This window comes from Prochlorococcus marinus str. MIT 9515, from assembly GCF_000015665.1.
GTDB classification, from domain to species: domain Bacteria; phylum Cyanobacteriota; class Cyanobacteriia; order PCC-6307; family Cyanobiaceae; genus Prochlorococcus_A; species Prochlorococcus_A marinus_P.
Window position 1 is genome coordinate 1,263,214 of the sequence record NC_008817.1, and the last position, 57,671, is coordinate 1,320,884.

Below are 57,671 nucleotides of genomic sequence, written 5' to 3' on the forward strand. Positions count from 1 at the left end.
TAAAATGTTTAATGCTGTCTCATGAGCATCATCTACTAAGTCTCTGACCTCTTTATCTATAGCCTGAGCTGTAGCATCACTAACAGATCTTCTAGGGTTATTACCGTTTCCTAAGAATTGTCCACCTCCTTGTTTATCATAAGCAAGAGGGCCAAGAATATCACTCATTCCAAATGTACCCACCATTTGTTCTGCTATATCAGTTGCTCTTTGAAGGTCATTAGAAGCACCCGTAGTTATTTTTCCAAATACAACCTCTTCAGCTGAACGACCCCCAAGAAGAGTCGCTATTTGACCTTTTAATTCGTCTTTTGAATTAAGAAATCTTTCCTCAGTAGGAAGTTGAAGTGTATATCCCAACGCACTCATACCTCTTGGTACGATTGATATCTTCGCAACTTTTGATCCTCCAGGCATTAGATGACCAACAATTGCATGCCCTACTTCGTGATAGGCAACAACTTTCTTCTCATCATCTTGGAGAACTCTACTTTTTTTCTCTAATCCAGCTACTACTCTTTCAATAGCTTCACTAAGATCTTGTTGTTCAACACTTTTTCTTTTAGCTCTTGCAGCTAATAGAGCCGCTTCATTAACCATATTTGCCAGATCTGCTCCTGCAAATCCGCTTGTAGCTTGGGCTATTGAATCCAAATCAATAGATTCTGCTAATTTTACTTTTTTAGTATAAATTTCAAGAATTGTTTTTCTACCTGACAAATCTGGTCTATCCACTAAAACTTGTCTATCAAATCTACCTGGTCTGAGTAAAGCCGCATCAAGAACTTCTGGTTGGTTAGTAGCAGCAAGAACAATAACTGGCTTGTCAGCAGATGCAAAACCATCCATTTCAGTAAGTAACTGATTTAGTGTTTGCTCTCTTTCATCATTACCACCAACAACACCCATTGAGCCAGAACGACTCTTACCGATAGCATCTAGTTCATCTATAAATATTATACAAGGTGCTTTTTTCTTGGCTTGTTCAAATAAATCCCTAACTCTAGCTGCACCAGCCCCTACAAATAGCTCAACAAATTCGGATCCTGAAATAATAAAGAATGGAACTTCTGCTTCACCTGCCACAGCTTTAGACAGTAATGTCTTTCCTGTTCCCGGAGGTCCGACCAAAAGTACACCTTTAGGAATTCTTGCACCAATATCAGTATATCTTTCTGGTTTCTTTAAGAAATCAACAATTTCCGTTAATTCATCTTTAGCTTCGTCGACACCAGCTACATCATCAAAAGTTATTTTCGATTCATCGTCAGGAACATAAACTTTAGCCTTGCTTTTGGTAAAACTCAAAGCACCTTGGGCGCCACCTCCACCCATACTTCTTCTTGCAAAGAATTGCAGCACCAAAATAAAAATCAAAGGAGGAACTACCCAACTAAGAATAGTTGAGAAGAAATTTGGTTTTTTAGGTGGAGCTGCTGCAAACTCAACCCCTTTATTTTCCAATCTTTGAGGAAGATCCATATCAAAAATTGGAGTGGTTGCTAATACTGATGGAGCACCTTCTTCAGCTCCATTCAATTCGTATCTAATTTGTTCTTGAGTAATATAAGCTCTCTTAACTTCGCCATCATTAACTTGGTCAATAAATAAAGAATATGGAACTCTTGGTATTTGCATATTTTGATTAGGGAACAAACTGCTGAATAAAAGGAGTGCTCCTACTCCAATTAGAATTATATTTACTATTCCAAATCTTCTATTAGGTTGATTATCGTCTTGTCTTATTGGCATGATTAGTGTTGTTTGTGAATATATTATAAACTAAACGAACAAGTTCTGTCCCTGTATAATTTTTTTTTGGGTAAGAACCGAACGGTATTTTAACTAGACAACTTTTTTATAATTAATGGCACTCTTTACAAAAATATCGTCCCCGATAAAGTTAATTTCAGATTTACATAAATTAAAGACTTGATCCATATCTGTAAATTCAAAATCAGAGAAGGGGTTCATGCTGCTTATACCTCCTAATATCTTCGGTGCGATAAAAGTCATTAGTTCTTGAATACAACCTGCTTTGATAGCTGAGGTTGCTAACTTAGGCCCACATTCCCATAAAACATTATTACACCCTTTTTTTGCTAATAAATTTGAAAGCAATATAGGATTATCAGAGGATAATTCTTCAATCTCTACACCCTCCGGAATTCTCTTAAGAAAATTTTTATCTGCACAAGAACTATCATAAACAACAAGAGTCTTAGCTAGGTTAAAATCCCAAAAATTAGATTTTTCTGGTAAATCTAAAGTTTTTGTGAACACTACTCGCAAAGGTTCGGGATTTCTTCTACCCCGAGAAGTTAGAAGAGGATCATCTTTTCTTAGTGTATTACCACCAATGACTATTGCATCAAAGCAAGCTCTATGAGAGTGAACTAATGATCTTGAATCTTTATTTGTAATCCATTTACTTTTACCATTTTTCAGACCAACCCTTCCATCCATACTCATTGCCCATTTCAAAACTCCATAAGCGTTATTAGTAATATTCCTATGAATAAAAGACTTATTTAATTCTGTCGATTCTTTTTCACATAATCCTAAATGAACTTCAATCCCAGAATCTTTTAGCAATTTTATACCTTTTCCTGAAACTCTTTTATCGGGATCTTCAATAGAAACAAATACTTTCTTTATCCCAAAAGAAATTATTTTATCCACACAGGGAGGTGTTTTGCCGTGATGGCAACAGGGTTCTAAATTAACATAAAGTATCCCATCTCTTGCATTTTTTTTTAAGTTATTGAAAGCCATTGCCTCTGCATGAGGCATCCCAGACTTTGAATGAAATCCTTCTGAAATAAGATTTCCATTTTTATCCAAAATTACTGCCCCAACCATTGGATTAGGATTTGTTCTTCCTTTACCTAAAGAAGCCAAATATATAGCTCTTTTCATCCATTTTATGTCAATACCATTGATTTCAATCATCTTATCGAATTAGTTATCAATCTAATGATCTCCATTCTTTTACTACGAAAGGAGGAACTGGCAAATCCGAGAAAACACCTGACAAAGATAATCTGAGTGGTCTATTTTTATCAATATTATTAATAAGTTCATTCAAATCAAATTCTGCGGCAGCTTGTCTTCCATCATTAGCTAATTCAGCATTTAATAATGTTTTGTCACTTAATAACCACTGTTTTCTTCCAGAATTAACTTGCAAATCTGTTGGATGATCAATTCTTAGATTACCAGGATATCCAATAACCCTTATGATTAATTTATCTTCAAAGAATGGCGATTTATACGCAACAAGTTGCCATGTTTCAAAATCTAGATCTCTCAAAAACTCACTACTAGCATTTATTAAATCTCCATTAATTTCTGTTTCTGCTATTTCTGCATGAACTTTTAATGGGTTAAAAACAAGCGCAATTAAAAGAGGAAGGGAAAGTAAACCTTTTAAAATAATTTTATTTAATTTTGAAATTTTGATCATTTTCAGAATCCATAAGGGCGTCTAAAGTTACTGCTGTTCTAACAAGGTCTTGGTATCTCTTAATAATTTTACGATTTTTTTCTATAACTCGGGACAAATTCGCGGTATCTTTATCAGAAAAATTTGATGTTAAATCACCAGAGTTTTCTTCTATTAACTCAAAATCACTTTCTTTGTTAATTAGAGTTAACAATATTTCGTGTAATCGCTTTCTCCTTTCTGACAAGTAATTTATTATTAATTTGTAAATACTAGGATAAATTGATTAAACACACAAATAAATTATATTATTCCTACTAAAATTCATGAGTCGGATAAAAAGAAAAATTCACGTAATAGGAATTAATTCTTTTGAATTTTTAGAGCTGCCCCTTAAATTACAAAAATTATTTAAAAAGACAGCTAATATTGCAGTTCCAAATACATATATAGGAGAAATAAAATTATGGGCAAAAAATAATACCAATAATAAAGAAAAATTATTTTTCGAAAGCAAAAGTGACAACAAACTAATTGATTGGCTTAAATCTCAAAAAACTGATGTAATTTTATTTTCTAGGGGTGATCCTCTTTGGTTTGGTATTGGGAGAATACTTCTAGAAAATTTTTCGAAAGAAGAATTAAGTTTCTATCCGTCAAATACATGTGCTCAATTAGCATTTAGTAAACTCAAAATATCTTGGCAAGGGGCAGCATATGTAAGTATCCATGGAAGAGATTCAACCAAATTCATTAAGGCTATGAAATCAAAGCCTTCAAGTATAGCGGTCATTACAGATTCAAATAACTGCGGTTTAGAAACAATTCAGCATAATTTATTAGAATTAAATTTAGAAAATTATTATGACTTTTGGATTTGTGAGGAAATAGGTTTTAAAAATGAAAGGATCAGAAAATTTAGCCTAAAAGAAAAGTTACCATTTGACATTTCTAATTTAAATATTGCTGTTCTCCTGAAAAGAGAAAAAGATCTTCAAAGAGAAGCAACTCCTTTATTTGGATTAAAAGATGATACTTTTAAAACTTTTGAAGATAGACCAAATTTATTAACCAAAAGGGAGATTCGAATTCAAATTTTAGCTGATTTAGAGTTACCAGAAAATGGCGCAATTTGGGATATTGGAGCAGGTTGCGGCTCAATTGGTTTAGAAGCATTAAAATTAAGGCCCAATTTAAAATTATTTTGTATTGACAAAAGAATTGGATCAAAAGAATTGATATTAGAAAATGCAAAAAGATTAGGCGTTAGACCTAAGGATATTTTTGAAGAAGATATAAATAATTTAATTGATACTAATAACATTAAATCTTTTAAAAAAGCTAGGAGAATAATTATTGGTGGCTGTGACAAAAATACTAAACTTCGAATTATTAATGAATTATCTAAAGATATGAATCATGGAGATATTGTTTCTATTCCTTTAATTGATATTCAAACCATTAAAGATTTAAGAGAGACTTTAAAAGTAAATAATTTCGAAGTAACTCTAAATCTTATTCAGACTTATAAAAGTTTAAGTATTTCAGGGGGAATTAGAATGGATCCGAACAATCCTGTATTTTTGCTTAAAGGGAGAAAACTAATTTAACTTAAAATTACTTATTAGGTTTACCCACATGAGGTAATCCCCAACCTAATTTATTTCTCAAAACTTGGAAAAATTCATGATCTTCAAGTCTTATAAACTTTACTGAATGTTTACTTTTTCTAATTAAAACTCTATCTTCAGGCCAAACATAACAACCGGCATTTCCATCAACAACCATAACTAACCTTTCAGGGGTTGCTGGGAAAACTGTAACTGGTTCTGAATCATTAAAAACTAAAGCCCTTGAAGCTAAAGAATGAGGAGCAATTGGAGTTAATTGAACTACTGGGCAATCGGGCGTAATAACAGGACCGCCAGCACTTAAAGAATAAGCTGTTGAGCCAGTTGGAGTAGAGAGTATAACCCCATCAGCAGATATATCGACTGGTGCATGTCTACCTATTGAAATCTCAAAATGGCACATACTCGTCAAAGGTTCTCTATGAAGAGCCATTTCATTTAAGCAAAGAGATTCCCATCTTCTTTGCTCATCTCTCATTACACTAATAATCAAACTTTTTCTTTCTTCTATTTCCCAATTACCAACAATAAGTTTATCAACTGCTTCCTCTAGATTAGAAAGATACGCTTCTGCAAGAAAACCTAAATGCCCAGTATTAATTGTAAGGATTGGAATTTTTGCAGGAGCTGTCTGTCGCGCAGCAGAAAGTACTGTACCGTCTCCTCCCAGAACAATCGCAAACTCCATAGACGAATCGAAACCTTCAGGAACACAATTCGAGTATCCCAAAGGACGAACGTGCTGATCAGGATTGGCAAAACCAACCATACCTCCAGAACTACTTACTCTTACAACTTCATAATTGGATTTCTCCAATTTTTTTTGAACTGAAATTGCTGTTTGAACAGCTAGTTCTTTACCATCATTGACGATTAGTCCAGCTTTACGTACCAATCAATAAATTACAAACTACTAATATTTTAATCTAAATTGATTAAGAAACCTAATTTAAACACTAATTATTTTAAAACTGTTCTAGGAATCTTAGATCATTAGTGTAAAACCTCCTTATGTCATCAATCTGATGTCTCACCATACAAAATCTTTCTACACCTAATCCAGCGGCAAAACCAGTATATCTTTCAGAGTCAATTCCTAATTTTTCTAAAACCTTTGGATCTACCATTCCACAACCCATTACTTCCAGCCATTTACCTTTCCATTGAACATCCACTTCTGCTGAGGGTTCAGTAAAAGGAAAATAACTAGCCCTAAATCTAACTGGAATGTCCCCAAAGAAAGTTTTTAAAAAAGTAAGTACAGTTCCTCTTAAATGACTAAAATTTATATCTTGATCTAGACATAAAACCTCTACTTGATTAAAAACAGGGGAGTGAGTAGCGTCGACCGCATCTCTCCTATAAACTCTCCCAGGTGCAATAATTCTTACTGGAGGCGGATTTTTTTCAAGATATCTAATCTGAACAGGAGAGGTGTGAGTTCTGAGTAAACGATTTTCATCTAAATAAAAAGTATCCTGCATATCTCTTGCAGGATGATTTTTAGGTATGTTGAGCGACTCGAAATTATAAAAATCACTCTCTATTTCAGGACCATTTTCAACGGAGTAACCTAGTCCGCAAAAAATATCTATAATCTCATCTTGTGTGGAAATCAAAGGGTGTTTATGACCTGAGTGGGTTCCTGTGGAAGGTATAGTTACATCAATTTTTTCATCTTTAATTTGTTGATCTATAGCGTCACTATTAAGTTGATCTTTTCTTTCAGTTATTAAATCTTGCAAATTTATCTTTATCAAGTTGGCCTTCTGCCCAACAATAGGTCTATCAACTGAGGACAATTTTCCCATAGTTTTTAATATTATTGATAACTCACCTTTCTTTCCTAGTAAAGAAACTCGTAGTTGATCCAATTCAGCATCAGTATTAGCATTTTTAATGTTTTCATTGGCCAATAAAGAAAGATTATTTAACTTTTCCTCTATTTGGCTTAATGATTCAATTTGACTCACTGATATAGTAAAAATAAGTATTTTCTTATCTTACTTAAATATCGTCCATAATAAAATGAAATAACCTATGGAATCGTTAAATATATTAATAAGTAATGATGATGGAGTTTTTGCTGAAGGAATAAGAGCATTAGCAAGATCTGCTTTAAAAAAAGGACATAAAGTAACTGTAGTTTGTCCAGACCAAGAAAGATCGGCAACTGGACATGGCCTCACTTTGCAATCTCCTTTGAGAGTCGAGAGAGCAGATGAATTATTTGAACCGGGTATTAAAGCGTGGGGATGTTCAGGTACTCCTGCTGATTGTGTTAAGTTAGCCCTATCAGAATTATTAGACAAAAAGCCTGATTTGATTCTTTCTGGAGTAAATCATGGGCCAAATTTAGGAACGGATATTTTTTGTTCAGGAACAGTTGCTGCAGCGATGGAAGGGACTTTAGAAAATGTTCCATCTATGGCAATTAGTGTTGCGAGTTTCAAATGGAAAAACTTTGAATTCGCTAGTGAAATCGCAATGAATATTGCAGAGCAAGCAATCAAGGATAATTGGCCAAACGCACTTCTTTTAAATTTGAATATACCGCCATGTGAAAAGAATAAAATAAAGGAATTATCTTGGACAAGATTATCAATAAGAAAATATAAAAACCAATTTTCCAAAAGAGAAGACCCAAGAGGAGATGATTATTATTGGTTAGCTGGTGAGGCTGTTTTAGATCTCAAATCAAAAGGTTATGGGCCTAAGAATTGGCCTAGTGACGTTTCTCAAATAGAAGAAAACAAAATTTCTCTTACACCTGTAGAAACAGATTTATTTTGGAGAGGCAGTTTAGACGTTTTGCCAAAAATCAATGCTTCATTTATAAATGCTTCTTAACAACCATAAAGAGAAGCAAAGTCCAAGGAAATGAGCTGCGATAACTTGCGTATTACTGAGTACTGATAAAATCTCAAGACCCGTAATAGGAATATCAGATGAAGCCGTGATAAGTTGACCAGTTGTTTGAGAGGATGCTTGTATAAATAGTGCTCCCATAAGTGCTTGATATCCAATTAAACCAAATAAAATTCCCAGCAAATCATTTATTAAGCCCCTTTTTATTAATTTGCTTGTTTGCCCTCTTGAGGGTCTAGCATTACTTGAAATTGCCCTGCCAGTTTTCACTATTAACCAACCTTGCCACAGACTAAAAACTAGTAAAATCAGGGATATTGTTGTTAGTGATAAGCCCGGAGTCAAACTTAATTGTCCTTCGCTATTATTTACAACATTTGAAAAAAGTAAAACAGCTGTTACTACAACACCTAGAATGGATTGAATCCAAAAACGTATCCAGCCAATGCGCCGCATTCCAAATGAAAGCGACTGAAAATCAATTTTGCCAGACATTCATTTGATTGAATAAACTACAATTAGTTTAAATTTGCCATCAAAATCATAAAATTGCACGTTATCTTGTGATCTCTTTAATATCACCTTCCGAAGTTAAGAATCCCACCTCAATAGCTATTGGTAGTTTTGATGGAGTACATGCTGGTCATAGACAATTAATTGACAGTGTTGTCAAAGAAAATAAATATACACCAACAATCGCAAGCTTCTGGCCACATCCAAGAGAAATACTTTATGGAGAAACACGCCTAAGACTTGATCTACCTGAAGAAAAACTTCCTATTCTTGAAGACCTTGGAATTGAACAATTAGTTCTAATTCCCTTTGATAAGAATCTCTCTAGATTAAGTGCCGATAACTTTATAAAAGAGATTTTGATCAATCAATTACAAGCAAAGAGTATTTCTGTAGGCGCTAATTTTAGATTTGGGTATAAAAGAAGCGGTGATATTAATACAATAAAACTTATCACTAGAGATATGGATATAAAACTAAAAATCATCTCAATTTTAAAAGACAATGAAGGAAGAATTAGCAGCAGTAGAGTAAGAGATTTATTACAAAAAAGTGATTTAAAGAATGCTTTAAGAATACTCAATAGGCCATACAGCTTTAAAGGGAAAGTAGTTAAGGGGAAAGGGATTGGGAAGCGCCTTGGATTTCCTACAGCAAATCTAGAAATAGATGGAAGAAAATTTTTACCTGGTGAAGGGGTCTATGCAGCATGGTCCACCATAAATAATTCTCCAAATAAAATCGCTTCTGTTATGAATCTTGGTTCTCAACCAACTATTGATCCTCTCTTGCCATCAGCCGTTGAAGTACATTTAATTAATAAAGATATCGATCTATATGATCTTAATTTATCGGTAGAGCCCGTTGAGAAGTTAAGGTCTCAAATCAAGTTTCAGAATATTGATCAACTCTCTAATCAAATTACTATAGATAGAGAAAATGCTTTAAAAATTCTTAATGAGCATAGTAAATAAAATTTTAATATGGAACAACCAAAAATAAATCAACCGGAAGACTTACGAATTTCTCAGATTATTGACGCCAATCTAGATAGAGCAAGAGAAGGATTAAGAGTCTTAGAGGACTGGGCCAGATTTGGCTTAGGAAATGAAGATTTTGTCATAAGAATAAAAAACCTCCGACAAATATTAGGTAAAAATCATTTAGAAATTTACAAAAAATCAAGAAATCATATAGAAGATCAATGTAAAGGGTTATCTCATATTGAACAAATCCACCGGAAAAGTCCCTCTAAAATAATAAGTTCTAATTCTGCTAGGGTTCAAGAGGCTCTTAGAGTTATTGAAGAGTTTTCAAGAAACCATAATAATAAACTTTCCAAAATAGCTTCTGATATTAGATATGAAATTTACACTTTAGAAATTGAACTATTAAATCTAAACACTCGTAAGAGAGCAGAGTTAATAATTAGAGAAAACAATTTATATTCGATAACAGATCATAGAGACAACTTATTACAAATAATTGAAAAAATATTGTTAGGAGGAGTAAAAATTATTCAGCACAGATTTAAAGAAGGTAATGATAAAAATCATCTCAAAGAAGCAATTCAAGTAAAGAACCTATGTGAAAAATATAATTCTTTGTTCATCGTTAATGACAGAGTAGATATAGCAATGGCATCAAATGCAGACGGTGTTCATCTTGGGCAAGAAGACATTGATGTAAAAACAGCAAGAAAATTACTAGGCAGTTCTAAAATCATTGGTGTTTCAGCAAATAATTCAACTGATATCAATAAAGCTATAAAAGATGGATGCGATTACATTGGTATTGGGCCAGTTTTTCAATCCTTAACAAAAAAGGGAAAAGAACCACTCGGGGTTGAGAAGATTAAAACTTTAATAAAAGATATAAACATTCCTTGTTTTGCTATAGGAGGTATTAACAAATTAAATATTTCTTGTTTAAAAAGTCATAGAATTAGCAAGGTTGCAGTAGTTTCAGGGCTACTAAATTCAGAAGATCCAAAAGAAGAAGCTATTATTATCTTAAAAAAACTTTCCAATGAAAATTATAGTTAATGGTAAAGAAAAAAATATTGAGATAGGAAATGAAAAGGCTTTACTCTCAAGCGCTTTAAAATTGCTAGGTTATAAACCAAAGACTATAGTCGTTGAAGTGAACGACTTAATTATCAACTCAAACAAATGGGATAACCAGATACTAAAAGAAGGAGACAAGCTGGAAATTGTATCCATTGTTGGAGGCGGATAAATAACTTATTAGAAGATATCTAAAAATCTTCATATTTTTTTAACTTTAAGCTCGAAACAATAACCCAATTTTCGAATTTTTCATTTTATATTCTTAATACTCCAAATTGAAAATGAAAGAAAATCAAAACCAAAATTCAAGATCATTGAAATGGGAGCCTAATGGTGAATTGGCCCAAAAAGATTTATCTGAATTAATTGAAAAATTAAAAAATGTAGAAGGAGATGACACCTCCTCAGAATTATCAAGACTAGGTACCAAATCGAACACAATAAATTAATTTTGTTACTTTGACCTTGTTTCCAGAAAAATTTATATCAAATTATAGTTACTGAATCTAAAACAATAAATGACTAAAAGATACCCAGAGTGGGTGAACACACAAGTTGTTGTAAAGGCTATAAAAATGCGAGAGGAAGGAATACTTTCCAAACAACTCAATTTATGGATAGAAAATCTACTAGAAATCGAAAAAAAATGATTAAACTCTTCTAGATTCTTTTTATGATTCTTAGGGCCGCCATTGCGGCTCCATATCCATTGTCTATATTCATAACAGAAATTCCTGGAGCGCAACTGGATAACATACTATTCAAGGCAGTTTCTCCATTCTTACTAACTCCATACCCTATTGAAACTGGAACCGCAATTATAGGTTGAGGTAATAATCCTCCAATAACAGTTGCTAGAGCTCCTTCCATTCCCGCACAAACTATAAGAACATCATATTTATTAATTTCATCTATCTGATTTAATAAACGATGAAGACCTGCGACTCCTACATCTATAAAAGATTGACACCTAACTCCATATAGTTCTAAGGATAATTTAGCTTCAAGTGTTACAGCCAAATCACTAGAGCCTCCTGCAATTATTGCTACTTTTTTGTTTGTAGAAATTTTGTTAAAATTTTCACCGACTATAAGACAATTCGCTTCTTCATAGAATATTGCCTCTTCAAATTCATCTAATAAATGAATAGCTTTTTCTTTATCAATACGAGTGATTAAAACTACTTCTTTTTTTTGTAAAACTTCTTTAGAAACTCTTTTTAATTGATCTACGCTTTTATCTGCACCCCAAATGGCCTCAATAAGTCCAATTCTTTCTCTTCTCTGAAAGTCAAACCTAATATCTAAATTCATCCTTGTTTAATTAACTCTCCTTCATAAATTAATTGAAAAGGATTAAAGTTTATATTCAAAGATGTTTTAACGTTTTCTTCGAATTTTTCTTGTATCTCATTTACTTCATTCATTGATATACTTTTCCATAGTTTTTTATTTTCCCAATTTACCAATATTAAAGCTTCTTCTTTTTCTTTATTCCAAAATATTTGTCTCCCCAGAAAACCCTCTTGAATAGATAGCCATGGCTCCCAAACTTCTTTTTCGGCTTGAAGCCATATTTTTTTAAACTCAGAAGGGATTTTTAGTCTTAATTCTTCTGTAACAAGTTCACTTTGATAAGTATCCATTGGAAGAGCTTTAAGGATTGGAGAATTGATTTGAGATAGAAAAATAAAGAGACAAATAAACAAAAAAGTAAGGTTTTTTATCTTCTCTTTAATTTTAAAGTTTATTTTCATTCTTTTTTCTCAAGCAATACTACAGAGTGACAACTAATCCCCTCTTCTCTACCCTCAGGACCCAATCTCTCATTTGTAGTAGCCTTTATTCCAATAAAACTATCTTCGATTTGCAAGATATCAGAAATATTATTCTTCATTAATTCCACAAAAGGTTTAATTTTTGGTCTTTCTGCCACAATAACACTATCAATATTATTTACTTCCCAACCTTGATTTCTAATTAATTCGATAACTTTAGATAACAAAAATAAACTATCTACATCTTTCCATTTTTGATCAGATGGAGGGAAGTATTTTCCGATGTCACCAAGAGATAGAGCTCCTAACAATGCATCCATTATTGAGTGGCTAAGAACGTCAGCGTCGCTATGACCATCCAGTCCTAAATCATCAGGGTGTTGCAATTTAACTCCTCCAATGATTAAGTTTCTACCCTTTACTAATCGGTGAATATCATATCCATTTCCTATACGGAATTTCATCATTTCATTTGAGTCTTCATCTATTCTCTTACTTTTTGGTGATTTTTTATAGTCTTCATACGAAATCAAGTCATTTCTTCTCTCTAATGTTCTTTCAAACATTTTTTGTTTACGCCATAATTCAATCTCTTCATGATTACCACTAACAAGAATATCTGGTACTTTCATTTCTCTAAAAATTAGAGGTCTCGTATAATGCGGATATTCTAATAAAGATGAATTATGACTCTCATCTATTAAAGATCTAGGATCTCCAAGGGTTCCAGGTAATAATCTTGTCAAACCATTAATTATAGTCATAGCAGGAATTTCCCCTCCTGAAAGTACATAATCACCTATAGAAACTTCTTCATCAGCCAAGCATCTAACTCTTTCATCAAAACCTTCATATTGCCCGCATATAATTATTAATTGATCTAAAGTAGACCATCTTAAAAGATCCTGCTGCTTTAAAACTTTACCTTGTGGACTCATTAATAAAGTTTTAATATTAGGTAATTTTTTTATTGAATCATGAGCCTTAAAAATCGGTCCTGGTTTTAAAACCATCCCCGAACCTCCTCCATAAGGCTTGTCATCGACTTGTCTATACGAACCTTCTCCGTATTCTCTTAAATCATGTAAGTTCACCTTGATTAACTTTTTCTCTAAAGCTCTTGTTATTACACCTAAATTATTTATTAATTCAAAAGCTTTGGGGAACAAAGTAATTACTTCAAAATTCAAATTAGTCATTTAGTAATCCACCTCATAACCGAACTCCATTAATTTAGATTCTTTTTTTCTCCAATTTGGTATTACTTTGACAAATAATTCCAGATGAACTGAGCCATTTATTAATTTCTTCATATTTGATCTTGCAGTCTGACCAATGGTCTTTAACATAGAACCCTTTTTTCCTATTAGAATTCCCTTTTGACTTGTTCTCTCAACAATGATCGTAGCCAATATGGCTGTAAATTTTTTACCATTATCTCTATTAATTTCCTTAATTTTTTCAATTTTTACCGCAACACTATGAGGGACTTCTTCTCTTGTATTGATTAATACCTGCTCTCTTATTAAATCCGCTAATAAATTATCTAAGGGTTGATCGCATATTGTATCTTCCTCATATAACATTGGTCCTTTTGGGAGAAAATTTAAAATTATATTAATCAATTCAGAGCAACCGTATCCTTCAGATGCACTTACAGTTTGAAAACTTTTACTAGTTCCAAAAACTTTTCTATATTGATCTAAACGAAGACTCTTGAATTCCTTATTCACCAAATCCCATTTATTCAATACAATAATAAATTCTGTTTTATTTGAAACTAAAAAATCTTTTATGTATTCATCGCCTCTCCCTGGTTCAACACTTGAGTCGAGAACTAAAATAACCATATCTACACCTTTTATTGCTGATTTGGCATTTTTTACAAGTATTTCACCTAGAAGATGATGAGGTTTATGGACTCCAGGTGTATCTACAAAAATTATTTGTCCAAATTCTGTAGTAAGTATTCCTTTTAATCTATTTCTAGTAGTTTGAGCAACAGGGGAAGTAATAGTTATTTTCTCTCCAATTAACTTGTTTATTAAGGTTGATTTCCCAACATTTGGTCTTCCTAGTAAAGTTACGAAACCAGATTTATAATTATTCAAAAGACTTTTAAAAGATCCATAATAAAATTCTGCTCAAAAATGAAAAAAAAAACCATAAACTTAAAAGAAGCTTCTTTTACTCAGGCAATAAACATATCAGCTCAATGGTGTAAAGAGTGGGGAGAAGATCTTTTAAGCGAAGAAGTGTTAGCAGATAGAATGGCAGAATTAATTAAAACAAAAAATGGATTGAGAGGTTTTTTTGCATATGCTTTGTCAGATCAAGATTGTTATTTATTAGATAAACTACCTTTTTCAGTTGTTTTTAAACTTCAAGAGTGTGGAAAGGATGTAGTCGAAATAGTAATTAAAAATCTAATTATGAGCTCTGCTCAAATCATTGTTCATGATAGAGAAAATAATCTTGAGTATAAATCTAATTCTGAAAACATTTCAGAGAGATGTAAAAGCATCTTACGAGTATTAGATACGAATTATGTGACAAAAAATATCAATCAAATAATGAATGATTTAGACAATCTTGGAAATAGCTTTGATAATTCAAAAAAATATGATGATGAGCAAAAGGAATTTATTAAGCATCAAATTTCCGATATTGCACAATAAAAAAAGCGTAGATAAGATCTACGCTTCCTTCAAATAGACGTTTTGGTTTAAATTTATTTTTTAATTCCTTCTTCCACCACCTTGAAGAGCAATCATCAGTCTTAGAATGAATACAAATAAATTAATGTATGTTAAATACATACCTAGAGCACCAGCAAGATATTGATCGTCACTATATCTTCTCGGCATTGTGTAAAAGTCTAAGAAAGACATTGCAACGAATAAAACTGTTCCGAAACCTGCAATCATAAGTTCAAGTCCTGAACCTCCAAAAATTCCTGGAGCAAAGAAACCACCAATGAGCTGAACAAACATTGCTATTAACAAACCAATCAAGCCTAGTCCAACAACTCCACTAAGAGCTTGTCCAACGCTATCACTCATTCTTTGGCCTGTATATGAGGCTATTACAAAAGTAATTCCTGTTGCTAGTGCAGCAGTACCAACGGATCCAATACCAACTGTTCCAATTGCTAAAGCTACTATCCCGCTCAATGTAAATCCAGTTAACAAGCTGAACCCTGTTAACAAAGGTAAAGCCTTTGCATTATTTGCATTATTTGCCGCACTCGTTGCCACGAAAAACAAAACCAATTCAGCTATTAGAGCAACAAGAGAAAGAGGTTGAAATAATGAAGGATTTGTAGCTATTAATGAGACCCCTCCCAACACTCCCATAGAAGTTAACACCATTCCTCCCCCTACGTAGGGAAGAGCTTTACTTACTACATTTGGTCCAACAATGGAACTAGTTTGAGCATCTCTAATCGCTTGATTAAAATTACTACTTGCTGGCATTTTATACCTTTTTAACTACGCTCATTCTATCTGATTTTTTGCATTTCAGTGTACGGATGACCACAGTAATAGTTTATTTATAGGCCTCAATTATTCTTTGAACCAATGGGTGGCGAACCACATCTTCAACATTTAAATAACAAAACTTTATCCCATCAGTGTTAGAGAAGATTTTTGATGCTTCGACTAGACCGCTTAACTGGTCGTTTTTTAAATCAATTTGTGTGATATCCCCATTCACAACCATCTTTGATCTATCACCTAATCTAGTCAAAAACATTCTCATTTGAGAGGTAGTAGTATTTTGAGCTTCATCTAAAATAATTATAGAATTATCAAGAGTTCTCCCTCTCATAAAGGCTAAAGGTGCAACCTCAATAATGCCTTTATCAATTAATGAATTTGTTTTATCAAATCCAAAGATACTATGCAGAGAATCAAATAAAGGACGTAAGTATGGATCAACTTTTTGCTGTAAATCTCCGGGCAAAAATCCTAAATTTTCACCAGCTTCAACAGCTGGTCTTGTTAAAACAATTTTTTCAATTTTTTTCTCATTTAATAATCTAGCGGCACAAACAGTCGCTAAAAATGTTTTACCTGTGCCAGCTGGACCAATAGCAAAAGTTAAATCAAAGTTCTCTATAGATTCAACATATTCTTTTTGACGTATAGTTCTTGGCCTCAAATATCGCCCCTCTTTTGAACGAGCGAGAATCTTTTTGCCAAGTTCAGCATGAGAAGAAGATTCTCCCATATTCAAAGAACTTAGTGCAGCCTTGAGATCCACTTCTGGGACTTCTAATCCTTGTTCCCAAATTGGTCTTGTTAGCTCTACCAATGCTGAAGCCCTTTCAAGTTTTGGTTTTACTCCATTCATTTCAAGCTGTAGGCCTCTAATAGTTAAGGAGACACCTGTAAGAGATTCAAATTTTTTTAAAAAAGAATTACCCGGGCCAGATAATGCAGTGGCAGCATCCGAATTTGGCAAATCAATTGAGAAGTGACCAGTGTTGGAAACTTCTTTCATTTAATTAATGTATGTGAAGATAAATTAAACAAATTTAGCTTTCAGCTTCTTTATTAGCGCTTTCAGATTCTTTACTCTTAGCCTTCGCAATCTTTTCTTTTTCTAGATTTGCCTTACCAATAGCAATAGAAGGTCTCACTTTTTTTTCTAATAATCCACCCTTTTCTAGTAAAGTTCTAACCACATCAGTGGGTTGTGCTCCCTGAGTAAGTCTGATTCTTAATGCTTCTGTGTCAAGCCTAGTTTCTTTTGTTCTTGGATTGTAAAAACCTAATTCTTGGAGAGGTCTTCCATCTCTTCTGGAAGTACTATTGCATGCAACTATCCTAAAACTTGCTTCTTTTTTCTTTCCAAAGCGCTTAAGGCGCAATTTAATCATTTTAAATTATTAGAGATATATTTAATAATATCATTTAAAGGTAGCTATTTAGAAATTACAAATCCCCAAAACCTTTTTTCTTTTTATTAGATTTTTGCTTTTTTGAAAATTTATTACTATTCCCTCCTCCCATTCCGGGCATTCCTCCCATTCCGGGCATTCCTCCCATTCCGGGCATTCCTCCCATTCCGGGCATTCCTCCCATTCCGGGCATTCCTCCCATTCCGGGCATTCCTCCGTTTGACATTTGTTTCATAAAACCTCTCATTCTTTGAAAATCAGCAAGTACTTTATCCACATCTTTTGCTTGATATCCGCTACCTTGAGCAATTCTTTGTCTTCTAGATGGTTGTGCAGCAAGGACTTCTGGCTTTTGCTTCTCTTCTAAAGTCATAGATGAAATCATTGATTCAATTTTTTTTAGTTGTTCTTCTCCATTTTTTATCATTCCATCATCAATTTTATTCATCCCCGGTATTAATTTTATTAATCCTCCAAGAGATCCCATTCTCTTCATTAATCTCATTTGTTTAACAAAATCATTAAAGTCAAAAGTTGCTTCTTGAAGTTTCTTTTGCATTACCTCTGCATCCGCAAGTTCAACTTCTTTTTGTGCCTTTTCAACAAGTGTTAATACATCCCCCATACCAAGGATTCTGCTTGCCATTCTCTCAGGATGAAATGGCTGCAATGCTTCTATCTTTTCACCAGTTCCGATAAATTTTATGGGTTTTCCACTTATTTTTCTTATTGAAAGCGCTGCGCCACCTCTTGAATCACCATCTAACTTAGTTAATATTGCTCCCGATATTCCAACTTTTTCATGAAATGACTTTGTCAAATCAGCAGCTTCTTGTCCAATCATAGAATCTACAACCAGTAAAACTTCATCTGGATTTGTAACTTCTTTTATTCGAACCATTTCACTCATCATTAATTCATCTATTTGTAATCTTCCTGCAGTATCAACAATTAAGGTATCTACATTATTTTCATTGGCATAAATCAAAGCATCCTTCGCAATTTCTTCAGGCTTACTATCTTTTTCTTTCGCTGAGAAAACTTCTAAATCGTATTGATTACCAATGGTCTTAAGTTGTTCAACAGCTGCAGGTCTATAGATATCAGCTGCTACTAATAAAACCTTTTTTTCCTTTTCCTTCAAATAAAGGCCTAATTTACCTGTTGCTGTTGTTTTACCAGCACCTTGTAAACCTGCCATCAAAATAACTGTAGGAGGGGTCTCTTTTTCGAATAACGGGGAATTCTCATTCCCCATTACATTTATTAATTCTTTATTGACTACCTCTATAAATTTCTGCCCAGGATTAACACCTCTTACAACATCTTCTCCAATAGCTTTGTCTTTTACATCTGAAACAAATTCCTTTACTACCGATAAACTAACATCAGCATCTAATAATGCTTTTTTAACTTGCTTTAAAGCATCATCAATATTATTTTCACTAATTTTTGCTTCACCTCTTAAACCCTTAACAGCGTCTTCAAAGCGTGAAGAGAGTTCATCAAACATTAGTTATACGTGATTTATATGAACATTATAGATGATACTAAAAGCTAATCCTAAACTCCGCTTATGTAATCAACTAATTTCCATGAGTTATTTGAGAAACCTAAAATATATTTAACTTTTAAGAAAGGAGTAAAAGTTGTCTCATTTATCAATTCTCCATCTGTTTTGAATATTTTTTCTGTATATTCCAAGTCAACTGATACTGCTATTCTGGATGCCGTTTGCGTTAAAAGTACAATATTTTTAATATCCGTACTGATATTTTTGTAAATACCTTTTTGAATATCAAGTTGTCTTTCACTGCTTAATCTATTAATCAAATCTTTTTGAACTATTTTTGATAAATTAATTTGACTTTTCCCTGATAGAAAATCACTTTTATTATTAAGCCAATTTTTTATTATGTATTTAATTTGTTCCAATGAGGGAGAAGCAGTAGTTATCTCTTCTCCTAAAAAAGAAATTTTTTCTGTACTACTTGGGATAATAATTTTTGATTTATTGGTATCTTTTTTTTTATCGTTTTGATTTAAATCTTTATTAAGAAAATTAATCTTATTTTCATTTAATAATAATGAGTTATCACTTATTTGGTTTTCTTGTAAAGGTTTTTTGGAAGTATTTCTTAAAAATCCAATACCTAGGCCAAAAGCAAACAAAATTAAAAAAGCATATAGATAAGCTAGATAAGGAGATTTATTAAACATTTTATTCTTCTCTAGGGCTTCCCCAAAAACAAATTTTAATTCAGCTATTTTTTCTATTGCGTATTTATAAAAATCTATAAATTTATTTTTGATAATTTCTTCAGTTTGGCTGTTGTCATCAATAAATTCTTTTTGTTCTTGATCTTGTCTAAATCCCCCAGGAAAAGGGAGTCGTCCTTCTTCAAAATTACTTGAATTAATTTCAGGGGTTGAGTCTAAATCCTCTGAAGATTCTTGAGGTTTAAAATATGTTTGATTTTGTAGCCTTGATTTTAAAATAGTCTTATTTGATTTCTGTTCTAATTGTTCAATGAATTCTTGGATCTCTCTATCTTGAAACCAAGAATCCAAATCGATTTCTTTTAAATCAATATCTCTATACCCAACCAAAACATCATTTTCTAGCCAATTTTTACAAAAAATGCAGATGGCCTCTAACTTCTCTCCTGGATAATTATTTAACCATTCTCTTAACTTATCATCGGAACTACTTAAAAACCTTGCTGAGGATTGATCAATATCTGCCAAAAGTAAATCTAAGCAACCTATCAAAGGCATTGAATCAAGTCCTGATAAATTGAGTTTTTTTAATATTTTTCTTGCTTCAAATAATTTTTCAGGTTTTCTTCTCGCAAAACCTAATGCTGTTAAAGATAAAAAAGCTAAAAAGCCTGCCTCATTTGAACCTCTTTTTTGTAACTCTAAGAATAAATCTATCTGCTCTCGAACAGTTAAAAATGGTTTTATTTGTTGAAAAAAAGATTCAAATTCTTGCTGATTAAGGTAGTTATTATATTCAGATTTATTTTTTCCTTCCAAGCCACCTCTTTTAATTATCAAATTTTCCAACATACTTATACCTTTTTTATGAGACTCATTTTCATTTAAATCTCTACTTAATAAGTCAAGAATTCTATAAGGGAGAAGCGAAACCAAGTCCTCCTCAAGATTTTTCCTTAATTCCCCTAGCTTTCCCATCCTTTGAAGAAGCTGTATACCCTCTTGTAAAAAATCTGCTGCATTGGAATATGATCTTTGCTCTTGTTCTTGAATTGCTGCGTCTCTTGATGTCAAAGCCGATAACAAGGTAAGGTCAGCTTCTCTACTACTACCTAAAGCAGGGGTTTGAGGAGGCTGTAATGCTTTTCTTGTTATTTTGAAGGCCTCTTTAGGAAAACCTGATTCCCAAAGAAGTATTAATCCTGCAACCTCTCTATTCGAAGCTAAATCTAAACCTACAGCTCCGTTAAGCAATAAATTCTCGTATTCTCTTCTACTATCAGGATCTGTAAGTAAATCTGCAGTAAGGCGAAGCAATTCAGATCTTTGAGTTAAAACCTCGTTGGTAAATCCTACATCGGGAGTTTTATCCAAACGTAATTGAAAAGCTCTTAATATTTCCTCAGACGTTGCTGAGGGGCTTACGCCAATTAAACGAAAGTGGTCTAATGGAAGTTCCAAACAAATATCCTATTGAAAATCCTTTAAATGAATTTTATCAATTTATATTTTTTTTTCATAAGGTCTTGGAGAGTTATTAAAAAAAAACATAAAAATTGTCCATTGAAGCTTAGAATGTTAACAAATCAAAACTTCATTAAGGTATTTTCTTGGAAACACACTTAGAGAGAATTTCAAATCTTCAGGATTTCAAAAAAGCGAAGTTAGATCGTGAAACAGGATTATTTCTCTATGAAGATATGACGCTTGGTCGAAGATTTGAAGATAAATGTGCAGAGATGTACTACAGAGGCAAGATGTTTGGATTCGTACATCTTTACAATGGCCAAGAAGCTATTAGCACTGGTGTCATAGGTGCAATGAAAAGGAAGCACGACTGGTTTTGTAGTACCTACCGCGATCATGTTCATGCTCTAAGTGCAGGTGTCCCTTCTTTTGAAGTGATGAGTGAATTATTCGGCAAGGCCACAGGATGCAGTAAAGGCAGAGGCGGTTCTATGCATTTGTTCTCAAAAGAACATCATCTCTTAGGAGGATATGCTTTTATTGGTGAGGGCATTCCAGTTGCTTTAGGGTCAGCTTTTTCAAGTAAATATAAAAAAGTAGTTGCAGGTGACAGCCAAAGCGACTCTGTAACAGCTGCTTTCTTTGGAGATGGGACTTGTAATAATGGGCAGTTTTTTGAATGTTTAAATATGGCTCAATTATGGAAACTTCCAATAATTTTTGTAGTTGAAAACAATAAATGGGCTATAGGCATGGCTCATGACAGAGCTACAAGCGACCCGGAAATATGGAGAAAAGCATCGGCTTTCGGGATGCATGGTGAAGAAGTTGATGGAATGGACGTATTAGCCGTGAGAGGGGCGGCACAAAGAGCAGTAGAAAGAGCTAGAGCAGGTGAGGGTCCTACTCTACTCGAATGCTTAACTTACAGATTTAGAGGTCATTCTTTGGCAGATCCAGATGAATTAAGAGCTGAAGAAGAAAAAGAATTCTGGGGGAAAAGAGATCCTATTAAGAAATTAGCAAAACTTATGATAGAGGGAGATTTTGCGAAAGAAGAGGAATTAAAGAGTATAGAAAAGAAAATAGATTTAGAAATTTCTGAATCTGTTAAAAATGCTCTTGAAGCTCCTGAACCTCCTGCTAATGAATTAACAAAATATATTTGGGCAGAAGATTAAATTAAATTCCACTAGGTAATTTTCTGGTTAAGTTTCTTAATTTTCTAAGAGCCTTCAGTTCTACCTGTCTTACCCTTTCTCTAGAGACTTCAAGTAATCTTCCTATCTCAGCCAAGGTATGTCTCTCGTTTCCATCTAATCCGAATCTCAACTTCAGAACATGCTGTTCTTGCTCACTTAAATGAGTTAACCACTTCCCTAACTGCTCTTGATGCATTTTCTGCTCAACTTGATCTAAGGGCTCTTCATTATTACTATCTGCGATAAGGTCACCTAAGAAACTCCTTCCATCATCTCCATTTACTGGTGCGTCCAAACTGCTAGTAGATAAAGCTTGTCTCAATACAGAATCTAGTTCCTCTACATCAATTTCCATTGCTTCTGCTATTTCAATCCTACTTGGCATTGCACCAAGTTTATGAGCTAACTCCCTACTGACTTTCCTAATAGTGGCTAGTCTCTCACTTAAATGAACAGGTAAACGTATAGTTCTGGATTGACAAGCAATTGCTCTTGTCATACTTTGGCGAATCCACCAAAATGCATATGTAGAAAATTTATATCCTCTTGTAGGATCAAATTTCTCGACAGCTCTCTCTAAGCCTAAAGAGCCTTCTTGTACCAAATCCAAAAGTTCTAATCCTTTACCTTGATATTTTTTCGCAACACTAACAACTAGCCTCAAATTAGCTTTCATCATTCTCTCCTTTGCTCTTCTTCCTATTTTTATTGTTCTTTTTTGTTGAGGGGTAAATTCTTTTGTTTTTTCGTTTAATTGTCCATCTTCAGTGAGAGTCATCATTTTTTGGACTTGGTTACCCAATTCAATTTCCTCAGCAGGTGTTAATAAGGGAACACGGCCAATATTAGAAAGGTACCAACTAATAGGATCATTACCTCTTCTTTTTTGTGGTTCAGTTGATGTTGATACTGATGAAGCCATTTTTATACCTAAATAATGAGGTATTAAAACTTTCCTATACTTTTTAAGAAATACCCGATTACTTAATACCGGCTTCAGATTTCAGGTATAAATTGTGTAGTTATGTGTTTAAAACTATAAAAAACTGGTAATAATTGTTTCTTTCATGACATTTGTCTCGCTTTTGTTTTTCTCATTAATTTAGATAATTCATCTCCTATTACTGATGAAGTTGATCCTTTTTTACACTTTGATGCAGCTATAGAGTGTAAAAATACATATTTTGCTAAAGATTCAGTCTTAATAAGATTACTTGGATGAGATAGGTCTATTGATGAACATCCACCAATAAATCCAGATAAAAGATCTCCTAAACCTGCTCTTGCAGTCTCAGCATCAGTTTCACAAAGTTGCCATGCTCTTTCATAATTAGCAATGACGCTATTTGCACCTTTTAATAAAATACTAATATTAAATTCTTTAGCTGCCTTTATAGCTAATTCAACCCTGTTCGTACTATCCATCTCAGGGAATAACCTTAAAAACTCTTTATTATGTGGAGTAATCCAAGTTTGAGACTTTCTTTCTAAGAAGAATTTAGATCCCAAATTCGATTTAGAAATTCTGTTAAGTGCATCCGCATCAAGAATTAATAAACCTTTAAAACCTAATAAGTATTCCGTTGATTTTTCCCAGTCACCATAATTTAATCCAATTCCTGGGCCAATAACTATTGAATCATAACAAGAAAGATCAATGTTCTTTAAGGCATCAAATAAAATTGAATTTCCATCAAGATCACTTTTAAGTCTTCCTTTTATCACTACTTCTGGTTCTACTTGCCAAATAGATTTTGCCACCAATTCAGGGAGGATTGCGGATACAAATCCTGCTCCACTCGAAATAGCTCCTTTAATTGCTAAACGTGCCGCCCCAGGATACTTTTCACTTCCCGCAATTAATAATGATCTACCTCGCTTGTATTTACTAGAATTTTTAGGTAATAAAGGCAGATTAATCGTTTTTAAATCTTCAAGAGTAATTTTTGTGATCTGACTTTTTAATTTAGATAATTGATCTTTAGTTATACCTATATCAATGTGATGTAATTCGCCAACATAAGCTAATGCAGTGTCTTGTAATAATCCAATCTTGTTAAGTCCTATAACTAAACTATAGTTAGCTTTTACAGCATTTTGTGAGAAGGGTTTTCCGGAATTAGGACAGAGCCCCGTTGGAACATCCACGCTTACAACCTTGCCAGATTTTTTATTAAATTTTTTATTAAGTAATTCAATTAATTCCTCATCAACTTTTCTTTTTTGATTATTACCAAAAATAGCGTCAATCCATAAATGTTTTTCATCAGGATTAGGTGGTTCTAATAATTTTTCAACTCCAATAGTTGTAAGATAATTTACATAATTAATTGTTAATGTTTTTTTTAGAGGAAATGGGCACCATAATTTAACTAGATATCCCTTTAAAAAAAGCTCTTTAGCAATTACTGCCCCATCCCCACCATTATGTCCTGGACCTATCAAAACTATTACTCCCTTATTTAAAAGAAATTTTCTTTTCAAAAGCCATCTAGATATCTGAATCCCAGCCTTTTCCATCAATGCCTCTTGAGGCATTCCTTTTGAAAACATTCGATTCTCTAGATCCAACATTTGCTTTGAATAAACAACTAGATGTTTAGAGTCAATTGTTGGCCATCCAATTTCTTTCATAATTAGTTCAAAGCTATTTAAAAGTATTCAAAATTTTTTAAATTCCATGTTAAAGACTCTAAAGGATAAAAAATTAGAAAACTGTTCCTCTATTAATAATAAATCCAAAAAACAAAAACATATTGTAGTTGGTCTTTCAGGTGGAGTAGATAGTTCCTTATCAGCGGCTCTTCTCATGGAAGATGGTTGGAAAGTTGAAGGCCTAACTCTTTGGTTAATGAAAGGAGAAGGTTCTTGCTGTTCTGAAGGATTAGTTGACGCAGCTGGTCTATGTGAAGATTTAGGAATTCAACATAATATATTAGATTCGAGAGTAATTTTTGAAAGGGAAGTAATTAAAAAGACTACAGAGGGATATGAATCGGGCTATACTCCACTTCCATGCTCGATGTGCAATAAGAATGTAAAATTTGAAGAAATGCTCAAATTTGTTATCAAACAAAAAGAGTTTACTTATATTGCTACTGGTCACTACGCAAGGGTTATAAAAAGTTCTTGCGAACACATCAACAACTCTGAGAATTTCCAATTCAAGGATTTCTTACTCCTAAGGGGGGCTGATAGAAATAAAGATCAGAGTTATTTTCTTTATAGTCTTTCCCAAGAAGTATTAAGCAGATTAATACTTCCACTAGGAGATCTTAAAAAAGAAGAAACAAGAAAAGAGGCCTTAAGATTAGGACTTAGAACTGCAAAAAAACCAGAAAGTCAAGATCTATGTTTAGTTGAACATTATGGATCTATGCAGAAATTTATTGATAATCATGTAAAAACGAAAAATGGTGAAATCAAACATATAAATGGAAAAACTCTTGGCACTCATAATGGAATTCAACATTTCACAATTGGGCAAAGAAAAGGTTTGGGTATTGCATGGCCAGAGCCCTTGTACGTAGAAAGTTTAGATAAACAAAAAAATATAGTATATGTCGCGAACAAAAATGACCTTTTAAAAAGAGAAGCCATAATTAAAGAAGTTAACTGGGTATCAATTGAAGCGCCTATAAAAGAGATAGAAGTAGAAGCACAAATAAGATATAGGAGCGAACCAGTAAAAGGAATTTTAGTTCCTTTAAAAAGTAAAGATAATTTGACTAAAAGGTTTAAATTAATTTTCGAAGATAACCAAAGCTCAGTCACTCCTGGTCAAGCTGCAGTTTTCTATAAAGGTGAAATTCTATTAGGGGGCGGATTAATTAGTGAATTTTCCAAAAAATAAATTTAATCCGACTAAAAATAAAAATAATAAAAACAAAGGCCTTTCCCCATACCTTGTGTAGAAAGTTTTTACTTTAGAGAAATTAGGATTTACAACTTCATTTTGCTCAGTATTAGGATCAAATAGTTTAATTACTCTTCCTTCTTCACTTATTATTCCGGAGGGGCCAGTATTTGAAACAATCACATTATCTTTTTTATTTTCTATACTTCTTAAACTTGCCAAAGAAATGAATTGATCATGAAGCTTGGTTGGATAAGGATCTAAGTTGGCTACAGAAATTATTAGTTCTGCGCCACTTTTTACAGCATTTCGTATTTTAAATTCATCACTAATTTCGTAACAAATGGCTATTGCAAGTGGCGGAGTGAATTTCCATTCAAATAATCTTGAATTTGGGCCTGGTTGAATACCTCCGACTGCAGAAAGTCCTTTAGAGAAAATATTTAAGAATCTTGGAACTTTCTCCCCCAAAGGTACAAGTCTATTTTTATCAATGAATGATGAATGGGTTTTATCTCCAACTTGATATCCAAGCAATGAACTTCTTAGGCCATTTGCAGAGTTTCTAAAACCTCCTGCTAACATTTCAATTTTACTTTTGAAAGATAAATTGAAATTATTATTGAAAGTTCCTTCAGGAGTAATAAGGAGTTTTGCTTTATTAGATAAAGCAATTTTTTGAGCAGCAATCAATCTATCATTCATAAATTCATTATTAAAATAAATTTTCTCTCTTGTGGGCATGTTAGGTTGCCATAGAGCTACGGGAAAGTCATTATTTCTATCAATTGGTTTTGTTAGGCCTCCAATAAAATGTAAAATGACAATTATCAAAAGCCCAAAAAGGATTGTTTTTTTTAAATGATATTTTCTTTTCCATTTCTCATAAATCAAATATAACCAAAAACCTATAATTAATTGCACTATACATAAACCACTTGCACCAATCCATCTTGCTAAACCAGCAAGATACATGTCTCCTGGAACTATTCCTTCGCCTAAACCTATCCAAAAAAGAGGCGTTTGGGAAAGAATGAATTCTCCTATACCCCAGGAAAAAGATAACAATAAAACTTTTGTAATTAATGGTAAAAAGTTCATTTCAGAAATATTTTTTTTGAGATAAATTATCCTGCTTAAAAGACCCCATAAAGAGACCAATATTCCTCCAATCAAAGAACAACCTAACAATATTGAAATGGCGATAATAAAACTTGATATCGAGGAAAAACCTAGCCAGGTCAATGGGTGAAGTTCAAGAAGCCAAGAATGACTTACTAAAATAAAGAAAAACCCCCAAATAAAGTTTGCTAATTTTTTATCATTTCCACTCCATAAAATAAACAATGATATTGGCATGAAAAACAACCACAATTGATTTGAGGTAGCAATTCCTCCGAAGACACCTCCCAAACACGGGTAAAAATAACTATTAAACTTTTTGTGTTGAGTGTTGTTTAACAATATAAAATTTCTAAATTAATTTTTTAAAAAACATAAATTATTGTACCTTTTTCTGTAGTATTAAATGTAGTAACTTTTTAAATTCAGTGAAAGAAGTTTTAATTAGTTTTACGATTTTTGTATTTTGCATTTCATTAACTCTTTTTAGTCAATTTAATTCTCCTCAAGTTGTTAATGCATCTGAATCAAAAACTGAAATCGTAAATAAAATACCTACTACAAAATCATCTAATGTTTCGAATACCAACATATTCGAACTAGACCCATCTGACCCAAACCCAATACTTTTTGCCATGGTTGAAGAAACACAAGAAGACAGCAACTCTAGAACTACAGAAAGTGGATTGATTATTTTAGATATGGTTAAAGGAGAGGGAGATGAAGCTAACTCAGGACAAACAGTTACTGTTAATTATACTGGAATTCTAGAGGATGGAACCCAATTTGATACCAGTATTGGTAGGGCGCCATTCAGTTTCCCATTAGGTGCTGGAAGAGTAATTAAGGGTTGGGATGAAGGAGTAGCTGGAATGAAAGTAGGAGGGAAAAGAAAATTAACAATACCTCCTGAATTAGGTTACGGAACAAGAGGAGCTGGAAATGTAATTCCTGCAAATGCAACTTTAATTTTTGAAGTTGAATTATTAAAAGTCAATTAAAGTAAGAAATAACATCCAAAACTTTTCAATTTAGTTAAACAACAAGTAAGATATATTCAGTTATACAAAAACGAATGTTAACTAAATTATTAAATTCTTTTTTAAATAAAAATTCTAAATTGGAAGTTCATGCTCATTGTGACGGGCCATGTGGCGTTTATGATCCCGCTTCTGCAAGAGTTGCTGCAGAAGCAGTATTGGCAATGACCAAGAAGCTTCTTGCGCTTACTCCTCCTTCAAGTACTGACTCGGGAGATTGGGCTGCTTACAGTAATACCTTTTCCAGGTTTGTCGCAGTTAAAGAAGAACAGGCTAAAGAAACTAAAAAAGAAATTTTAATTTTGTGGACAGATTATTTCAAGCCAGTTCACTTAGAAACTTATCCAGAACTATATGAGACAATTTGGAAAGCAGCAAAATTATGTAGTGCTTGCAAAGTAAATATCGATTTAACTCAAGCAGAAGAGTTAATGAATTATGTAGAAAAAATACATACTATTTTTTGGGAATCTAAAGGAAGAAGTGATGCTTTCGTAAAAGCAAGCTAGTTTATCATTTTAAAAAACTTTTTAGATTTAATTGCATTTTTTTTCGGATTAAGAAAAACAGCAATTGTATGCGGTAATTCTATGCTTCCTACTTTAAAAGAAAGTGATATAGTTTTTTTTAAAAAATATATTAAAAACAAATCACTCTTAAAAGTGGGTCAAATAGTTATTTTCTATCATCCTCTTAAAAACATAAAGCTGATTAAAAGGATAGGTAAAATTAGTAAAAATAGTATCGAAGTTTTTGGGGATAATATTGAATATAGTGATGACAGCAATAAATTTGGTTCTATTAGCAATGAAAAAATTATTGGAATAGTTACTTCTAGTATTAAAAAAATCTTTTAGGTCAAAAAAAGAGCAGTACTCTTTTGCACCCAAAATAAGCCCATAGAAAAAGATAAGCCCCCAGCAAAAGCTATTAACCTTCTAAGAAATTTTTGCCCTGTATTTAAAGTTGTTAAAGATATTAGACCAGTAAATAAAATCATACTTGCTAAAGAACCAATCAAATACGATATCAAATAAGCAGACGCACTAATAAGCGGTAAAGCTAATGCTGGAAGTACTGCAAGAATATGAGAACCGCCTGCTAAACCATGAAGGAGACCTAAACCTGTCAATGCATGTGAATGTTTATTATCCTTTTTTTTTGCTTCACTATGAAAATGAAGATGATGATGAGCTACGCCATTATGTTGATGAGAATGAGAGTGAATATTTAAAGGTAAAGAATTTTTTATGGCAAAGACTCCAACAATAAGAAGTGAGATTCCAACAAAAAATTCAGCAAAGTTAGAAAATTTACTTAAAGGGGTAATATCCTTTATGAAAACTGCTAGAACAGCTAAAAATATCACTCCTGAAGAATGTCCTAAACCCCATGAGATACTATTTTTTGCTGCAATTTTTGGACTTGTAATTGCTGATGGTGCCATGGCAATAAGATGATCAGCACCACTTACTACATGAACAAATCCAGCAATGATTCCAGTTACTATTACAACCTGCATTTATAAATAAAATACAACCTTATAATACTCAGATTTATAGCACAAATATCAACCCTAAATTAAATTGATTTAAATAATTTTTTAAAAGAGTGTTCAATATCACATTCCCTCATAAACCTTTCTCCAATTAAAACTCCCTTAATTCCAATTGAAACAAGCTTTTTTAACTCTTCAGAGTTGTTTATTCCAGATTCACTAATAGGAATAATATTATGTTTTGAAAATATATCGGAATATTTACTCATCATTTCTATTGATGTTTTTAGATCAGTTTTAAAAGTCTTCAAGTCTCTATTATTAATTCCTATTAAATCAAATAATTTAAAACTCAATATTCTTTTAAGTTCTTGCTCATCATGAACTTCAACTAAAACACTCATCCCTAAATTGTCTGCAATTTTCTTCAAATAAAATAAATCATCATCGCTTAATATTGCGGCAATTAATAATATTGCATCAGCACCAGATACTCTCGCTTTATATATTTGATAAGCAGAAATAATAAAATCTTTGCAGAGCAAAGGCAGATTAGTAGCTCCTCGGACATCTTGAAGTATTTCATAACTCCCTTGAAAAAATCTTTTATCAGTAAGCACAGAGATACATGAGGCCCCAGATCTTTCATAACTAAAAGCAATTTCATTTGGTCTAAAGTCTTCTCTAATCACCCCTTTACTAGGACTAGCTTTTTTAATCTCAGCAATTACTCCCGGTTTGATTTTGGATTGTAAAATACTTTTACCAAAATCTTTTGTTGGGGGAAGTTTATCAAGCTTTTTTATCAGATCTTCAAGTGAGACTATTTTCTTGAAATTCTTGATTTCAATATCTTTGTACCAAACAATTTCTTCAAGAATATTTTTTGCTTTTGCCTCTCTATGAGGAACGGCATACTCTAAATTTTCTACCCTAACTGTTGGATTTGGTGGCCTACGTCTTATTTCCATAAAAAATCAATTACTTTACTTGAGAAGCTGCCTGTTTATAGGCGACCTCAACGACTTCACTAAGAGTAGGGTGAGTATGTACTTCAGAAGCTAGCTGAATTACATCTTGATTTCTAGAGATCGCATTTGCAATTTCTTGAATCAAATCAGCTGCATGCATTCCAAAGATGTGCGCGCCTAATACTTTTCCACTATCTTTATTGAAAAGTAACTTAAGAATTCCATCGCTTTCTAATTCTGCTAGTGCCTTGGAATTAGCTTTAAAATAGCTTTTCACAACCCCTAAAGTAAAATCTTCTTTAATTGCTTTTTCTTTAGCATCAGTTTCAGATAGGCCTACTGAACTTATCTCAGGGTGAGTAAATGTTGCAGCTGGAATACTTCCATAATTAATCTCAATATTTTTTCCACATATATTATCAACAGCTATTGTTCCTTGAGCTGCTGCTGTATGGGCGAGCATAAGTTTACCAGTAACATCACCAACGGCCCAAACATTAGGAATTATTTTTTTACCATTTATCACTCTCATTTGATCATCAATAGGAATATAACCTTTAACAGTTTCGATACCAACTGAATCAAGATTTAGATTCTTACTATTAGGACTCCTGCCAGTAGCCACAAGAACGGCATCAACTTCTAAGTTCTCAACAATTTCCTTTGATTTTGCATCCGTAAGTTCTATCTTTACGGGGCATCCGGGTGTGATCTTAGTCGCAAATACATTAGACTTAGTGTCAATATCTCTTGATTGAATTAGATTTTTCTTAGCTATTTTTGTAATATCAGGGTCAAAGGTGGGCATTATATTTTCTAAAGCCTCGATCATGGTCACTTCACAACCTAGAGCAGTATATACATCGGCGAATTCTAAACCTATATATCCACTTCCAATAATAGCTATCCATCTTGGGAGCCATTCAAGTTTAACTGCTTCATCACTTGTGAAAACTGTTCTATTATCTAAATTTATTCCGGGAGGTACAAAAGGAGAAGAACCTGAAGCAATAACTGTATTTTTACATGTAAAGATCTTATCAATTCCATTCTTATCTCTTACTCCTACTTTTTGATTACCCTCAAGTCTTCCAAATCCTAAGATAATTTCAACTCCACTTCTTTTTAGAGTTTTTGTTAAATTTTCTCTTACATTTGAGACTAAGTTATTAGCATGATCAGCAATCTTTGATCTTTCGAATCTGACAGGTGAAGCATGAATACCGAACCTTGATAAATGTTCATAATTGGCTATTTCTCTAACTTTTCCACTTGCTGCCAAAAGAGCTTTCGAAGGCACGCACCCTTTATTTACACAAGTGCCTCCCATATCTCCAGACTCAACGATAGCAACTTTAAGACCTTTGCCTGCAGCATGTTTGGCTGCATCAAACCCTCCATACCCTGCGCCAATTACTATTAAATCAAAGTCAAAATTTAAATCAGTCACTTTTGTATTCTTGAATTAGAAATATATGCGACTCTTTTTCGTTCAAGTAATAACGGAACTGCAACACAAGCCACATTCAATGATTCTACAAGCTCACTATGCGGAATAGTAATTGTTTCAGTAAAAGCTTCTTGAATTCTTTCATGAATCCCATTACCTTCATTACCCAATATAAGTGCAGTTGGTTTAGACCAATCAATTTCCCAATACGGTTTTTGAGATTTATCAGGATTTTTATTATGGCTACTTGTAGAAATTATTTGAAACCCATTTTTCGAAAATTGATCTAATGACGTCAATAATGAATTAATTATTTCTTCTTCACCTCCATCAAATCTTTTAAATGGTAGATGAAAAACAGATCCACTAGAAGCTCTTAATACCTTTTGCCCTAATGGATTCGCCCCTCCTGCCAATAAAACCTTGTTAACCCCAGCAGCTAAAGCTGTTCTAAAAAGGTTCCCCATATTCCCGGGATCTTGTATCCTATCAAGAACTAGCATAAAGTCATCTTCATTATTAATTTCAAAATTAAGTATTGATGAACTCTGCACCAAAGCTGCTACTCCATCTGGATTTTTTGTGGACACTGCTGACGCTAAAACTTCTTCTGAAACGACAATTATTAAAGATGGATCAAATTTTTGTGAAAGTTCCTCATTTTTATAAAGCCATTTTTCAGTAGTTAAAATTTTTGAAGGATAATTACCAGACTTAATAATTTCTTCGATCAAATGAGTGCCTTCAATACAAAAATAATCTTTATCTTTTGTATTAGATCCTTTTTTAAATGATCTAAATCTTTTAACTAAAGCATTACTTTTACTAGTGATTTTTGGATAAATATTTTCTATAATAATTAAGGATAATTTTGATGTTAAATACATCTTAGTTACTTAAATATTTTGATCAATTATTTTTTTAAAATCTTAATTCTTAGCAAATTATATCTATACCCTTTACTATTACTTAATATTCTACACGTTACAGAAGCTGGACTTCCTATACTAATTTTGTCATCATTAAACCAATAAAAATTTTTCTTAATGGTTTGCGAAAGCAACAATAAGTCATATCTTAAATCCCAAAATTTAAAGATTATTGGCAAAAATAGCTTAAGAGGGAATGTAAAAATAAGTGGTGCAAAGAATTCTGCATTAGTATTACTTGCAGCATCATTACTAACTGACGAAAAAATCATTTTAGATAATGTTCCTCTTCTGACTGATATTGAGAAAATGGGTAATATTCTTAAGAATTTAGGAGTAAAATTACATAATAAAGATCATCAATTAATAATTGATTCAAAAAATATATCCATACAAGAACTTCCATATGAGCTTGTAAATGGATTAAGAGCTAGTTTCTTTTGTATAGGAGCATTATTAACAAGATTTGGAAAGGCTTCACTACCTTTACCCGGTGGCTGTAATATTGGTGAAAGACCTATAAACGAGCACATAAATGGGCTAAGGGCACTAGGTGCAGAAATTATTATTGAAAAAGAAGTCGTAAAAGCAAAACTAATCAAGAAGAAAAGTAAACTATTTGGTGCAAATATCAGATTAAATTGTCCCAGTGTTGGAGCTACTGAAACATTAATAATGGCAGCATCCTTAGCAGAAGGTAGAACTATAATAGAAAATGCGGCAAGGGAGCCTGAAATACAAGACTTATGTCAGATGTTAAATAAAATGGGTGCAAAAATTTATGGTGCAGGTAAAGAAAAAATAATTATTGATGGAGTTCAAAAACTTCATGGATGTTCTCACAAAGTAATTCCTGATAGAATAGAAGCTGGAACTTTTTTAATAGCAGCTGCTGCAACTTCATCCTCAATTACAATCTCTCCAGTAATCCCAAATCACTTAGAGGCAGTATTAAATAAGTTAGAAGAGAGTGGAAGTAAAATAGAAAAAAAAGGAAATTCGATTTCAATATCTGGGAAAAGTATCAAAGCTGTAAAAATCAAAACTGCTCCATTTCCAGGATTTCCTACAGACCTTCAAGCTCCATTCATGGCTCTTATGACTATAGCTAAAGGAACATCAATGATCTCTGAAAGAATTTTTGAAAACAGAATGCATCACGTTAACCTATTAAATCAAATGGGGGCTGCCATAACAGTGGATGACAATACAGCGATTATAAATGGAGTTAAGAAATTAAAAGGAATGAATTTAGTTGGTTCAGACTTGAGATCCTCAGCCGCGTTAATAATAGCTGCTTTAATTTCTGAAAATATTAGTCATATTTATGGTCTTGAGCATTTAGACAGAGGATATGAAAACTTTGAGTTTAAGTTAACCAAACTAGGAGCAAAAATCATAAGAGAAGTTGACGGTGGAATACAAACAAAATCGAAGAATTCTTCTGAGATTCACCCTACCAAAAATTTAGATATAAATTTTAATGTTGCCTAGTTCAAACATAAGCTACGTTTGCTAACGAAACACACCCTAAAAATATAAAAGATAATACTAAAAAACGAACTGACCAATATTTATTTAAACCTTTGATATTTAAATTTTTCATACCCAAGTACCATTGCTAGAACCGAAAGCTGTAAGAATTGCTACTGCTATAAAAAGGTATGGAGCAAACTTGAAGGATAAATTTTGAGTTTTGTTTTTTGTCTTAAAGGATGTCATCTTTACTCTGTAATTACAAAGGAATATAACATAATACAACTATTTGTGAAGCTTAATTTAGTCAAATCCTTACAATATCCCAGATAAGTACCAATAATGTGTCGAAACTGTGTAGGAGTTCACATTTTTTGCAAATATTGCCTTCGAAAGATTTTCGATTTAAAGCTTCATTTTTATATCGTTGATTATTTCTACTGATTGATAAACAAACAAGATAAATTTGTATAAAGCAGAGAAAGTAGTCAATAAATTAAATTTTGTTATAATAAAAAAGTTGTTTATTCTTCAAAAGCCTTGGGAGCGTGGTGGAATTGGTAGACGCACCGCACTCAAAATGCGGCACCTTCGGGTTTGTCGGTTCAAGTCCGACCGCTCCCACTTTAATGAATACCTATACAAGGTTTAATATATCTTTTAAAAAGGGCGAAGGATGCTGGCTTTGGGACACAAGAGGTAAGAAATATCTTGATGCAGTTGCTGGGATAGCAACATGTAGTCTTGGGCATAGCGATAGAATCCTTAGAAAAAAGTTAGTAGCTCAACTAAAAAAACTACAACATATTTCTAATCTCTATAAAATTGAAGAGCAAGAAGAATTAAGTAAATATCTTACTAAGCAGAGTTGTGCAGAAAGTGTTTTTTTCTGTAACAGTGGAGCCGAGGCGAATGAGTCAGCAATTAAATTAATTAAAAAATTCGGCAACAAAATATATACAGGTAAAGAGACTTTTATTCTTGCAGCTGAGTCAAGTTTTCATGGAAGAACACTCGCGACTTTAAGTGCAACTGGTCAGCCCAAATACCAAAAAGGTTTTGAGCCAATGGTAAAAGGATTTAAGTTTTTTAAATATAACGATATTGCTTCAGTGAAAAAATTATTTGATGAATGTCAAAAAAACGACCAAAAAGTTTCCGGAGTTTTAATTGAACCTATCCAAGGAGAAGGAGGAGTAATACCTGGAGATAAATTATTTTTCAAAGATTTAAGAAAACTTTGCACTCAAAATAATTCTCTTTTAATTCTCGATGAAGTTCAGAGTGGGGTAGGAAGAACTGGCAAAATGTGGGGGTATGAGACTCTAGGAATCGAACCTGATGGATTCACACTAGCCAAAGGATTAGGAGGAGGTCATGCCATTGGTGCTCTCTTAGTAAAAGAAAAAGCTAACATTTTCTCTCCCGGGGATCATGCAAGTACCTTTGGGGGCAATCCCTTTGCTTGTAGAGCTGCTCTGACCGTTTTGGAAGAAATTACACGACGTAAAATTCTTAATAATGTTATTTCAAGAGGTAACCAATTAAATGAAGGGTTTATAAAACTTTCAGATAAATTTCCTAATATTATTAATGGGATTAGAGGAATTGGATTAATACAAGGTCTAGTTATAAATAATTCATATACTGATCCAAAAACGATTACCCTCAAAGCTTTTGATAAAGGTTTACTTTTGGTACCCGCCGGAGGAAATGTGGTTAGGTTTGTTCCACCATTGATAATTTCGCGAAATGAAATCAAAATACTTCTTAAGAAGTTGAATTTAATTTTTGAAGAACTGTAAGCTTTAGAGGATTTGAAAAAAGAAAACTTTAAGAATTTTGATTTGCTTTCACCTAAATTTGAGAGACAAAATATTCACTTAGGATTATCAAGAATTAAAAAAGCGCTTAAGAAATTAAATGATCCTTGCAAAAACATCCCAGCTATTCAAGTTGTTGGAACAAATGGGAAAGGTTCGATTACTGCTTTTATAGAAAATATTCTTTATGAAGAGAAAAAGAATATTGGGGTTACCACTTCGCCTCACCTTTTAGATATATGTGAAAGGATCAGAGTGAATAAAGAAAATATTCATAAAGAAGAATTTGAGAGCTTATTTAAGAAAATTGCAACTTATCTTTCAATCTATAAATTATCCCCTTTTGAACAGATTATTTGCTGTGCACTAGTTTTTTTTGATATGAAAAAAGTCGATTTATTGATACTTGAAGCTGGTTTAGGTGGAAGATTAGATGCAACTACAGCTCATAATCTAAGACCAATAATTGCCATTGGAAATATAGATTTAGACCACAAAGAGTATCTTGGAGATTCGATAGAAAAAATTACCAAGGAAAAAGTTGCTGTAATTGAAAAAAATGCATTTGTTATTTCTTTTCGTCAAAAAACTAAAGTTGAGGAAATAATTAAAGCAAGAGCCAAAAAAGTAGGTGCACAAATCATATGGAAGGAATCACTATCTAATGAAATTGAACTTGGTTTAAATGGAGCTTTTCAAAGACAAAATGCCGCAGTTGCTATTGGAGTAATTGAGGCACTAAATAATTTAGGGTTCAATGTCAGAGAATGTTCCATTAAGGAAGGACTTAAGAACACAAAATGGAATGGGAGGTTAGAAATAATTAATTGTTTAAATAAAAAGATACTTGTCGATTCTGCACATAATTACTCTGCGGCAATGGCTCTTTCAGAGGAAAGAAAAACTTGGAATAATCAAGAGGAAGGTGTCTATTGGATTTTAGGGGTCCAAAAAAGTAAAGACATTGTATCTATGCTAAAAGTTCTTATTAAAAAAAATGATCACATATTATTAGTTCCTGTTCCTAATCAAACTTGTTGGAGATTAGAGGATCTTTTAGATAATGCTGAACTTGAAAATTTAAATATAATAGATTTTGAAAAAATTGATTATGCTTTTAATTATCTTTTGGAACTTAGAACATGGCCAAAATGTCATCCCGTACTAACTGGCTCAATTTTTTTAGTCTCTGAGTTTATTAAATTCGCAAATAATCAAAATTATTAAAGATTAAAGTCATCTTTTATTTCCCATCCTTCCAATTTCCCAGGATTTAACAACCCTTTAGGATCGAATTTTAATTTTGCTTTTACTTGATCAGAATCAATAACACCTAAGCCACCCGCCTCAACAGTTAATACATGAGGATTAAAAATAATTGCTCCAAGTTTTTTACAATGATCAATTATTAGATACAATTGCTCTTCACTATGCCATTTTAATACTGGCAATGCAGCTAATCTTGGAACTCCTTGTTGAGAGACAGCTTCAATATGCCAGAGAATATTCGTACCCCATTTTTCTTTCAAAGAATTAATTAATTCCAATTCCTTATTTAAAGGTAAAAGCATCTGTAAATATGTCCAATTTTTATCCTTTGCCCTCATGTGAAGGGTTGTATGGTTCCATACGACCTCAGAGATTCCATTTGATAATTGATCTTCTTCTCCCAGTAAAAAAGATTCCACTCCATATTTTTTACAAATTAGTTCAATAGTTTTTATACCCCCAAGCGTTGATTGAATTAAAATTTTATGGCTTTTAGATTCACCTTTAAACCAAATTGGCATTTTATCAACAATCCCTTTCTCGAGAATTGCACCAAGTTTCAAGTCTATAGCTGCAATAAGGCATGTTTTTAATATTTCTATTGTCTTAAATAACTCTTCGCAGTCAATTACTAAGGAATACCACTTACGTTTAATATCTGTTGCGATTAATAATGAGGTAATAATTCCATTCGTTCCATAAGCATGATTTAAAGGTTCTGATTCTTCAGCATCAAATTTTAATAATTTTGGTTCTTCATTCATTGTCACCGCTTCAAGACCCATGACATTTCCGGGATCTCTTAAAAATCCCCATCTAATTGATCCAATCCCCCCTGAACCTCCTGCAATAAAACCACCTATAGTTGCAGTTTTAAAAGTACTGGGCAGTAACCTTAATTCTCTTCCAAATCTTTCTAGTTGTTTATTTAAATCTCCCATTAAACATCCGGATTGTACCTTTACAAAACCTGTATCAGGATAAAATTCTTCTAATTTATTTAGGAAATTCATTTGCATAACAATTCCCTTAAATAAAGGTACTGCTTGTCCATAATTACCTGTCCCTGAACCTCTCAAAGTGAGAGGAATATTTAGTTCCCAACAAATTTCTGCTACTTTCAAAACTGCATTTTTATCAATAGGTCTTACTACTAAATCAGCAATACATCCATCTAATTTCTCTTCAAGAATAGGAGAATAATTATAAAAATCTTTTGAAAGTCTTTTTACATCCGAATGACTTTCAATAATCTCTAAATTATCTATTTTTTTAAATTTTTCTATTAATTTTGTTTTTCTTGATGACATTAATAATAATTTCCTAACTTAAATATAAACTAATTGATTAGCTATACAATTCGCCTTTTATAATGACATCTTTTTTTAAATTACTTGAAAAAATATCTGCCCACTTTTCAGCATCTACTATTACAAAATCAGCAGGACAACCTTTTTTAATTAACCCATCCCAACTTAGATTTAATAACCTGCTTGGTGCTAACAGCATAGAAGATAAAGTCAATCTTTCCCAAGGACTTAATTGAAGCATCGGCATTGCACAAGTCATCAAGTAAAAAGGATCATAACTACCAAATGAATACCATGGATCTTGAACATTATCACTTCCAATGGATACATCAACTAATGATTTTTGTAATTGCTTGATTGGTGCCACTGGTCTATTTAAGGAAGTACTTTTATCATTACGATTAAGCAACCAAAAATTTGTAAGAGGGAGTGCAATTACTTTAATATTCTTATCTGCAATTTTTCTTCCCAAATTTAATATTTCATTATCCTTTAGAGATAAAATACTACTTAAATGACTACAAGTTATGGGAACTTTAATATTTAGTTTTTCAATAGTTTCCAATAATACTTTAATACCCGCTCCAGGCTCAATATTTGATTCATCTATATGAAGGTCAATTTCTAAATTATATTTATCTGCTAGTAAGAGCATCTTAGAAAGAAAATATTTTACTTTTGCTTTTTTAAAAGGTGGAACAAGAACTCCTCCTAAAATACCATTTTCCTTAGAAAACTTTTTTGCTAATTCCTCTCCGTTAGTGGTATCCCAAAATTCTAACGGTGATAAAGCTACAAATTGTAATTTCAACTTAGAAGAATATTTTTTTTGCAAATTAAAAAGTTCACTCCAAATATCATTTTCAAAAGCATCGCTAGTATCAATATGACTTCTTATAGCTCTATAACCATTTTTAAGGGCAAGGTTTAACGATCTTTCAGCTCTATCTAAAACTTTTTCTGTAGTTCTAGTTATATGCTCTTCTAGATTCACAGATAATGCTTCTTCATAGTTTGATTTGAAATTAGGGAATTCTTGCCAAGTGAAAGATTTGTCAAGGTGTGAATGAGTTTCAACAAATCTTGGAAATAGAATTTTTTTTGGCTTTGTATTTTCGATATTTATAGGTTTTAATTCAGAAACAATTCCCTTTTCCCAAGCAACAAAAACAGAAGCTAAATCCTCAAGATCTACATTGAGGTTATCGGTATATTCTATTTCGCAAAGGCATCTAGGAATAAGAACCTCTGAATTCCCTGAAGTATTCAAAAAGACTTTTTTTTTTAAGTTAGTTTATTTTAAAACATTAATAAAAGTTAGATAGAAATAAGAAAATAATTAAAAATTTTCTTAAAAATTTAAATAAGCATGAAATTTTACACGTAAGTTGTTAAATTTATAGATGTGAGGCGGGCGTCGCCAAGTGGTTAAGGCAGTGGCTTGTGGCGCCGCTATTCGGGGGTTCGAATCCCCTCGCTCGCCCTCAAAAATATGACCCCAAGATTATTTAACTTATAATTTTGAATTAACGAATCCCCACAAAACTTTTTGCAACGTGTTAACAAAAACAATTCAAGAAGAAAAAAAAACTCCCAAAGATGAGTCTATTGGTAGTTATTGGATTACAACATTCGGTTGTCAAATGAATAAGGCTGATTCTGAAAGGATGGCTGGCACCTTAGAAAAAATGGGATATTCAAGAGCTATTGATGAATTAAAAGCTGATTTGGTCTTGTATAACACTTGTACAATAAGAGATAGCGCTCAACAAAAAGTTTATAGTTTTTTAGGAAGGCAAATCAAAAGAAAGCATAGTTTACCAAAGTTAAAATTAGTTGTCGCCGGTTGCCTAGCTCAACAAGAGGGGGAGTCTCTTTTAAGAAGAGTTCCAGAACTAGATTTAATAATGGGGCCTCAACATGTTAATAATCTTGAAAATCTTTTAGAGAGAGTTGATTCAGGTAATCAAGTCGTTGCCACCGAAGAAACTTTTATATCTGAAGACATCACTAATGCAAGAAGAGATAGCACAATTTGTGGTTGGGTGAATATCATTTATGGTTGCAATGAAAGATGTTCTTATTGTGTCGTCCCCTCTGTTAGAGGGAAAGAACAGTCAAGATATCCAAAGGCAATTAAAAGTGAAATACAAACTTTAGCCCAAAATAATTATAAGGAAATTACTCTTTTAGGTCAGAATATTGATGCCTATGGAAGAGATCTTCCTGTCACAACAAAAGAAGGGAGGAAAGAAAATACCCTTACTGATCTCCTTTATTTTATTCATGATGTAGATGGAATTAGAAGAATAAGATTTTCTACTAGTCATCCAAAATATTTTTCAAAAAGACTTATAAAAGCTTGTTATGAATTAGATAAAGTTTGTGAGCATTTTCATATTCCTTTCCAAAGTGGAAATGATGAAATCCTGAGATTAATGGCAAGAGGTTACACAATCGATAAATATAAAAAAATAATTGAAAATATAAGATCATTAATGCCAAATGCATCAATTACTGCAGATGCAATAGTTGCTTTCCCCGGTGAAACAGAAAAACAATATCAAGATACGTTAAGGTTGATATCCGACGTTGGTTTTGATCAAGTGATGACCGCGGCATATTCTCCTAGACCAAATACTCCAGCAGCGATCTGGAATAATCAAATTGCTGAAGAAGTTAAAAAAGAAAGATTAAAAGAAATTAACGAATTAGTTGAAGCAACCTCAAGGAAAAGAAATCAAAGATATCTAAATAATACTGAAAGTGTTTTGATAGAAGGTTTGAATCCAAAAAACTCCATGCAAATGATGGGTAGGACAAGAACTAACAGACTTACTTTTGTAGAAATCCCCGAAAACATTGAATTTAATTATTCTTTTGGAGATGAACTAAATGTCAAAATAACGGAAGCGAGATCTTTTTCTTTAAGCGGTCAAATTTATAAGTAATCTTTCCAAATGGTAAGAAACGAAAAAAAATGTATCGGAATAATATTTGGGGGCACTTCAAATGAACATTATGTATCAATATCTTCCGCCAAAACAGTTTTTAAAGCTCTAATTTCAAGAACAAATAAAGAACTATTCAGGATTAAAGCTTTTTACATAAATAAACATGGAGTTTGGATTGATAGCGATTTATCTCTAGAAATACTTAGAGAAAATAGTGGAAATAATATCTTCGAAAAATATCAAGAATTGCCTAACAGAAAAATAAACTTTCTCAACAATCTTGAATTCCAAAATATTGATATTTGGTTTCCTTTATTACATGGTTGCAACGGAGAAGATGGGGCTATTCATGGATTACTAAAATTCACCCAAAAACCTTTGATTGGATGTGGAATTTCAGGTTCTGCTATTGGAATGGATAAAATATTGATGAAACAAATATTTTCAAATTTGTCAATTCCACAAGTGAATTTTTTAGCCATCCAAAATTATGATCTAAGTGATGATAATGTTAAAGATAATTTATCTGTTGAAATAATTGAGAAATTAAATTTACCAGTTTTTGTAAAACCTGCGAATTCAGGATCATCTCTTGGCATTTCTAAAGCTAAAAATAAATCAGAAATAATTAAAGCTTTACAAAAGGCTTGGGAAATAGATTCAAGAATTGTTATCGAAGAGGGATTGAATGTTAGAGAACTTGAATGTGGAATAATTGGCAATCTAAAACTTTCTACATCAAAAATTGGGGAAGTTTCCTATTCATCAGATTGGTACGATTATGATTCAAAATACTCTACGGATAATAAAATAATTATTCCAGCTGATATTGATTCTCAAATCTCTGAACAAATTAAAGATCTAGCTATTCGAAGTTGTAGAGCATTAAATATTTATGGTTTTGCAAGGGTAGATTTCTTTTTAGAAAAAATTTCAAGGAAAATCTTCTTAAATGAAATAAATACCATCCCTGGCTTTACTAGCAAAAGTATGTTTCCAATGCTTTGGAAGGCCTCAGGTTTAAATATTGATCAACTTGTAGCTAAACTGATTGATATATCCTTAGATTCATAGAATAAAGTCAAATGCTGCATGGACTACTTTGGTTACCATTACTTTTAATCTTCGTTCTATTAACTGCTCTTGGTTGGCTGGAAAGAAGAAGACAAAATCTTTTTAGAAATTGGGCTAATGGTTCTGAAATATGCAAATTAGATAGTTCTGGTGCCGCCTTTTTAAAAGATGGCGAATTAAAATGGAGTGCATTTGAAGCTGGAACATTTGAAGAGAAAGATAGCTTCACAATAAAAAAACTTGAATTAGTAGAATTAATGGCACTTACTTCAGGTGAAGCCCCTTTAACCAATGAATCACAAGGTAAATGTAGACTTAGGCTTGTAGGGGATGGGAAAGAGATGGATGTTCCTTTCTCAGATGCAGAGAGAGCTAGAGAATGGATGGAACAATTAATGGAAAAAGCTAGATGTGATTTGTGAACAAAAAAAAAAAAAAAAGAGGGACTTTTTTGTTGGTTACCTTTTTTTTCCTAACAACATACCTAAATACTAAAACTTTTCAAAAAGTTTATCCGCAAGATATTTTAATTTTTGGTAGCGATTTTTTCTCTAAGAACGATATCCTTAATAATTCATCCCTAAAGTTGCCAACCCCATTGATATTTGTCAAAACTATATTTACGGAAAAAGAGTTGAAAAGGAATTTATCTCTTGAGAATGTTTCAGTTTCGAGGCAGATATTTCCTTTTGGTTTGAAAATCCTAATTCAAACTAGAACGCCAATAGCTTATGGGGATAAAATTTTAAAAGGAGAAAAAATAAATGGTTTTATTGATAAAGAAGGTTTTTTTATAGATGAAAAACATTCAGATAAAGAAAGTATTAAAAAATTGTCCGTTAAAGTTTTCGGTTGGAAAGAAAATTTTAAAGAGATATTATCAAAAATTTTTTATTTTCAAAAAAACAATAATGTTGAATTCGTTACGATAGAGTTTTCTCCGAATGGATTTTTAACTTTAGAAGAAAAAACCTTAAAAACGATACTATTAGGCATTGAACCAAAAAGAATCGAAACTCAATTGCAAATAATCGAAGATATCAAAAATCAAATAAAAGATACTAAAGTTTTAAAAAAAATAGATAATATCGATCTTACTGATCCACATAATCCAAAAATTAAAGTGTTCAAACCCTAATAATTGAAAACAAATTTTAAAAAAGTTTTTTTGATTACTACAGTATTTATAAGGGTTCTACTTATTAACTCAAAAATTTAATAAGTTAATATTTAAGGATTTTCGTCAAGAAAATCCAACATATTTACTTAGTGAGTTCATAATGCACCCAATACTAGTATTTGATTTTATTTAGAGATGAGCTTCGGAAACAATCCAAACTTTGATCAATCAAAAGACATCCTTCCAAGTCAAAGTGCCAAAATTGAAGTCATTGGTGTTGGGGGTGGTGGAAGTAATGCTGTAAACAGGATGATTGATACTGATCTTGAAGGCGTTTCTTTCAGAGTTCTGAATACTGATGCCCAAGCATTATTACAGTCTTCTGCTGAAAAAAGAGTACAACTTGGTCAAAACTTGACAAGAGGATTGGGAGCAGGTGGAAATCCAAGCATTGGTCAAAAAGCCGCCGAAGAGTCTAAGGATGAACTTCAACAAGCTTTGGAAGGTTCTGACTTAGTTTTTATTGCTGCAGGCATGGGAGGAGGTACTGGTACAGGTGCAGCTCCAGTTGTTGCTGAGGTTGCAAAACAAAGTGGTGCCTTAACTGTAGGAATAGTTACAAAGCCGTTTTCTTTTGAAGGCAAAAGGAGAATGAGGCAAGCAGAAGAAGGTATTGCAAGACTAGCTGAAAATGTTGACACACTGATTGTTATTCCAAATGATCGATTAAAAGAAGTTACGGGAGGTGCTTCGATTCAAGAAGCCTTCAGAAACGCTGATGATGTTTTAAGAATGGGTGTTAAAGGCATTAGTGAAATAATCACTTGCCCAGGTGAAGTTAATGTTGATTTTGCTGATGTTCGATCTGTAATGACTGAAGCTGGGACAGCTCTTCTAGGTATGGGTATTGGTTCGGGGAGATCTAGAGCGCTAGAAGCAGCCCAAGCGGCGATGAATAGCCCATTACTAGAGGCAGGAAGAATTGATGGGGCCAAAGGTTGTGTTATTAACATCACTGGAGGTAAAGATTTAACTCTTGACGATGTAACCGCAGTTGGAGAAGTTATAAGTGATGTAGTAGCTCAAGATGCAAATATAATCGTAGGTACAGCTGTTGATGAATCAATGGAAGGGGAGGTACAAGTAACTGTTATTGCAACAGGTTTCGAAACCAACCAACCATTAAAGCAACAAAGTTTAAAAAACAGATTATCTAATCAACCTTTTTATAATGTTTCCGATAATAAAGACACAGGAGCCAATATCCCAGAATTTTTAAGATTAAGGCAGAATAAAAAAAATATCGAATAATCGTTAGATTGGAGTGACTCGGTTATCTCGCCTGCCTCAAGCATCCCTTGTGGCTGCTACCTTCCGATCCTGACCAGGTTTGGGTGTTAAAACCGCGAAAGGCCGAGTCAAAATTATACTAGCAATTTTTGATAAAAAAAGATACATAACTCTTATGTTGCCATCAGAACTCGTTAAATATAAAAAAAATTCTCAAAAAATCATTGCATTAACTGCTTGGGACTCCATATCAGGTTCTCTAGCTGAGCAATCAGGAGCAGATATTGTTCTAGTAGGAGACTCTTTAGCAATGGTGTGTTTAGGATACAAATCCACATTACCAGTAACTTTAGAGAATATGATTTATCACACAAATGCAGTTTCAAGAGGGTTCAGCAGAGAAATAGAAGAACATTCCTTATTAGTTTGTGATATGCCTTTTCTAACTTATCAATGCGGAGAAGATAAGGCAGTGGAATATGCCGGGAAAATAATTAAGAACACCTATGCAAAGGCAGTAAAAATTGAAGGTGCTGAACCAGAGGTCCAAACTGTTATTTCAAGGCTAATAAGAATGGGGATTCCTGTCATGGGGCATTTAGGACTTACACCACAGAGTTATTTAAATCTAGGATTAAAAAAACAAGGGCTCAAGAAAGAAAGTTACGAAAAAATCAAAAGAGATGCTTTATCACTAGAAAAATTGGGATGCTTTTCTATAGTTTTGGAGCATATTCCGGAATTACTTGCTAAAGAAATTCAAACCGATTTAGAAATACCGACAATAGGAATAGGTGCAGGCGTCTTTTGTGATGGTCAGGTAAGAGTTACGGCTGATTTATTAGGCCTAAGTGATAAGCAGCCTCCATTTTGTAAACCAATTGTTGATGGGAAAAAATATTTTGGTGAAAAACTTAAAGAGTGGGTAACTTCTGAAAGGCTTAGTTAACTTTGTCCCACCATCTAAACATTGAGACAAGAATTTGATTGCTTAATTCCATACCTTTTGGATCACTCAAAAAAAATCTATTACCTCTTTTAATTAGAAGACCACTTTCTAAGAATCTTTCCCATTCTTTTAATAATTTTTTTAAAGCTATTTCAGACTTTTTTTTATCCCAATTGTGTTCGTTTATCAATTTATAAATATTCACACCCTCTTTAAGTCTCATTCCTAACATGATTTTCTCATCTAATTCTTTATAAATATTTTCTTTATTTTCTAGAGAAGTCTCTAATTTAATTTCGCATTGCTCAGCTACCCACTTTTTATAGTCTTTACTAATTCTTGGTCTTGTAAACTTTTCCCCCCAAGGAGAACTTGTAGAGCCTTGTCCAAAACTCCACCATCCTAGACCAGTCCAATAAACTCTATTATGCCTTGATTGATGACCAGGGAGAGCATAATTAGAAATTTCATATCTTGAATAACCTGATGCTTTTAAAATAAAATGTGTCAGTTCACTATTTTTAAAAGATTCATCATCATTCGGTAATGATAGTTTGCCTAAATCAACTAATTTTTTAAAAACTGTTCCATTTTCAATACTTAAATCATAAATTGATATGTGTGGAGGGCAGAACTTTAACGATTTTTCTAAATCTTCTTGCCATTCTTTAAAACCACTACTTGGTAAATTTTGAATCAGATCTAAACTCCAACTTTTTATGAGACCATAATCATGTGCTCTCTTTAGCCAAGAACAAGATTTTTCAACATCTTCACCACAATGTCTTCTTCCCGCTTGATCAAGTATCTGATTATTAAAACTTTGAGCACCAAGACTAAATCTATTAATTCCGGCTTTTATAAAGCCATGAAGATCACCTTCATTAAAACTAGCTGGATCAACTTCCATTGTAATTTCAGCACCATAGTCAATTCTGTAATTCTCCTTAAAAAGATTTATTAAATGTTCGATCTGAATAGGATCTAAAATTGAAGGAGTTCCTCCACCAAAATAAATTGTTGAAAGAGGAGTTTTATGTTTGATTGACAATATTTCTTTATCTAAATAGGTCAAATATTCTTTTACAGTATTACTTCCATAGCCATTTAAACTTTCAATATTGTTACCTAGAGGTACAACTGCAAAATCACAGTAGAAGCATCTTCTATGGCAAAAAGGTATATGTACGTAAGCACTTCTTGGAAACTTATTCATAATATAAATAAATTTTTAGGCTAAAAAAAATCTAGTTAGGGGTTTAAAAAATAAAATATTTATTTACTCAATTAATAAACCCTAGTAGATTGTATATATGACAGATATTTTAGTACTAATTTTATTTGTATTGTCTGGAGCAGCATCTGGATGGCTTGGGGTTGATCTTTTACCAGTAGACATACTTAAACAAGTCTCAAATATTGAAGGTTTTAGGGTTGTACTAGCAATTATAGGATTTTTTGTTGGATTAGCAGCAGGCTTCGTATTCCTGCAGCTTAGAAAGACATTTCTTGATCAAATACGCACAATGCCCACTGATCTACTCATCAGTAGATCAGTAGGGTTAATTTTAGGATTACTTGTTGCTAATTTACTACTAGCGCCAATATTGTTAATTCCATTTCCAAGAGAAGTATTTTTTGCAAAACCATTAGCAGCTATTCTTAGTAATTTTTTCTTTGGGGCACTTGGTTATAAATTAGCTGATACACATGGAAGAACACTTTTAAGATTGTTTAACCCAAATAATACTGATGCATATCTAGTTAATGAAGGTATACTTCCAGCCGCAAGCCCAAAGATTCTTGATACAAGTGTAATTATAGATGGAAGAATTAATGGTTTATTGAGCTGCGGCTTACTTGAGGGACAATTAATTGTCGCTCAAAGTGTAATTGACGAGCTACAAACTTTGGCTGACTCTAGTAGTAATGAGAAAAGAGCTAAAGGGAGAAGAGGACTTAAATTATTGAAAGAACTAAGAGAACTTTACGGAAGAAGACTTGTTATAAATCCAACAAAATATGAGGGGAACGGAGTAGATGAAAAACTTCTAAGAATATCTGAAGATATGGCAGGTACGTTAATTACTGCAGATTATAATCTCTCTCAGATTGCGGAAGTAAAGGAATTAAAAGTTATGAATTTGAGCGATTTAGTGATTGCTTTGAGGCCAGAAGTACAACCCGGGGAATCACTTAATATTAAAATTGTTAGAGAGGGAAAAGAAAAAATGCAAGGGATTGGATATTTAGATGACGGCACAATGGTAGTTATTGATGATGCAAAGAAATTTGTTGGAGATAGATTGGACATAGTTATAACTGGTGCATTGCAAACACCAACAGGAAGAATGGTATTTGGAAAACTGATAAATGATCCTGAGTCAAACAAATCTTTTAAATCAACAGCGACACAGGGCTAAATCTAGCTAGAATCATTCCAGTATTTATTTTGTGGAACATATGACTGTATCTGCTCCTTATTATGGCGAAAATACCGCTATGAGGACTCCGCCCCCAGATTTACCTTCTCTTCTTTTAAAGGAAAGAATTGTCTATCTTGGATTGCCGTTATTTTCAGATGATGACGCTAAAAGGCAATTAGGAATGGATGTTACTGAGCTCATTATTGCTCAACTCCTTTATCTAGAGTTTGATGATCCTGATAAACCTATCTACTTTTATATCAATTCAACAGGTACTAGTTGGTACACTGGAGATGCTGTTGGTTTTGAAACAGAAGCTTTCGCCATCTGCGATACTATCAACTACATCAAACCACCTATTCATACAATTTGTATTGGACAAGCCATGGGTACAGCAGCAGTTATCCTATCTTCTGGGACAAAAGGTCATAGAGCAGCTCTCCCGCATGCTTCTATTGTTCTCCACCAACCTATTAGTGGCGCAAGAGGGCAAGCAACCGATATCCAGATAAGAGCCGAAGAAGTGTTAAAAAATAAAAAATCAATGCTTGAGATATTATCACGCAACACTGGGAAAAGTATTGAAGATCTCTCCAAAGACTCTGACAGGATGAGTTATCTAAATCCTCAAGAAGCTTTAGATTACGGAGTAATCGATAGAATACTTACAAGTCAAAAAGATTTGCCAAATAAAATTTAACTCTTACTTTTAATTAACTATTTTTCTAAAATTATGCCAATAGGAACTCCAAGCGTGCCTTATAGACTTCCAGGAAGTCAATATGAAAGATGGGTAGACATTTATACAAGATTAGGTGTAGAAAGAATTTTATTTCTCGGACAAGAAGTCAATGATGGCATTGCTAATAGCCTTGTTGCTCAAATGCTTTACCTCGATTCTGATGATAATACAAAACCTATTTATCTTTATATAAATAGTCCGGGGGGATCCGTTACTGCTGGATTAGCGATATATGACACTATCAAATACGTAAAAAGTGACGTAGTTACTATATGTGTTGGGCTAGCAGCCTCTATGGGAGCATTTTTATTAGGAGCTGGGACTAAGGGTAAAAGAGTTGCTCTTCCTCACAGTAGAATCATGATTCATCAACCATTAGGGGGCACCTCACAACGTCAGGCGAGTGATATTGAGATAGAAGCTCGAGAAATACTTAGAATCAAAGATATGTTGAACAAATCCATGGCAGATATGACTGGTCAATCTTTCGAAAAAATAGAGAAAGATACAGACAGAGATTATTTTCTTAGTGCTGAAGAAGCTAAAAACTATGGACTTATCGATAGAGTAATTTCACACCCAAGTGAGGCAAATTAGATCAAATATACGAAAATAATATTTAAATATTAATTTTTAAATGAGCAATTATATGGTTTATTTACACATTTAATGTCTAAAATAATAACTATCAAAAGTTAAGAAACTACAACTAATGACACAACTCTTTTATGACACGGATGCTGACTTAAGTCTATTAAATAATAAAACAATTGCAATAATAGGTTATGGTTCACAAGGTCATGCACATGCTTTAAATCTTAAAGACAGTGGAATGGATGTAATTGTTGGTTTATATAAAGGTAGTAAATCAGAAAGCAAAGCTATTAATGATGGTTTAGAAGTATTTACTGTTTCTGAGGCTTGTGAAAAAGCTGATTGGATTATGATATTGCTTCCCGATGAGTTCCAAAAAGATGTTTATATTAAAGAGATCGAACCAAATTTAAAAGAGGGGAAGATATTAAGTTTTGCTCATGGATTTAATATTAGATTCGGCCTCATAAAACCACCCAGTTTTGTCGATGTTGTGATGATTGCGCCAAAAGGCCCCGGTCACACTGTTAGATGGGAATATCAGAATGGCCAGGGAGTGCCTGCTCTTTTCGCAGTAGAACAGGATTATTCGAGCAATGCGAGATCATTAGCCATGGCTTATGCCAAGGGTATTGGAGGTACAAGAGCTGGGATTCTTGAAACAAATTTCAAAGAAGAAACTGAAACTGATCTATTTGGTGAACAAGCTGTTCTCTGTGGTGGTCTATCAGAACTTGTTAAGTCAGGATTTGAAACTCTCGTTGAGGCAGGATATCAACCCGAACTTGCATATTTCGAGTGTTTACACGAAGTGAAGCTAATTGTAGATCTAATGGTCAAGGGAGGTTTATCACAAATGAGAGATTCAATTTCAAATACCGCAGAATATGGTGATTATGTAAGCGGTAAAAGACTTATAAATAGTGATACGAAAAAAGAAATGCAGAAAATATTAAAAGATATCCAAGATGGCACTTTCGCTAAGAACTTTGTAGAAGAGTGTGATAGGGATAAACCATTAATGACTAAATTAAGAGCAGAAAATTCGCAACATGAGATAGAAAAAGTTGGGAAAGGTCTTCGTGCAATGTTCAGTTGGCTGAAATAAATTTATTTTATATATTTATTGGATCGATTGGTTTTGATCTTTTAATTGGTGATCCAAGATTTATCATCCATCCTGTTCAAATAATAGGGTTCTATATTAAAAAAATAACTAATTTTTTTATTCATCATTTCAAGGGAAACAAGAGAATACTATTTTGGGGAGGTTTATTTATTGCATTATCTTCCATTGGAATAAGCTTTGAGATCGGGAAATTAATTGAATTAGTATTTCTGCAATCAAAAAGTAATTTAATTTCTGGAATATTAATTTTCTTTGGTTTATCAAGTTGTTTGGCATCAAAAAGTCTTATTTCAAGCGTAAAAGAAATTTCTGACCTAATTAATAGCAGTGGGACTGATTCAAAAACTGAAAAATTAGTTAGAGAAAAAGTTCAAAGAATTGTAAGTAGAGATGTAAGCACATCTTCGTTAGAGCATCTCATGAGATCAAGTAGTGAGAGTCTTACTGAAAATTCAGTGGATGGGATTTTTGGACCACTTTTTTGGATATTTATAGGATTAGTTTTTATGAAATTTTCAATTTTTCTCCCAGGACCTTTATCTCTTGGCTTTTCATATAAAACTATAAGTACTTTAGATTCAATGATCGGCTATAAATATGATCACTATAAATTTCTAGGTTTTTTTAGTGCAAAAATTGAAGATTATTCAACTTTCCTTCCAAGTAGATTAGTCTTATTAACATTGCCTTTGGTTAGCTTTAAGATAAATCAATATATTTCTATCGTTAAAAAAAGTTACTTTGAAGGCAGTAAATACGATTCCCCAAACTCTGGAATTTCTGAAGCGATTTTTGCTTATACTTCCAATATAAAGTTAGGGGGCAAAAGTAAATATAATAATCAAATTGTTGAAAAACCTGTTATTAATTCACATGGTGATATTTGCACAAAAGAAAAAATAAATCTTATTTGTCAACTAATTTACAGACTTCAATTATTGTGGATATTATTTTTTACGCTAATTTTCTTCAATATTTAAGTTTATATTCAATAAAATTTGTTTAAAATAGCTATTACTAATATAAACATTTTTCATGAAAGAAGAAATTCCTAAAATAGAAAATAAAAATGAGAATTCAGATAATACCTCTACTGAAAATCTAAATCAAGATATAAATAATAAATCTTCTGATAGTGAATATTCTAAGTGGGTTGATAATCAAGGTGATGAAGTTAAAAATGTTTTTGGATTTAATAGTAGTGCCGAACTTGTAAATGGTAGAGCTGCTATGGTTGGGTTCTTTATGCTTTTATTAACCGAATTAGTTTTAAAAGGGAGACCTGTAACCTCCTCAATCTTTGGTATAAATTAAAAATGGAAGACAAAAAAACTAATCCAATAAAAATTTTCCTCTACATCTCAGTTTGGGTAATAATTTGGGGAACGTTTGGTTCCCTCGTAGATTATCCTCTCTATAAAAATAATATCTATTTAGAAGGGAGCGTATATCAATATCTTACTTTTACAATCACCGCAATCATTTCATTTTTGATTGCCAAATTCTTTTATAAAAAATTTAAGTTATAAAAACTTATACCTAAATCTCTTCATTATTTTTGCTGGTTCAGAACTATCTTGAGTTTCATAGAGTATCCACTGATGAGTTTCAGTATCATGATCACAACCTAAATTTCCAGATTGGGAAGGGAAATTGGACATAGATGAATGACATAATTGATCAGCCTCAAAAGCAGAATCGTAACCTGTTAAAAAGTATATTAAAAATCCAATAACTATTAGCGATAGAACCACTTGAAAAAATAGGCTTACTATCTTCATGAATTTCCTGTCAAAATCTAAATATATCACTTCTGAAAATATTTAGATCTAAAAATTAAGCTTATCGCCCAACATTAAAAATAAAGTCATGAAATTTCGGATTATTAAGATACAAAATAACAAGAAGAACTAAAACCACATTTAAACCTAATACTGTTATCCCAAATATATTTATCTGTTTTTTACCCGGTAAGGTATAAGTAAACTTTTTTCCTTTAAGAAAAGCAGCTAATCCTTTTTTCTCTTTTTTTACTTCCTTAATAGACTTATCATTTTTAACTTCACTTTCAGAAAACCCTTTTACCATTTCAACCTAAATAACAACTCAATAATATTATAAATTTAAAATAATTCTCAAGAATTAACAATTTTTAATCACATATGGAATCATAATAGCTTTCTTATTTTTCTTTGACTTTTTAAAGTAATAAGCTTCAATAAGTTCCGTCTGTAAACCCAAAAGGCTTCCCTGACATTTATATCTATTTTGATCAGACTCTAATAACTGTATTTTCTCAATTTCGAAAAATAAGTGACTACACTTCTTATAGCGAAAATCTTTTAAACATTCACTAGATTTTTTTAAAATCTCCCTTTTAGTCATTAACTGTTCAGCGACACAATGATTTGGTAATAAGAAAAACAAAAGTGTTGAGAAACTGATAAATTTCTTATAACTAAAAAGAGTCAAAAATTTAAAATCCCCCCACATAAAAATCATGTTAATAATATTAAAAAAATAATTAATCCTTTTTTCTAAAAAAAAAGGTGCTCCTTTTGAGCACCTTTAATAAGGACAAATTAAGCTATTAAAATATTAGCCTTGAACTCTATCCTTAAAAAGTTTTCCTGCTGAAAATGTTGGAACTCTTTTAGCAGGAATCGCTATTTTTTCACCTGTCTTTGGGTTTAAGCCCTGTCTAGCAGAGCGGTCCCTTGGTTCAAAAGAACCAAATCCTAGTATGGAGACTTTTTTGCCTTCCACTACTGAATCAACAATCGTTTCAATAGCTGCATCAACAACTAAAGATACATCTGTTTTTGTGAGCTCAGTACGAGCAGCTACAAGATTTACTAAATCAGCTTTGTTCATTGAATTGTTTGTATAGCAGAGATTTGAAAGACAAGAGTTTTGAAATCAAGTCTAATTACCTCGAACTTGCATATCATATGGAGCAAACACGAATACGGCAACCGAAAATGCCGGTGGCGCAAAGCTTTATACAAAATTTAATGACATTTTTAGCAATTCAAAAATATAATTTAGATCTAAAACTTTAATAATGACAAAAGTGATCAAGCCTAATTATCAATGCAGAAGTATTGCAATAACTGCTTTTCCCGGGAAAGTTTATTCTCTAATAATTGAAAGAATTAAATTTAAAAGTAATTAATTAAAGAATTTCAAATATTTATTATTTTTTATTAACTTTCAGATATATTTCCTTCTCAGCACATGAGGAAACATTATTTCTACTTCAAAATCAAAAAATTCAGTAACATCGCAATGTTTGAACTAAGGAATTAAACATAAAAAAAAGAGGGGAAAGATCTTTTAACAATCTTATTAAGAACTTTATATTTAAAATATTGATGAGTGAAACATCAAATTTGATTTTTTTTTTAAACTTTGGACTTATGATTCAGATGTCTGGATAATTTTATTAAATTTGTTCATTCATAAAAATATCAAAGAAATAACGACACAGTGAATGATATAAAGCTTGGGAACCCATTGCCTCTAGGAAGTTCAATAACATCAAAAGGAGTCAATTTCTCTTTAATAGCTACAAACGCAGAATATATAGAAATTTTAGTATTTGAGAAAGAAGATTCAGTTGCTCCAAAAGCAATCTTCAAATTAGATCAAAATCATAAGACTGGGCCTTACTGGCATGCGGAAATAAACGATCTCAAGGAAGGATCTATCTACGCCTTCAGAATAAAGCAGAAGGTAAACGAGCCTAATAAAGATTATTCTAAAACAGTTTTAATTGATCCTTGTTCAAGAGGCATTACAGGATGGAGTAAATACTCTAGAAAAAATGCGCTAAATAATTTTGATAACATGGATTCATGTCTCAAAAGTGTTGTTTGTGATAGGAAAGTTTTTAATTTTAAAAATTTCCCTAGACCAAAACACTCTTGGGAAGAAACAATAATTTATGAGCTCCATATCAAAGCATTTACTCAATCCTCTAATGAAGATGAAAGTTGCTTTAAAAAATTTTTAAAAAAAATTCCATATCTAAAAGAACTTGGCATAACAAGTATTGAATTACTTCCAGTATTTTGTTTTGACCCAAATGATGCTCCTAATGGATTAGAAAATTTTTGGGGTTATAGTCCTATTAACTGGTTTACTCCTCATTTTCAATATCTTTCAAATAAATCTGCCGAACAAAATAGAGAAGAATTTAGAAAATTTGTGGAAGAATGCCATAAAGAAAATATTGAGGTTATTTTAGATGTGGTATACAACCATACCTCTGAAGGCGATTCCGGGGGGCCAGCAATATCTTGGAAAGGAATAGATGAAAATCTTTACTATTTCATCGATAAAGATAAAAATTATCAGGATGTTACTGGTTGTGGCAATACAATTGCAGCAAATAGAGGGTTAGTTAGAAAATTAATAATAGAGTCATTAAAGTGCTGGGCAAATGAATTTGGCGTTGATGGTTTTAGATTTGATTTAGGAATTGCCTTATCTAGAGGAGAAGATCTTGTCCCACTTGATAATCCACCAATTTTTGAAGATATTGAATGTGAGCCTGAACTTGCCGATATAAAACTAATTAGTGAGCCTTGGGATTGTGGAGGATTATACAAATTAAATAATTTCCCTTCAAAGAAAACGTTTACATGGAACGGTCATTTCAGAGATGATTTAAGAAGATTTTGGAGAGGGGATAAAGATTCGGCTTGGAATATGAGTGACAAAATCAAAGGCAGTCCATCACATTACAAAGAGAATATTTCTTTCCCAAAGTCTATTAATTTCATAACTTCTCACGATGGATTTACACTAAAAGATTTAGTTTCTTTTAATAAAAAGCATAATTTTGCAAATAAAGAACAAAATAGAGATGGAGATAACCACAACAATTCATGGAATCATGGAGTGGAAGGACCTACATCAAACTTATTTATTAAAAAATTAAGAAAGCGGCAACAAAAAAATTTCCTTTTAAGTTTATTAATCTCAAAAGGAGTCCCTATGATACTAATGGGTGATGAAATCGGAAGATCTCAGGGCGGTAATAACAATTCTTGGTGCCAAAATAATTCCTTGGGTTGGATGAATTGGGATGAAAGCCAACAAGATTTAGAGTTATTAACTTATCTTAAATATCTAATAAAAATCAGAAAAAAATTTATTAAATTTTTTAATCCTATCTCTCCACAAAATAGAAAAGATATTGATAATTTAGTTAATTACTACTGGCATGGTGCAAAGTTAGAAAGCCCAGATTGGAGTAGCTGGTCACATACAATTGCTTTTAGTATGAATAAAGGTAAAAATAATCCTTTAATATGGGCAGGCCTAAATGCATATACAAAAAGTATTGATTTTCACCTGCCAGAATCTAAAAGCAAATGGCTTAAAGTTGTTGATACTAACGAGTCTGGAACTATCATGCCTATTCCCCTAGAACATAAATCTATTACAGTAGAAAATAGGAGCTCTGTATTAATTATTTCAGAAGAAGTATTTGGAACAAAAAATATTATATTCTAAAAGCGGGCGGCGGGAATCGAACCCGCATCTTCAGCTTGGAAGGCTGAGGTTTTACCACTAAACCACGCCCGCAATAAGTAATAGAATTACATTTGCAATAATACATTATCAAACAATCAACAAACAAAAAAGATTGGAAAATTCACACTCAAAAAATATAACAGGATCAAGAACAAGATTAATGCTCTCTTATGGACTTGGAGATGCTGGTACAGGCTTAGCAGCCACACAATTTGGATTCTTTCTCTTTAGGTTCTTTATTTGTTCGGCAGGTTTACCAGTTTTAATTGCGGGTTCATTATTAATGTTGATAAAGATATGGGATGCGATAAATGATCCATTAATTGGATGGTTAAGTGATAGGACAAAATCTAAATGGGGACCAAGAATACCTTGGATGCTTGTTGCAGCTTTACCTCTTGGGCTTTCTTTAGCGGCAATATGGTGGATACCTGCAGGTTCTGTCATAAACAAAACACTTTATTATACTTTAATTTCAATAATCGTAATGACTGCTTATACAAGCATCAATCTTCCTTTCGCCGCTTTATCTACTGAAATTTCAGAAAAAACTTCAATCAGAACTAGATTAAATGCCGCGAGATTTACTGGATCAATAATAGCTGGTTTAACTGGATTAATAATAGCTGGAGTGGTTTTAAATTCAAAAGGATTGGCTAATAACGAATATTTCTTAATGGGTAAAATCAGTGGGTTTATAGCGGTAACAACAACCTTAATATCTTGTTGGGGATTAGCTCCATATGCCAAAAAAGCTAGGAAACCATCTGGGAAGGTCGAACCAATTAAACTCCAATTTAAAAGAATATTTAATAATAAAAAATTTCTCAAAGTGATTTCTTTATATATTTTACTTTGGTGCGCCTTACAGTTAATGCAAACAGTTGCCTTAATTTATGTAGAAGATGTACTGAATGTGCCTTCAGAAATTGCTAACTGGGTTCCAATACCCTTCCAAATAAGTGCATTATTAGGATTACAAATATGGGCAAGAGTTTCAAATAAA

59 protein-coding genes, 3 tRNA genes and 1 other RNA gene (2 of these 63 only partly in view) are annotated in these 57,671 nt (G+C 32.6%); 32 read left to right on the top strand and 31 right to left on the bottom strand.

The genetic code is table 11. From position 1 onward, the window contains the following. The 4 genes from ftsH to P9515_RS06885 all read right to left on the bottom strand — a co-directional run. A protein-coding gene (ftsH, locus tag P9515_RS06870; RefSeq protein ID WP_011820729.1) for an ATP-dependent zinc metalloprotease FtsH crosses the window boundary here: on the bottom strand, window positions 1-1,752 show its 5' portion. It extends 111 nt beyond the left edge of the window; only the first 1,752 of its 1,863 coding nucleotides appear in the window; it begins with the start codon at window positions 1,750-1,752; the stop codon falls past the left edge of the window. A 93-nt stretch (window positions 1,753-1,845) separates the two neighbouring features. Next, on the bottom strand, window positions 1,846-2,952 hold the full coding sequence (gene ribD, locus P9515_RS06875; protein ID WP_011820730.1) for a bifunctional diaminohydroxyphosphoribosylaminopyrimidine deaminase/5-amino-6-(5-phosphoribosylamino)uracil reductase RibD: 1,107 nt from the start codon (window positions 2,950-2,952) through the stop codon (window positions 1,846-1,848). Between the two features lie 16 nt (window positions 2,953-2,968). After that, the gene (locus tag P9515_RS06880) at window positions 2,969-3,466 is read right to left on the bottom strand and encodes a DUF3122 domain-containing protein (protein ID WP_011820731.1); all 498 of its coding nucleotides are present in this window, start codon (window positions 3,464-3,466) and stop codon (window positions 2,969-2,971) included. Then, window positions 3,441-3,692: a hypothetical protein gene (locus tag P9515_RS06885; RefSeq protein ID WP_011820732.1), complete on the bottom strand. Its 252-nt coding sequence runs from the start codon at window positions 3,690-3,692 to the stop codon at window positions 3,441-3,443. The genes P9515_RS06880 and P9515_RS06885 overlap by 26 nt, the downstream gene beginning before the upstream one ends. Window positions 3,693-3,771: 79 nt before the next feature. Here P9515_RS06885 and P9515_RS06890 point away from each other — a divergent pair, with 79 nt between their 5' ends. Then, window positions 3,772-5,055, top strand: coding sequence for a bifunctional cobalt-precorrin-7 (C(5))-methyltransferase/cobalt-precorrin-6B (C(15))-methyltransferase (locus P9515_RS06890; RefSeq protein WP_011820733.1), 1,284 nt, complete (start codon window positions 3,772-3,774; stop codon window positions 5,053-5,055). Window positions 5,056-5,062: 7 nt separating this feature from the next. Here P9515_RS06890 and P9515_RS06895 read toward each other — a convergent pair whose 3' ends face one another. Together P9515_RS06895 and pheS are read right to left on the bottom strand one after the other, a co-directional pair. Continuing rightward, complete coding sequence (locus P9515_RS06895; RefSeq protein WP_011820734.1) at window positions 5,063-5,971, bottom strand: NAD(+) kinase; 909 nt, start codon at window positions 5,969-5,971, stop codon at window positions 5,063-5,065. Between the two features lie 70 nt (window positions 5,972-6,041). Then, complete coding sequence (gene pheS / locus P9515_RS06900) at window positions 6,042-6,992, bottom strand: phenylalanine--tRNA ligase subunit alpha (protein WP_476726655.1); 951 nt, start codon at window positions 6,990-6,992, stop codon at window positions 6,042-6,044. A 124-nt stretch (window positions 6,993-7,116) separates the two neighbouring features. Here pheS and surE point away from each other — a divergent pair, with 124 nt between their 5' ends. Next, window positions 7,117-7,926 carry a 5'/3'-nucleotidase SurE gene (surE, locus tag P9515_RS06905; RefSeq protein WP_011820736.1) on the top strand — a complete coding sequence of 270 codons (810 nt, stop codon included), beginning with the start codon at window positions 7,117-7,119 and terminating at the stop codon, window positions 7,924-7,926. On the opposite strand, the gene P9515_RS06910 is transcribed toward surE, so the two are convergent. After that, window positions 7,906-8,439, bottom strand: coding sequence for a DUF3611 family protein (locus P9515_RS06910; RefSeq protein WP_011820737.1), 534 nt, complete (start codon window positions 8,437-8,439; stop codon window positions 7,906-7,908). The genes surE and P9515_RS06910 overlap by 21 nt on opposite strands. A 68-nt stretch (window positions 8,440-8,507) precedes the next feature. Here P9515_RS06910 and P9515_RS06915 point away from each other — a divergent pair, with 68 nt between their 5' ends. The 5 genes from P9515_RS06915 to P9515_RS10080 all read left to right on the top strand — a co-directional run bounded on the left by P9515_RS06915 (window position 8,508) and on the right by P9515_RS10080 (window position 11,176). Beyond that, window positions 8,508-9,431: a bifunctional riboflavin kinase/FAD synthetase gene (locus P9515_RS06915; protein WP_011820738.1), complete on the top strand. Its 924-nt coding sequence runs from the start codon at window positions 8,508-8,510 to the stop codon at window positions 9,429-9,431. A gap of 9 nt (window positions 9,432-9,440) precedes the next feature. Further along, entirely contained in the window at window positions 9,441-10,502 is a 1,062-nt protein-coding gene (locus tag P9515_RS06920; protein WP_011820739.1) for a thiamine phosphate synthase, read from the top strand. Further along, window positions 10,486-10,695, top strand: a complete 210-nt coding sequence (gene thiS / locus P9515_RS06925; protein ID WP_011820740.1) for a sulfur carrier protein ThiS — start codon at window positions 10,486-10,488, stop codon at window positions 10,693-10,695. Before P9515_RS06920 ends, thiS begins: the two co-directional genes overlap by 17 nt. Window positions 10,696-10,807: 112 nt before the next feature. Beyond that, window positions 10,808-10,975, top strand: coding sequence for a hypothetical protein (locus tag P9515_RS09815; protein ID WP_187146019.1), 168 nt, complete (start codon window positions 10,808-10,810; stop codon window positions 10,973-10,975). 69 nt (window positions 10,976-11,044) lie between these two features. Further along, window positions 11,045-11,176: a hypothetical protein gene (locus P9515_RS10080; protein ID WP_011820742.1), complete on the top strand. Its 132-nt coding sequence runs from the start codon at window positions 11,045-11,047 to the stop codon at window positions 11,174-11,176. A 10-nt stretch (window positions 11,177-11,186) separates the two neighbouring features. Here P9515_RS10080 and larB read toward each other — a convergent pair whose 3' ends face one another. The 4 genes from larB to era are packed head-to-tail and all read right to left on the bottom strand — an operon-like array spanning window position 11,187 to window position 14,415. Continuing rightward, window positions 11,187-11,840 carry a nickel pincer cofactor biosynthesis protein LarB gene (gene larB, locus P9515_RS06930; RefSeq protein ID WP_011820743.1) on the bottom strand — a complete coding sequence of 218 codons (654 nt, stop codon included), beginning with the start codon at window positions 11,838-11,840 and terminating at the stop codon, window positions 11,187-11,189. Further along, window positions 11,837-12,283 (bottom strand): TIGR03792 family protein, encoded by a 447-nt coding sequence (locus tag P9515_RS06935; RefSeq protein WP_011820744.1) that lies wholly within the window; start codon window positions 12,281-12,283, stop codon window positions 11,837-11,839. Before P9515_RS06935 ends, larB begins: the two co-directional genes overlap by 4 nt. Continuing rightward, window positions 12,280-13,503, bottom strand: coding sequence for a tRNA (guanosine(37)-N1)-methyltransferase TrmD (gene trmD / locus P9515_RS09435; protein WP_011820745.1), 1,224 nt, complete (start codon window positions 13,501-13,503; stop codon window positions 12,280-12,282). Before trmD ends, P9515_RS06935 begins: the two co-directional genes overlap by 4 nt. Beyond that, window positions 13,504-14,415 carry a GTPase Era gene (era, locus tag P9515_RS06950; RefSeq protein WP_011820746.1) on the bottom strand — a complete coding sequence of 304 codons (912 nt, stop codon included), beginning with the start codon at window positions 14,413-14,415 and terminating at the stop codon, window positions 13,504-13,506. Window positions 14,416-14,454: 39 nt separating this feature from the next. Between era and P9515_RS06955 the strand changes: the two genes are divergently transcribed. Then, window positions 14,455-14,982 (top strand): hypothetical protein, encoded by a 528-nt coding sequence (locus P9515_RS06955; protein ID WP_011820747.1) that lies wholly within the window; start codon window positions 14,455-14,457, stop codon window positions 14,980-14,982. 60 nt (window positions 14,983-15,042) lie between these two features. Here P9515_RS06955 and P9515_RS06960 read toward each other — a convergent pair whose 3' ends face one another. The 5 genes from P9515_RS06960 to P9515_RS06980 form a co-directional block, all read right to left on the bottom strand. Continuing rightward, window positions 15,043-15,780 carry a Bax inhibitor-1/YccA family protein gene (locus tag P9515_RS06960; RefSeq protein WP_011820748.1) on the bottom strand — a complete coding sequence of 246 codons (738 nt, stop codon included), beginning with the start codon at window positions 15,778-15,780 and terminating at the stop codon, window positions 15,043-15,045. Between the two features lie 73 nt (window positions 15,781-15,853). Further along, window positions 15,854-16,810 (bottom strand): PhoH family protein, encoded by a 957-nt coding sequence (locus tag P9515_RS06965; RefSeq protein ID WP_011820749.1) that lies wholly within the window; start codon window positions 16,808-16,810, stop codon window positions 15,854-15,856. A gap of 34 nt (window positions 16,811-16,844) precedes the next feature. Beyond that, the gene (rpsP, locus tag P9515_RS06970) at window positions 16,845-17,189 is read right to left on the bottom strand and encodes a 30S ribosomal protein S16 (protein ID WP_011820750.1); all 345 of its coding nucleotides are present in this window, start codon (window positions 17,187-17,189) and stop codon (window positions 16,845-16,847) included. A gap of 55 nt (window positions 17,190-17,244) precedes the next feature. Next, window positions 17,245-18,723 (bottom strand): signal recognition particle protein, encoded by a 1,479-nt coding sequence (gene ffh, locus P9515_RS06975; RefSeq protein WP_011820751.1) that lies wholly within the window; start codon window positions 18,721-18,723, stop codon window positions 17,245-17,247. Between the two features lie 50 nt (window positions 18,724-18,773). Continuing rightward, the gene (locus tag P9515_RS06980) at window positions 18,774-20,891 is read right to left on the bottom strand and encodes an IMS domain-containing protein (protein WP_011820752.1); all 2,118 of its coding nucleotides are present in this window, start codon (window positions 20,889-20,891) and stop codon (window positions 18,774-18,776) included. A 149-nt stretch (window positions 20,892-21,040) separates the two neighbouring features. On the opposite strand from P9515_RS06980, the gene pdhA reads away from it, so the two are divergent. Further along, a complete protein-coding gene (gene pdhA, locus P9515_RS06985; protein WP_011820753.1) occupies window positions 21,041-22,078 on the top strand; it encodes a pyruvate dehydrogenase (acetyl-transferring) E1 component subunit alpha in 1,038 nt (345 codons plus the stop codon). Window position 22,079: 1 nt separating this feature from the next. On the opposite strand, the gene P9515_RS06990 is transcribed toward pdhA, so the two are convergent. Together P9515_RS06990 and P9515_RS06995 are read right to left on the bottom strand one after the other, a co-directional pair. Next, window positions 22,080-23,021, bottom strand: coding sequence for an RpoD/SigA family RNA polymerase sigma factor (locus P9515_RS06990; protein ID WP_011820754.1), 942 nt, complete (start codon window positions 23,019-23,021; stop codon window positions 22,080-22,082). 143 nt (window positions 23,022-23,164) lie between these two features. Beyond that, window positions 23,165-24,733, bottom strand: a complete 1,569-nt coding sequence (locus tag P9515_RS06995) for a bifunctional ADP-dependent NAD(P)H-hydrate dehydratase/NAD(P)H-hydrate epimerase (protein ID WP_011820755.1) — start codon at window positions 24,731-24,733, stop codon at window positions 23,165-23,167. 46 nt (window positions 24,734-24,779) lie between these two features. On the opposite strand from P9515_RS06995, the gene mnmA reads away from it, so the two are divergent. Then, window positions 24,780-25,952 carry a tRNA 2-thiouridine(34) synthase MnmA gene (gene mnmA / locus P9515_RS07000; protein ID WP_011820756.1) on the top strand — a complete coding sequence of 391 codons (1,173 nt, stop codon included), beginning with the start codon at window positions 24,780-24,782 and terminating at the stop codon, window positions 25,950-25,952. On the opposite strand, the gene P9515_RS07005 is transcribed toward mnmA, so the two are convergent. Continuing rightward, complete coding sequence (locus P9515_RS07005) at window positions 25,926-27,368, bottom strand: carbon-nitrogen hydrolase family protein (RefSeq protein ID WP_225867082.1); 1,443 nt, start codon at window positions 27,366-27,368, stop codon at window positions 25,926-25,928. The two genes, mnmA and P9515_RS07005, sit on opposite strands and share 27 nt — an antisense overlap. Window positions 27,369-27,505: 137 nt before the next feature. Here P9515_RS07005 and P9515_RS07010 point away from each other — a divergent pair, with 137 nt between their 5' ends. From P9515_RS07010 to sodX, 3 genes are all read left to right on the top strand, one after another. Then, window positions 27,506-28,078 (top strand): FKBP-type peptidyl-prolyl cis-trans isomerase, encoded by a 573-nt coding sequence (locus tag P9515_RS07010; RefSeq protein WP_011820758.1) that lies wholly within the window; start codon window positions 27,506-27,508, stop codon window positions 28,076-28,078. A 74-nt stretch (window positions 28,079-28,152) separates the two neighbouring features. Further along, window positions 28,153-28,626, top strand: coding sequence for a superoxide dismutase, Ni (gene sodN / locus P9515_RS07015; protein WP_011820759.1), 474 nt, complete (start codon window positions 28,153-28,155; stop codon window positions 28,624-28,626). A gap of 81 nt (window positions 28,627-28,707) precedes the next feature. Continuing rightward, window positions 28,708-28,974 (top strand): nickel-type superoxide dismutase maturation protease, encoded by a 267-nt coding sequence (gene sodX / locus P9515_RS07020; protein ID WP_011820760.1) that lies wholly within the window; start codon window positions 28,708-28,710, stop codon window positions 28,972-28,974. Here sodX and P9515_RS07025 read toward each other — a convergent pair. Genes P9515_RS07025 through P9515_RS07040 form a run of 4 tightly spaced genes read right to left on the bottom strand, consistent with a single transcriptional unit; the run spans window position 28,971 to window position 32,923 of the window. Beyond that, complete coding sequence (locus tag P9515_RS07025; protein ID WP_011820761.1) at window positions 28,971-29,639, bottom strand: hypothetical protein; 669 nt, start codon at window positions 29,637-29,639, stop codon at window positions 28,971-28,973. The two genes, sodX and P9515_RS07025, sit on opposite strands and share 4 nt — an antisense overlap. A gap of 59 nt (window positions 29,640-29,698) precedes the next feature. Then, window positions 29,699-30,586, bottom strand: coding sequence for an indole-3-glycerol phosphate synthase TrpC (gene trpC / locus P9515_RS07030; protein ID WP_011820762.1), 888 nt, complete (start codon window positions 30,584-30,586; stop codon window positions 29,699-29,701). 10 nt (window positions 30,587-30,596) lie between these two features. Next, window positions 30,597-32,036 (bottom strand): dihydrolipoyl dehydrogenase, encoded by a 1,440-nt coding sequence (gene lpdA, locus P9515_RS07035; protein WP_011820763.1) that lies wholly within the window; start codon window positions 32,034-32,036, stop codon window positions 30,597-30,599. Continuing rightward, window positions 32,033-32,923: a TrmH family RNA methyltransferase gene (locus tag P9515_RS07040; protein ID WP_011820764.1), complete on the bottom strand. Its 891-nt coding sequence runs from the start codon at window positions 32,921-32,923 to the stop codon at window positions 32,033-32,035. The genes lpdA and P9515_RS07040 overlap by 4 nt, the downstream gene beginning before the upstream one ends. A 159-nt stretch (window positions 32,924-33,082) precedes the next feature. Here P9515_RS07040 and murA point away from each other — a divergent pair, with 159 nt between their 5' ends. From murA to P9515_RS07060, 4 genes are all read left to right on the top strand, one after another. After that, window positions 33,083-34,459 carry a UDP-N-acetylglucosamine 1-carboxyvinyltransferase gene (murA, locus tag P9515_RS07045; protein ID WP_011820765.1) on the top strand — a complete coding sequence of 459 codons (1,377 nt, stop codon included), beginning with the start codon at window positions 33,083-33,085 and terminating at the stop codon, window positions 34,457-34,459. Window positions 34,460-34,983: 524 nt separating this feature from the next. Continuing rightward, a tRNA-Leu gene (locus P9515_RS07050) sits at window positions 34,984-35,065 on the top strand. Between the two features lie 5 nt (window positions 35,066-35,070). Next, window positions 35,071-36,246: an aspartate aminotransferase family protein gene (locus P9515_RS07055; protein ID WP_041710638.1), complete on the top strand. Its 1,176-nt coding sequence runs from the start codon at window positions 35,071-35,073 to the stop codon at window positions 36,244-36,246. A 12-nt stretch (window positions 36,247-36,258) separates the two neighbouring features. Further along, window positions 36,259-37,491 (top strand): bifunctional folylpolyglutamate synthase/dihydrofolate synthase, encoded by a 1,233-nt coding sequence (locus P9515_RS07060; protein ID WP_011820767.1) that lies wholly within the window; start codon window positions 36,259-36,261, stop codon window positions 37,489-37,491. Here P9515_RS07060 and P9515_RS07065 read toward each other — a convergent pair. Both P9515_RS07065 and P9515_RS07070 read right to left on the bottom strand, forming a co-directional pair. Next, window positions 37,488-38,843, bottom strand: a complete 1,356-nt coding sequence (locus tag P9515_RS07065; protein ID WP_011820768.1) for an FAD-binding oxidoreductase — start codon at window positions 38,841-38,843, stop codon at window positions 37,488-37,490. The two genes, P9515_RS07060 and P9515_RS07065, sit on opposite strands and share 4 nt — an antisense overlap. A gap of 37 nt (window positions 38,844-38,880) precedes the next feature. Next, the gene (locus P9515_RS07070) at window positions 38,881-40,113 is read right to left on the bottom strand and encodes an amidohydrolase family protein (protein WP_011820769.1); all 1,233 of its coding nucleotides are present in this window, start codon (window positions 40,111-40,113) and stop codon (window positions 38,881-38,883) included. Window positions 40,114-40,253: 140 nt separating this feature from the next. On the opposite strand from P9515_RS07070, the gene P9515_RS07075 reads away from it, so the two are divergent. The 6 genes from P9515_RS07075 to ftsZ all read left to right on the top strand — a co-directional run bounded on the left by P9515_RS07075 (window position 40,254) and on the right by ftsZ (window position 45,302). Continuing rightward, window positions 40,254-40,326, top strand: a tRNA-His gene (locus tag P9515_RS07075). Window positions 40,327-40,399: 73 nt separating this feature from the next. Beyond that, window positions 40,400-41,794, top strand: a complete 1,395-nt coding sequence (gene miaB / locus P9515_RS07080) for a tRNA (N6-isopentenyl adenosine(37)-C2)-methylthiotransferase MiaB (RefSeq protein WP_011820770.1) — start codon at window positions 40,400-40,402, stop codon at window positions 41,792-41,794. A 9-nt stretch (window positions 41,795-41,803) separates the two neighbouring features. Then, complete coding sequence (locus P9515_RS07085; protein WP_011820771.1) at window positions 41,804-42,871, top strand: D-alanine--D-alanine ligase family protein; 1,068 nt, start codon at window positions 41,804-41,806, stop codon at window positions 42,869-42,871. 11 nt (window positions 42,872-42,882) lie between these two features. Next, window positions 42,883-43,293: a hypothetical protein gene (locus P9515_RS07090; protein WP_011820772.1), complete on the top strand. Its 411-nt coding sequence runs from the start codon at window positions 42,883-42,885 to the stop codon at window positions 43,291-43,293. After that, entirely contained in the window at window positions 43,290-44,009 is a 720-nt protein-coding gene (locus P9515_RS07095; protein ID WP_041710639.1) for a cell division protein FtsQ/DivIB, read from the top strand. Before P9515_RS07090 ends, P9515_RS07095 begins: the two co-directional genes overlap by 4 nt. Before the next feature lie 177 nt (window positions 44,010-44,186). Beyond that, window positions 44,187-45,302: a cell division protein FtsZ gene (gene ftsZ, locus P9515_RS07100; protein WP_011820774.1), complete on the top strand. Its 1,116-nt coding sequence runs from the start codon at window positions 44,187-44,189 to the stop codon at window positions 45,300-45,302. 12 nt (window positions 45,303-45,314) lie between these two features. On the opposite strand, the gene ffs is transcribed toward ftsZ, so the two are convergent. Next, window positions 45,315-45,411: signal recognition particle sRNA small type (gene ffs, locus P9515_RS09195), an RNA gene on the bottom strand. Window positions 45,412-45,456: 45 nt separating this feature from the next. Here ffs and panB point away from each other — a divergent pair. After that, window positions 45,457-46,230 (top strand): 3-methyl-2-oxobutanoate hydroxymethyltransferase, encoded by a 774-nt coding sequence (gene panB / locus P9515_RS07105; protein WP_011820775.1) that lies wholly within the window; start codon window positions 45,457-45,459, stop codon window positions 46,228-46,230. Here panB and hemW read toward each other — a convergent pair. Then, window positions 46,223-47,446, bottom strand: coding sequence for a radical SAM family heme chaperone HemW (gene hemW / locus P9515_RS07110; RefSeq protein ID WP_011820776.1), 1,224 nt, complete (start codon window positions 47,444-47,446; stop codon window positions 46,223-46,225). The two genes, panB and hemW, sit on opposite strands and share 8 nt — an antisense overlap. Window positions 47,447-47,543: 97 nt before the next feature. Between hemW and P9515_RS07115 the strand changes: the two genes are divergently transcribed. From P9515_RS07115 to P9515_RS07140, 6 genes are all read left to right on the top strand, one after another. Then, entirely contained in the window at window positions 47,544-48,653 is a 1,110-nt protein-coding gene (locus tag P9515_RS07115; protein ID WP_011820777.1) for a PIN/TRAM domain-containing protein, read from the top strand. A 40-nt stretch (window positions 48,654-48,693) separates the two neighbouring features. Continuing rightward, the gene (locus P9515_RS07120; protein WP_011820778.1) at window positions 48,694-49,356 is read left to right on the top strand and encodes an ATP-dependent Clp protease proteolytic subunit; all 663 of its coding nucleotides are present in this window, start codon (window positions 48,694-48,696) and stop codon (window positions 49,354-49,356) included. Between the two features lie 33 nt (window positions 49,357-49,389). After that, window positions 49,390-49,995, top strand: coding sequence for an ATP-dependent Clp protease proteolytic subunit (locus tag P9515_RS07125; protein ID WP_011820779.1), 606 nt, complete (start codon window positions 49,390-49,392; stop codon window positions 49,993-49,995). A gap of 115 nt (window positions 49,996-50,110) precedes the next feature. Then, window positions 50,111-51,100, top strand: coding sequence for a ketol-acid reductoisomerase (gene ilvC, locus P9515_RS07130; RefSeq protein WP_011820780.1), 990 nt, complete (start codon window positions 50,111-50,113; stop codon window positions 51,098-51,100). After that, window positions 51,088-52,101: an adenosylcobinamide-phosphate synthase CbiB gene (cbiB, locus tag P9515_RS07135; RefSeq protein WP_011820781.1), complete on the top strand. Its 1,014-nt coding sequence runs from the start codon at window positions 51,088-51,090 to the stop codon at window positions 52,099-52,101. The genes ilvC and cbiB overlap by 13 nt, the downstream gene beginning before the upstream one ends. Before the next feature lie 55 nt (window positions 52,102-52,156). Then, a complete protein-coding gene (locus P9515_RS07140) occupies window positions 52,157-52,435 on the top strand; it encodes a high light inducible protein (RefSeq protein ID WP_011820782.1) in 279 nt (92 codons plus the stop codon). A gap of 209 nt (window positions 52,436-52,644) precedes the next feature. Here the strand turns inward: P9515_RS07140 and P9515_RS07150 are convergent, their stop codons facing one another. The 3 genes from P9515_RS07150 to P9515_RS07165 all read right to left on the bottom strand — a co-directional run bounded on the left by P9515_RS07150 (window position 52,645) and on the right by P9515_RS07165 (window position 53,995). Next, window positions 52,645-52,902 (bottom strand): hypothetical protein, encoded by a 258-nt coding sequence (locus P9515_RS07150; RefSeq protein WP_011820783.1) that lies wholly within the window; start codon window positions 52,900-52,902, stop codon window positions 52,645-52,647. Between the two features lie 61 nt (window positions 52,903-52,963). Beyond that, window positions 52,964-53,209 carry a hypothetical protein gene (locus tag P9515_RS07155; protein WP_011820784.1) on the bottom strand — a complete coding sequence of 82 codons (246 nt, stop codon included), beginning with the start codon at window positions 53,207-53,209 and terminating at the stop codon, window positions 52,964-52,966. A gap of 510 nt (window positions 53,210-53,719) precedes the next feature. Then, window positions 53,720-53,995, bottom strand: coding sequence for an HU family DNA-binding protein (locus P9515_RS07165; protein ID WP_011132955.1), 276 nt, complete (start codon window positions 53,993-53,995; stop codon window positions 53,720-53,722). A 615-nt stretch (window positions 53,996-54,610) separates the two neighbouring features. On the opposite strand from P9515_RS07165, the gene P9515_RS07175 reads away from it, so the two are divergent. Further along, window positions 54,611-56,644, top strand: coding sequence for a glycogen debranching protein (locus P9515_RS07175; RefSeq protein ID WP_041710642.1), 2,034 nt, complete (start codon window positions 54,611-54,613; stop codon window positions 56,642-56,644). A 1-nt stretch (window position 56,645) separates the two neighbouring features. On the opposite strand, the gene P9515_RS07180 is transcribed toward P9515_RS07175, so the two are convergent. Next, window positions 56,646-56,716, bottom strand: a tRNA-Gly gene (locus P9515_RS07180). A gap of 109 nt (window positions 56,717-56,825) precedes the next feature. On the opposite strand from P9515_RS07180, the gene P9515_RS07185 reads away from it, so the two are divergent. Then, window positions 56,826-57,671, top strand: the 5' portion of a protein-coding gene (locus P9515_RS07185) for an MFS transporter (RefSeq protein ID WP_011820787.1). 504 nt of this gene lie beyond the right edge of the window; 846 of the gene's 1,350 nt are visible here — the first part of the coding sequence; it begins with the start codon at window positions 56,826-56,828; its stop codon lies beyond the right edge, outside the window.

Excerpts from the sequence above, each read along its gene's own strand:
- P9515_RS07065 (WP_011820768.1), bottom strand. The coding sequence starts at position 38,843 with ATGTCATCAAGAAAAACAAAATTAATAGAAAAATTTAAAAAAATAGAT.
- P9515_RS06990 (WP_011820754.1), bottom strand. The coding sequence starts at position 23,021 with ATGGCTTCATCAGTATCAACATCAACTGAACCACAAAAAAGAAGAGGT.
- larB (WP_011820743.1), bottom strand. The coding sequence starts at position 11,840 with ATGAATTTAGATATTAGGTTTGACTTTCAGAGAAGAGAAAGAATTGGA.
- P9515_RS06920 (WP_011820739.1), top strand. The coding sequence starts at position 9,441 with ATGGAACAACCAAAAATAAATCAACCGGAAGACTTACGAATTTCTCAG.
- P9515_RS06910 (WP_011820737.1), bottom strand. The coding sequence starts at position 8,439 with ATGTCTGGCAAAATTGATTTTCAGTCGCTTTCATTTGGAATGCGGCGC.
- P9515_RS07040 (WP_011820764.1), bottom strand. The coding sequence starts at position 32,923 with ATGTATTTAACATCAAAATTATCCTTAATTATTATAGAAAATATTTAT.
- surE (WP_011820736.1), top strand. The coding sequence starts at position 7,117 with ATGGAATCGTTAAATATATTAATAAGTAATGATGATGGAGTTTTTGCT.
- trmD (WP_011820745.1), bottom strand. The coding sequence starts at position 13,503 with ATGACTAATTTGAATTTTGAAGTAATTACTTTGTTCCCCAAAGCTTTT.
- P9515_RS07125 (WP_011820779.1), top strand. The coding sequence starts at position 49,390 with ATGCCAATAGGAACTCCAAGCGTGCCTTATAGACTTCCAGGAAGTCAA.
- ffh (WP_011820751.1), bottom strand. The coding sequence starts at position 18,723 with ATGTTTGATGAACTCTCTTCACGCTTTGAAGACGCTGTTAAGGGTTTA.
- P9515_RS06960 (WP_011820748.1), bottom strand. The coding sequence starts at position 15,780 with ATGCCAGCAAGTAGTAATTTTAATCAAGCGATTAGAGATGCTCAAACT.
- trpC (WP_011820762.1), bottom strand. The coding sequence starts at position 30,586 with ATGGAAATAAGACGTAGGCCACCAAATCCAACAGTTAGGGTAGAAAAT.
- sodX (WP_011820760.1), top strand. The coding sequence starts at position 28,708 with ATGCTTCCTACTTTAAAAGAAAGTGATATAGTTTTTTTTAAAAAATAT.
- P9515_RS06955 (WP_011820747.1), top strand. The coding sequence starts at position 14,455 with ATGAAAAAAAAAACCATAAACTTAAAAGAAGCTTCTTTTACTCAGGCA.
- P9515_RS06995 (WP_011820755.1), bottom strand. The coding sequence starts at position 24,733 with ATGAAAGAAATTGGATGGCCAACAATTGACTCTAAACATCTAGTTGTT.
- ilvC (WP_011820780.1), top strand. The coding sequence starts at position 50,111 with ATGACACAACTCTTTTATGACACGGATGCTGACTTAAGTCTATTAAAT.
- P9515_RS10080 (WP_011820742.1), top strand. The coding sequence starts at position 11,045 with ATGACTAAAAGATACCCAGAGTGGGTGAACACACAAGTTGTTGTAAAG.
- P9515_RS07155 (WP_011820784.1), bottom strand. The coding sequence starts at position 53,209 with ATGGTAAAAGGGTTTTCTGAAAGTGAAGTTAAAAATGATAAGTCTATT.
- P9515_RS07115 (WP_011820777.1), top strand. The coding sequence starts at position 47,544 with ATGACAGATATTTTAGTACTAATTTTATTTGTATTGTCTGGAGCAGCA.
- P9515_RS06935 (WP_011820744.1), bottom strand. The coding sequence starts at position 12,283 with ATGAAAATAAACTTTAAAATTAAAGAGAAGATAAAAAACCTTACTTTT.
- P9515_RS07025 (WP_011820761.1), bottom strand. The coding sequence starts at position 29,639 with ATGCAGGTTGTAATAGTAACTGGAATCATTGCTGGATTTGTTCATGTA.
- P9515_RS07150 (WP_011820783.1), bottom strand. The coding sequence starts at position 52,902 with ATGAAGATAGTAAGCCTATTTTTTCAAGTGGTTCTATCGCTAATAGTT.
- rpsP (WP_011820750.1), bottom strand. The coding sequence starts at position 17,189 with ATGATTAAATTGCGCCTTAAGCGCTTTGGAAAGAAAAAAGAAGCAAGT.
- P9515_RS09815 (WP_187146019.1), top strand. The coding sequence starts at position 10,808 with ATGAAAGAAAATCAAAACCAAAATTCAAGATCATTGAAATGGGAGCCT.
- P9515_RS07055 (WP_041710638.1), top strand. The coding sequence starts at position 35,071 with ATGAATACCTATACAAGGTTTAATATATCTTTTAAAAAGGGCGAAGGA.
- mnmA (WP_011820756.1), top strand. The coding sequence starts at position 24,780 with ATGTTAAAGACTCTAAAGGATAAAAAATTAGAAAACTGTTCCTCTATT.
- P9515_RS06880 (WP_011820731.1), bottom strand. The coding sequence starts at position 3,466 with ATGATCAAAATTTCAAAATTAAATAAAATTATTTTAAAAGGTTTACTT.
- thiS (WP_011820740.1), top strand. The coding sequence starts at position 10,486 with ATGAAAATTATAGTTAATGGTAAAGAAAAAAATATTGAGATAGGAAAT.
- P9515_RS06965 (WP_011820749.1), bottom strand. The coding sequence starts at position 16,810 with ATGAAAGAAGTTTCCAACACTGGTCACTTCTCAATTGATTTGCCAAAT.
- P9515_RS07085 (WP_011820771.1), top strand. The coding sequence starts at position 41,804 with ATGGTAAGAAACGAAAAAAAATGTATCGGAATAATATTTGGGGGCACT.
- sodN (WP_011820759.1), top strand. The coding sequence starts at position 28,153 with ATGTTAACTAAATTATTAAATTCTTTTTTAAATAAAAATTCTAAATTG.
- ribD (WP_011820730.1), bottom strand. The coding sequence starts at position 2,952 with ATGATTGAAATCAATGGTATTGACATAAAATGGATGAAAAGAGCTATA.
- murA (WP_011820765.1), top strand. The coding sequence starts at position 33,083 with ATGGTTTGCGAAAGCAACAATAAGTCATATCTTAAATCCCAAAATTTA.
- P9515_RS06890 (WP_011820733.1), top strand. The coding sequence starts at position 3,772 with ATGAGTCGGATAAAAAGAAAAATTCACGTAATAGGAATTAATTCTTTT.
- ftsZ (WP_011820774.1), top strand. The coding sequence starts at position 44,187 with ATGAGCTTCGGAAACAATCCAAACTTTGATCAATCAAAAGACATCCTT.
- hemW (WP_011820776.1), bottom strand. The coding sequence starts at position 47,446 with ATGAATAAGTTTCCAAGAAGTGCTTACGTACATATACCTTTTTGCCAT.
- P9515_RS07165 (WP_011132955.1), bottom strand. The coding sequence starts at position 53,995 with ATGAACAAAGCTGATTTAGTAAATCTTGTAGCTGCTCGTACTGAGCTC.
- P9515_RS07120 (WP_011820778.1), top strand. The coding sequence starts at position 48,694 with ATGACTGTATCTGCTCCTTATTATGGCGAAAATACCGCTATGAGGACT.
- panB (WP_011820775.1), top strand. The coding sequence starts at position 45,457 with ATGTTGCCATCAGAACTCGTTAAATATAAAAAAAATTCTCAAAAAATC.
- P9515_RS07090 (WP_011820772.1), top strand. The coding sequence starts at position 42,883 with ATGCTGCATGGACTACTTTGGTTACCATTACTTTTAATCTTCGTTCTA.
- P9515_RS07140 (WP_011820782.1), top strand. The coding sequence starts at position 52,157 with ATGAAAGAAGAAATTCCTAAAATAGAAAATAAAAATGAGAATTCAGAT.